Here is a 48,052-nt window from a genome sequence, read left to right as displayed (position 1 = left end):
CGCATCGCCCGGGACGCGTCGGCCTCTCCCGCAAGCGGGAGAGGCGGAGCAAACTCGCGGGTGGTCCCCGCGAAATGCATATGCGATAGCCCTACGCAAGCGGGGGAGGGAGCGCACTGCCGTCGCGGCTAGATGGTCACCGCCATGGCTGCACGATGATCTTGGTGTGCGCCTCGGGATTGGCGAGATCGGCGAAGGCTTTGGCGACGCCGTCGATACCCACCTCCGCAGTCACCATCGCCGCGGCATCCACCTGCCCTTCCGCGATCAGGCGCAGCGACGCTGCGAATTCGTCCGGCGTGTAGCCGAGCACATACTGGACATTGAGTTCCTTCATGATGCCCAGCATCGGCTCGCTTGTGTCGGTTTCCATGCAGACGCCGACCACGACAATGCGCGCGTCACGCGGCGCGCCTTCGAACACCTGCTGCAGCAGGCCGGGCACGCCGACACATTCGAAGATGATCGCAGGCTTCAACGCCGGCAGCATGGCCTGGAACGGCGGCCGCGCGGCCTTTTCCGCTTCTGACATTTGTGCGTGCGCGGCCCAGGTCGCATATGGCTGCGACACCTTGGGATCGACGACGATATCGGCGCCGAGCCTCACCGCAAGCGCGCGCCGCGCCGGCGAATAGTCGGCGGCGACGATCGGATGCACGCCCTTGAGCTTCAGCGCCGCGATTACCGCGAGCCCGACCGGGCCGCAGCCGATCACGAGCGGCACCTCGTCACCACGGATATTGGCTTTTGCGACGGCGTGAACCCCGACCGCGAGCGGTTCAGTCAGCGCGGCATGTTCCGGCGCAAGACCGTTGGGCACCTCGAGCAGCAGCGCTTCGCTCAGCAGCATCGCCTCGGCATAACCGCCGATATTGTCGTTGGAATAGCCGATGCCTTCGATGCCCGCAGGCGTCACCAGCGCCGGCAGCGAGCAGACGCGCGTGCCCGGCTTGAGCTTGCGCGCGGCGCCAGGGCCGTAGTCGACGATCTCGCAGCAGAACTCGTGACCGAACACGACGTCGCGGCTGAGGTCCATCGGCTTGCGCCCGGTCTTCCGCGCCATCTCCACCATGCGGTGGGCGTGCTGGCGCGCGTGCAGATCGGAACCGCAAATACCGCAGGCGAGCGTCTTGACCAGAACCTGACCGGGACCCGGCGTCGGCTCCGCCATCCGGTCGACGACAATCTCACCGTTCCTGAAAATCGCAGCGCGCATCCGGCTCCTCCCCTGGTGTTGGAGCCGTTGATAGCACGACGCGGGACGCCGATCTTGCGTCAGGGGTTCGGGGAACGCTCTTCCAGCACCAGGAGCTGGGCGCGGCGCACCCGCTCGCGATGGGCGATGTAGAGGCCGCTCGCGACGATGAAAGCCGCGCCGACGATGGTCCAGAGATCAGGCACCTCGCCGAAGATGAAGAAGCCCAAAATGCTGACCCAGAGCAATTGCGTGTAGGAGAACGGCGCCAGCACCGAGGCATCGCCGTAGCGATAGGCCAGCACGATGATCCACTGGCCGACGGTGGAGGCAACGCCGATCACAATGCCGAGCCCGATCGCGGTCCAGCTCGGCGCGACCCAGACGAACGGCACCATCACGGAAAGGATCGCAACGCCCGTCAGCGCGGAATAGGCCATGGTGGTGAGCACAGCCTCGCGACCGCTCATCATGCGCGTCAGGATCAGCGCGGCAGCCCAGCAGAACGCCGAGATGATCGGGAAGAACGCGGCGGCATGAAACGCGCTGGAGCCCGGGCGCAGGATGATCATCACGCCGGTCAGGCCGATCGCGGTGGCGATCCAGCGGCGCAGGCCGACCTTCTCGCTCAGGAAGATGATCGACAGCGCGGTGACGAACAGCGGCGAGACGAAGCCGGTGGCGGAGGCTTCCGCAATAGGGAGGAACCGCAGACCGGTGATGAAGAACAGCGAGGAGCCGAGCAGCGCGGCGCCGCGCATCAATTGCAGGCCGAGGCGTTCGGTGCGCATCGCATGCAGCGGCGAGCCCGGCAGCATCACCGGCGTGAACATCAGCGCGAAGGTGACGAAGCGGATCCAGGTGATCTCGATCGACGGCAGGCTGGTCGAGAGATATTTCGCGGTCACGTCGGAGGTGCCGAGAAACACCGTCGACAGCAGCACCAGCGCAATGCCCTTGAAGGGATGATCGACGCGCGCGGGCGCACGGCGAGCCGCCTGCTTCTTCTCCGGCACGGGCATGGGAATACTGTCGAGCCTTGCGGCTGCGGCGGGCGGCGGTGTCACGGCTGGAACCCGGAAATAATGCGAATCGAGAACGCTCGTAAAAAACGCCAAATGCGCCGCGTTCACAACTTCCGAAAACAGGATGCCGATATGCGCTGACGTCCGCGCGCATCAATATTCCATTAATAATGGGCGTTTTTGCACTACAACATGGGCAGGCTGCGCGGCTTCGGGCCGCGCGGAAACGCCGCATCGAGCGCCGCAATCTCGTCTTTCGTCAGCACGAGGTCGCCGGCAGTCGCATTTTCGGCGGCATGTTCCGCGGAGGCGGCCTTCGGAATCGCGAACACCGTAGTTGCACGGGTGAGGAAGCTCAGCGCGACCTGCCGCGGTGTCGCGCGACGCGTCTCCGCGATCTTCACCAGCACGGCGCCGCCCTTGCTGCGCGCATCCGGAAAATCATCGTGACCGAACGGCGAATAGGCGACCACGGCGACACCATGCCGCTCGCACCAGGGAATCACGGCATGCTCGATCGCGCGTTCCTTGAGATGATAGAGCACCTGATTGCATGCGATCCGTCCCTCGCCCGCAACGTCGAGAATGTCGTCGAGATCGTCGGCATCGAAGTTGGAGACGCCCCAGGACTTGATCTTGCCCGCTTTCACCAGCTCCTCGAACGCAGCGACGGTGTCCTCGAGCGGATAGGATCCGCGCCAGTGCAACAGATAGCAGTCGAGCCGATCGGTCTTCAGCCGCTTCAGCGAACGCTCACACGCCGTGATCGTGCCGCGGCGCGAGGCGTTGCTCGGCAGCACTTTTGAAACGAGAAACACCTCATCGCGACGGCCGGCAATCGCGTCCGCAATGACGAGCTCGGCGTCACCGTACATCTCGGCGGTGTCGATGTGGGTCATGCCGAGATCGAGCCCACGCTGAAGCGCGGCAATGGCGCGCTTGCGGTCGCCGTGGTCGAGATACCAGGTGCCCTGCCCGATGACGGAGACGTTGGCGCCGGTCTTGCCGAAAGGATTTGTGTGCATGTTCTTTTCCGATCTCCGCTCTGTTTTCTCCCTCTCCCCGTTCTTACGGGGAGAGGGTTGGGGTGCGGGGCTGCCTCCGCAAATTCGCTAGCAGTTGGACTCGCGGAGACCCCCCTCACCCGCCGCGCTTCGCGCGTCGGCCTCTCCCCGCAAGCGGGGCGAGGCGAAGAGCCACGCGCTACAGACCGCTGATGTCAGCGACTAGCACGCTCCCGGTCGAGGACTCCGTGATATAGAGACGATCTTTCCTTTCGCCACCGATCGCCACATTCGTGCAATTCGGCCCCGCGCACGACTTGATCCGCGCGATCAATTCGCCGTTGGGCGCGAATACGAAGACGTGCCCGAGGGAGGCGTGGCCGACGAACAGGCGACCTTTGGCATCCATGGTCAGGCCATCGGGGCCGCTGGTGCCGAACAGCGAGCAGAAGCGGCCGACCTTCGACACGCTGCCATCCTTCATGAACGGCAGCCGCCACACCGCATTGTCGCGCGTCATGGCGACGAACAGGACGGTCTCGGTCGGGTCGAGCACGAGGCCGTTCGGGCTGATGCCGGTGTTGATCAGGCAGTCGAGCCGGCCACTCGATGCCAGCCGATAGACCCGACCACTCGGATCGTGCAGGCCGGTCTGGCCCTGATCGGTGAAATAGATGTCACCGTTGGACGCGAGATGCAGATCGTTGCAGCCGCGAAACGATTCTGAATTGCGCGCGGTCAGGACCGGCGTGACGCGGCCGGCTTTGGCATCGAGCTCCATGATGCCATGCATGTAATCGGCGATCAGGATGCGGCCGTCGGATGCGATCTTCAGCCCGTTCGGCCAGCCCTCATATTCGACGACCTGCGACCACGCGCCATCGGGCGCAATACGGAAGATGCGCCCGAAGGGAATATCGACGATGTAGAGATTGCCGTCCTTGTCGAAGGATGGCCCCTCGATGAAGCTACCGGTCGGCACGCCCGGCCGGTTGGCGTCGGCCCAATCCGTCCGCACGCCCTTGCGGCGGAACTTGTCAGGCATGGCGGAGAAGATTCTTGTTTCGATCAGGCGCGGCGGCGTTTCCAGGTACATCATTGTTGTTGTGCGCGTTGAGAGGGAGAGCGCGGCAACATAGGGCACAATGGCCGGTGCGTCGATTGGGGCGGCAGGCATGGCGCCCTGTCCTTGCTGTCATTCCCCGCGAAAGCGGGGAATCCAGTACGCCGCGGCCCCACCGCCTAATCACAGTTGTCTCGGCGTACTGGATCGCCCCGTCAAGCCGGGCGATGACGGCGGAGTATACGGCGACGACTGAGAATGTCGCGCCTACCCCGCCGCGCCCGCGAGCTTGGCCTGCTTCGCCGGCGCTTCCGTCGTCGCGATCAGCCGCTTCAGTTCGGGGATGCAGGAGCCGCAATTGGTGCCGGCCTTGAGCTTGGCGCCGATCTCGGCCGCAGTGCGTGCGCCAGTGGCGATGGTGTCGCAGATGGTGCCGCGGCCGACGCCGAAGCAGGCGCAGACGATTGGCCCGGTCGAGGCCGTTCCCTCCGTCGACTTGCCTGACAGCAGCATGCGACGCTGCTCGTCGGTGACGTGATCGGCCGCAAAGGCAGTTCTGATCACTTCCCAATCGCCGGCGTCATGCCCGGGGCCGACGAACAGACAGGCCTCGATGCGATCGCCAGCGAACGAGGCAGCGCGATAGATGCCGCCGCCGAAATCGCGATATTCGGCGATGTCCTCGCCGGCAACGCCGTCGAGCCAAGCCGGCCAGCGCGACAGATCCGCGTTGTCGGCGAACAGATAGCCGAAACCGCCGGCAACCGTGACGCGGGTCCACAGCAGGTTCGACGGCAGATCGAGTTGCTGTCGCGACAGCGCAAAACCGCGGAAGACGAATTCGTAAGGCGCGATCGCGGCCGGCGTCGCCTTGGACTCGGGCTGGCCCGAGAACGGATCGGTAAACGACTGCACCAGCGCGCCGACGCGGCCATGCGAGGCGTTCATCGCGCTCCAGTGGATTGGCGCGAACAGCGTGCCGCGCTGCTGGCGCTCGCTGACGACGACTTTCAGGATGCACTGGCCGTAATCGGTGGTGATGCGGGCGTAGCCGTCGTGAGCGACGCCGTATTTGCTGGCGTCATCGGGATGGATCTCGACGAAAGGCTCGGGCAGATGTGCGCCGAGCCGCTGGCTAAGGCCCGTGCGCGTCATGGTGTGCCACTGGTCGCGGATGCGTCCGGTATTGAGCCTGAGGGGGCGCGAGGCGCCGGTCTCGCTGCGCAACGACGGCACTTCCGGCGCGACGAAGCGGCCCTTGCCGTCATTGGTGAAGAAATCGCCTTCCGCAAAGAAGCGCGCGCGGGGCGCCTCGCCTTGGCGCGCCGGCCATTGCACCGGCTTGAGCGCATCGAAGGCTTCGTTCGACAGCGAGGTCAGCGCGCCGATGTCGAAGTCACGGCTGCCGTCGTTCTCGAAGGCCGAGAGCGCGGCATGCTCGCGAAAAATCTCGGCGGCCGATTTGTAGTTGAAGCTGTCGCCGAAGCCGAGACGTTTTGCGGTCTCGCTCAGGATCCACCAGTCGGGGCGCGCCTCGCCCGGCGCCGGCAGGAACGAGCGCTGGCGCGAGATGCGGCGTTCGGAGTTGGTCACCGTGCCCGACTTCTCGCCCCAGGCGAGCGCCGGCAGCAGCACATGCGGCCCGGCCGCGACCGTGTCGTTGGAGAGCACGTTCTCGGACACCACGAACAGCTCGAGCTTCTTCAGCGCCTCGCGCACCAAGTCGGCATCGGGCAGCGACACCGCCGGGTTGGTCCCCATCACCCAGAGCGCTTTGACCTCACCGCGGTTGATCGCCTCGAACAACTGCACCGCCTTCAACCCCTCATGGGTGGCGATGCGCGGTGCCTTCCAGAACCGCTTGACACGATCGATGTCGGACGGCGTGAAGCCCATGTGGGCGGCGAGCATATTGGCGAGGCCGCCGACCTCGCGGCCGCCCATCGCGTTGGGCTGACCGGTGAGCGAGAACGGCGAGGCGCCGAGCTTGCCGATGCGCCCGGTGGCGAGATGGCAGTTCAGGATCGCATTGACCTTGTCGGTGCCCTGCGCCGACTGGTTGACGCCCTGCGAATAGAGCGTGACGACGCGCGGCGTGTCGCGGAACATCTGGAAGAAGATCGCGACGTCCTGCTCGGACAGTCCCGTGGCCAGTGCGGTCGCGGTGACGCTACCGGCAATGTTGCGCGCGCGAGCCAGCGCGTCGTCGAAGCCCGACGTGTTGTCCGCGATGTAGTTCTGATTCAGCCCGCCGTTGTCGGCGAGGTGGACGAACAGGCCGGAGAACAGCGCGGTATCGGTGCCGGGCTTGAGGCCAAGGAACAGATCGACGTCGTCAGCGGTGTCGGTGCGGCGCGGATCGATCACGATCATCCGCGCACCACGCTCCTGCCGGTTCTTCAGCATGCGCTGGAACAGAATGGGGTGGCACCAGGCCGCATTCGAGCCGACGAAGACCAGCAAATCCGCCTGGTCGAGATCCTCATAGCAGCCGGGCACGGTGTCGGCGCCGAAGGCGCGGCGGTGGCCGGCGACCGAGGACGACATGCAGAGCCGCGAATTGGTGTCGACATTGGCGGTGCCGACAAAACCCTTCATCAGCTTGTTGGCGACGTAATAGTCCTCGGTCAGCAGCTGGCCGGAGAGATAGAACGCTACCGCGTCAGCGCCGTCGCGCGCCACGATGTGCTGCATGCGATGGGCGACATGATCGAGCGCATCACTCCAGGCGACGCGCTCCAGCACGCCCTTGCAGCGGATCATCGGATAGAGCAGACGGCCTTCCAGCCCGACGGTCTCGCCGAGCGCAGAGCCCTTGGAGCACAGCCGGCCGAAATTGGCGGGATGATCAGGGTCGCCCGCGATCGCTGCGCCACCCTTGCCGTCGGGTGTCGCCAGCACGCCGCAGCCGACACCGCAATAGGGACAGGTCGTCTTGGTGGCGCGGAGCGTGGGGTCGATCGCCGTCATATCGAGCTGCCTTATCAAGCTGCCTTGTCAAGCTGCCTTGGAGGGACGCGCCAGCGCGCGGCCGAACATCATGTCGGTGCGGATCGCCGCCACCTTGTCGCGATTGCGGATCAGCTCGAGGTACCAGAGTGCATCGACGGTATCGCCGATCAGCACGGCGCCGGTGAGCCGGCCGTCGGCGATGACGAGCTTCTTGTAGGTGCCGCGCCTGCGGTCGGTGAGAACGAGGCTCTCGCTGCCCTCGCCGCCCATGAAGTCGCCGGCGGAGAACACGCTGACGCCGGAGACCTTCAGATTGGTCGAGACCACGCTGCCCTGATAGGCGGCGGGACGGCCGGCCAGATGCCGCGCCAGCACGCGCGCCTGCTCATAGGCCGGCTCGACCAGGCCATAGCAGGTGCCGCGATGCTCGGCGCACTCGCCGAGCGCGAAGATGTCGGGCGAAGCCGTCTGCATCACGTCGTTGACGACGACGCCGCGGTTCACCGCGATGCCGGCCTCTTTGGCCAGCGTCACGTTGGGCTTGATGCCGGCGGCAAAAATCACGGCGTCGGCCTCGATGCGGCTGCCGTCGGCAAGCTCGACGGCCTCGACGTGACCCTCGCCATGAATGCGGGTGGTGGAGGCGTTGAGCAGGATGCGGATGCCCTTGCGCTCGACCAGCATCTTGAGCAGATCGGCGGCCGGTCCGTCGAGCTGACGCTCCATCAGTCGGTCCATCAGATGCAGCAGCGTCACCGGCGTGCCGGCCTTGGCGAGTCCATAGGCCGCTTCGAGACCGAGCAGGCCGCCGCCGACCACGACGACGCGCTTCTTCGCCGCAGCCAGCGTCAGCAGCAGATCGACGTCGCGGGTGTCGCGGAAGGTGTGCACGCCGGTGAGATCGGCGCCCGGCACGTTGAGCCGCAGCGGCGTCGAGCCGGTGGCGAGCACCAGCTTGGAATATTCCATGCTCTCTTCGCCGGCGATCTTGAGCTCGCGGCGGCCGGTGTCGATCTCGGTGACGCGATAGCCGTAGCGCACGGTGACGCCGCGATGGCGCCACCAGTCGGCCGGCCGGAGCTCGATCTCGTGCGAGCCGGTCTCGCCGGCCAGCACGGATGAGAGCAGCACGCGGTTGTAAGCGAGCCGCGGCTCTTCGCCGATCACGGCGACCGCGTAGCGGCCGAGCGCGGTCTTGGCGAGTTCGTCGACCAGACGCGCGGCCGCCATACCGTTACCGACGATGACCAGCGGTTCACTCATGGAAGTTCCCTATTCCGTAACCTGTGGTGAAGCTTCTCCCCGCGTACGGGGAGAAGCGAGATTCGTACCAAGTGTCACACTCTTGCTTCAGCCAGACTTGCCGCGCCTTCGCCCTGCGGGCTGCGACGCAGGTAGAACCACCAGGTCAGAGCGAGGCAGGAGGCGTAGAAGGCGAGATAGATCGCGAGTGCGAGCTGCGGCCCGCCGGTCATGGCAATCGACTTGCCGAAGCCGGTCGGGATCAGATAGCCGCCGACAGCGCCGATCGCGCCGATGAAGCCGACCGCGGCGCCGCTCTCGATGCTCGCCGTCTTCAACGCGAGCGCGCGCGCCGCATCGCCCTTGCCTCGCACCTTGAACAGGTTCTCCTCGCGGAAGATCGAGGGGATCATGCGATAGGTCGAGCCGTTGCCGATGCCCGTCGTCACGAACAGGATCAGGAACATCGACAGGAAGCCGATGAAATCCTTCTGTCCGACGAAGTAGAGCACGCCAACCGTGGCGCCCGCCGTCGCGATGAAATTCCAGAAGGTGATGATCGAGCCGCCGAGCCTGTCGGCCAGCCAGCCGCCGAGCGGACGCGAGAGCGAGCCGACCAGCGGTCCCAGGAACGCGATCGAGATCGTCACGGCCGGGAATTGCGTCTTGATCAGCAGCGGAAACGCGGCGGAGTAGCCGATGAAGGATCCGAACGTGCCGATATAGAGGTACGCCATGATCCAGGTGTGCTTGCGCTTGACGATCGCGAGCTGGTTCTTCACCGACGATTTCGCCGAGGTGAGGTTGTTCATGAAGAACACCGCGCCGAACACCGCGATCGCGATCGGCAGCACCCACATCAGGCCGGCATTCTGCAGGAAGATGCCGTCGACGGCCGTGGCCTGGAACAAGTTGAAGACGGCGAGCGTCATCAGGATCGGGGTCAAGAGCTGCACGCTGGAGACACCGATATTGCCGCCGGCGGCGTTGAGGCCAAGCGCCCACCCCTTCATCCGATCGGGGAAGAAGAAGGAGATGTTGGTCATGCTGGAGGCGAAATTGCCGCCGCCGAGACCCGCGGTCGAGGCGACCAGCAGCATCAGCCAGAACGGCGTGTCGGGATGGCTCACGAAATAGGCAAGCGACAGCGTCGGAATGAACAGGATCGCCGCACTGAAGATGGTCCAGTTGCGGCCGCCAAACGTCGTCACTGCGAAGGTGTAGGGAAAACGGATCAAAGCGCCGATCAGGCCCGGCACGGCAATCAGCTGGAACAGCTGATCGGTGGTGTAGTGGAAGCCTGCCTGCGGCAGCTTGGTGGTGACGATGCTCCAGATCAGCCAGACCGAGAAGCCGATATGCTCGGCCACGATCGACCAGATCAGGTTGCGTCGCGCGATAGTCTTGCCAGTCGCATTCCAGAACGCCTCATCTTCGGGGCGCCAGTCTGAAATCCACGTAGGATTCTTCGTCATTGAGTATCCCTTCCAGGCTCACCGCTGCGTCGTTGCAGGCTTGGCCTCCAGGCATGGAGGCGTGCTCCGAGGCTTCACCCCGGTGGCGAGTTCACGATGCTGATTGATGATGTTGAGGGACGTCGTCGTTGGCGTCGCGCAAAGACACTTCAATTTCCGTGCCAATTGCGCGCATGCTGGAAATATAGGGATTTCAGCACGTTATTCGTATTGCCCGAATTTCCTGCAGGGCTTTTTCGCACGCTAAATTTGCGATTCGCTCAATCCTTGTGCGGCGCACAAGGATTGAGCGGGATGTCGATTATTTAGGCGTGAACGTTTCGGGCATTAACCTTTGGTTTACGCGGCTTCTACGAAGCGATGACGCTCGTAGAGGAATTCGAGCACGCGCTGCCGGCACTTCAAGTAAGTGGCGCTGGTCGCAAGCTCGAGCCGCTTGCGCGGGCGCGCCAGCGGCACCTCCAGCACCTCGCCGATGCGTGCGGAGGGCCCGTTGGTCATCATCACGATGCGGTCGGACAAGAGCACGGCCTCGTCGACGTCGTGAGTGATCATCAAAATGGTGTTGCCGAGCTTCTGATGCAGCGCCATCACGGAATCCTGGAGATGCGCTCGGGTCAGCGCGTCGAGCGCGCCGAACGGCTCGTCGAGCAGCAGCACCTTCGGCTCCATCGCCAGCGCCCGCGCGATGCCGACGCGCTGCTTCATGCCGCCGGAGATTTCGGAAGGACGCTTGTCCCTGGCGTGGGCCATCTGCACCAGGTTGAGATTGTGCATCACCCAGGCGTCCCGCTCGGCACGGGACTTGGTCCTGGAGAAGACCTTGTCGACGCCGAGCCTGACGTTCTCGTACACGGTCAGCCACGGCAGCAGGCTGTGGTTCTGGAACACGACGGCGCGATCCGGCCCTGGCGAGTTCACCTCGCGGTTCTCCAGCAGCACGCCGCCGATGGTGGCATTGGTCAGGCCTGCAATGATGTTGAGCAGGGTCGACTTGCCGCAGCCGGAATGGCCGATGATCGAGACGTATTCGCCTTTCTCGATCGTGAGATTGATGTCCTTCAGCACCTCCGTGGTGGCGGCGCCGCGGGTGAAGACCTTGTCGATGTGGTCGAGCTTCAGATAGGCGGTCATGTGCCACTCCTCTCAATTCTGCGCGGTGCCGCGGGTGACGAACTTGCCGAGGCCCGCGATCAGGCGGTCCAGCACGAAGCCGACGATGCCGACATAGAACAGCGCCAGGATGATCTCGCTGATATGCGAGGAGTTCCAGGCGTCCCAGATGAAGAAGCCGATACCGACGCCGCCGATCAGCATTTCGGCAGCGACGATCGCGAGCCACGACAGGCCGATGCCGATGCGCAGGCCCGTGAAGATGTAGGGCGCGGCCGCCGGGATCATGATCTTGGAGAAGAACTCGAGCGGATTGAGCTGCACCACCGCGGCGACGTTGCGATAGTCCTGCGGGATGTTGCGGATGCCGACCGCGGTGTTGATGATGATCGGCCAGATCGAGGTGATGAAGATGACGAAGATCGCCGAGGGCTGGCCGTCGCGAAACGCGGCGAGCGAGAGCGGCAACCAGGCCAGCGGCGGGATGGTGCGCAGCACCTGGAACAGCGGATCGAGCCCGCGCATCGCCCAGACCGACTGTCCGACCAGAACGCCGAGCGCGATGCCGGCGACGGCGGACAGCGAATAGCCGAACGCAACGCGCTGGAGACTGGCGGACAGATGCCAGAACAGGCCCTTGTCGATGCCGCCATGGTCGAAGAACGGATCGAGGATCAGCTCCTTTGTGTCGTTGAACACTTTTGACGGCGGCGGCAACGCCGAGCCGGCGCGGCGGCAGACCAGCTCCCACACCAGCGTCAGCAGCGCGATCACGACCAGCGGCGGGATCACGCGCACGGCCGTCTCCCGTGCCATGCGTGCGTAAGCTTCAGTGCGCGGGGGACGCTTTGGCGTCATCGCGACGACGGGCGCGGCGCTGGCCGCAGGCGTCGCTGTTTCAATCTCAATCTTGGCGGCAGACATATTCATTGCAATCTCTCTCCGGCTTCAAAAGACGATGCGGCCGCCCGAAGGCGGCCGCTGGCTCCATCAGACTTCGACACGCTTGATCGCGAGCGACTTCAGATAGGCAGCCGGATTTTCCGGATCGAACACCTTGCCGTCGAAGAAGGTCTCCTTGCCGCGCGAGCTGGAGACCGGGATCTCAGAGGCCGCGACACCGAGCGTCTTGGCAGCGTCGCGCCACAGATCCTCGCGGTTGACCTTGGCGACCAGCGCCTTGGTGTCGAAATTCGCCTCGTATTTGCCCCAGCGGATGTCCTCGGTGAGGAACCAGAGATCGTGGCTCTGGAAGGGGTAAGAGGCGAAGTCGCGCCAGTACTTCATGATGTGTGGGGAATTCTCGACCACCTTGCCGGGGATGCCGTAGTCGAACTTGCCGGCGGTGCGGTCGAGCACATCCTCGACCGGGCAATTCATCCACTGCCGCTTGCCCATGATGGCGGCGAGCTCGGCCTTGTTCTCGGCCTTGTCCGACCACTGCTGGGCTTCCAACACGGCCATCAGCAGCGCCTTTGCCGCCTTCGGATATTTGTCGACGAAGGCCGCGCGCATGCCGAAGGATTTTTCGGGATGCTTGTTCCAGAGCTCGCCGGTGGTGACAGCGGTATAGCCAATCTTCTGGTGGATGAGCTGCAGGTTCCATGGCTCGCCAACGCAGAAGCAGTCCATGGTACCGACCTTCATGTTCGCCACCATCTGCGGCGGCGGCACCACGATGGTCTCGATGTCCTTGTCGGGATCGATGCCGCCGGCGGCGAGCCAATAGCGGATCCAGAGGTCGTGCGTGCCGCCGGGGAAGGTCATCGCGGCCTTCACGGCCTTGCCGGAAGCCTTCTTCTTCTCCAGCGCCGCCTTGAAGGGCGATGCATCGACGCCGAGCTTGAGATCGGCATATTCGTTGGCGACGGAGATGCACTGACTGTCGAGATTGAGCCGGGCCAGGATGTACATCGGCGTCGGCTGGTTGTTCTGCGTCACCTTGCCGGCCGAGATCAGATACGGCATCGGGGTGAGGATATGCGCGCCGTCAATGCCGTTGCCTTCGGAGCCGAGCACGAGATTGTCGCGCGTGGTGCCCCAGGAGGCCTGCTTCTGTACGTCGGTGTCGGGCATGCCATATTTGGCGAACAGGCCCTTGTCCTTGGCGACGAAGAGCGGGCCGGCGTCGCTGAGCGCGATGAAGCCAAGCTTGGCACCCTTGACCTCGGGGCCCGCCTCCTGCGCGAAGGCGCCGGCGGGGAAATTCAGCTTTGCGGCGGCGAGGAGTGCGGCGGTAGAGCCTGCGGCCTTCAACAATTGGCGGCGGCTGAGCCCATTATCCGAGGGCCGGCGGGTGCGCTTCGTCATAGGCAGTGTCGTCCTTTGCGTCGTTGCAGAATTGATTGGCGTCAGTGCACACGAGCAGCCCGTCCGTCCGGTGGCGCCGGCTTTGGCGCATGCGAACGCACGACGGGGAGACCCCCGTCTGGTGGCGTCAGCAAATCGGATGAGAAGTCTCGCGGGACGGCTTCAATGGCGTCGGCCTGGAACTATTCAAGCTTCATGCCAAGCCCGACGACTTAGAAAGAATTGAATAATCAATATGTTATGTAGGCTGCGGCAGGCCGCCGCAGGACCGCTCCGCATGTGAAACTTGCGGGCTGCTCAATCCTTGTGCGCCGCACAAAGTTTGTGCAACAGCTCAAGCACGAGGCCAGCGGTGCGGTTGGAGGGAATCAGGAAACAGCCTATCCTATTGATATTAATTTAATTTTCTTCACGCGCCCAGACGGCACGCAACTTGCTTGTCCCTAAGCGTCAACGAAGACTGCGGCTTGCCGCATTGTTGCAGCCTCTGGCGGCTGCATTCCGGAAGCTCAACTGCTTCGCGGCCCTCTGGGCCGTCGTGACGCGATTCCCAAGGCTTCCAATCTCCATAGCCCTCGTGCGCGGCAGGCCAGCCCGCACGGCCCAAGACGTTCAGCCGCGCTCTCCAAAAGGGTGTGTCGATCTCACTTACGAAGCAAAAGGAACCATTGATGTCGTATCTCGCGCCTTCGGAATTCGTCACCAAGATGGTGGATGCAGGCGAGTCCAAGATCTTCATGTCCACCCGGGATACCATCATCCGCGCCTACATGGCCGGCGCGATCCTCACGCTCGCCGCATGGTTCGCCGTCACGATCAACGTGAACACGGGCCAGCCGCTGCTCGGTGCGCTGCTGTTTCCGGTCGGATTCGTCATGCTCTATCTGCTGGGCTTCGACCTCCTGACCGGCGTATTCGTGCTCTCGCCGCTTGCGCTGATCGACAAGCGCCCGGGCGTCACTCTTGGCGGCGTCCTGCGCAACTGGGGCTTGGTCTTCGTCGGCAATTTCGCCGGCGCCTTCACCGTGGCCTTCATGATGGCCTTCGTGACGACTTTCGGCTTCACGCAGGCCCCCGACAAGGTCGGCGCCGCCATCGGCATCATCGGCGAAAGCCGGACGCTCGGCTACGCCGCGCATGGTGCGGCCGGCATGGCGACGCTGTTCATGCGCGGCATGCTCTGCAACTGGATGGTCTCGACCGGCGTCGTCGGTGCCATGATCTCGACCTCGGTCCCGGGCAAGGTCATCGCGATGTGGATGCCGATCTTGGTGTTCTTCTACATGGTGTTCGAACATTCCGTCGTGAACATGTTCCTGTTCCCGTCCGGGCTGCTGCTCGGCGCAAAATTCTCGATCCTGGACTATCTGATCTGGAACGAGATCCCGACCGTGCTCGGCAATCTCGTCGGCGGCCTCGCCTTCACCGGCATGACCCTCTATGCCACGCACGTCATGACCCTGACGAAGCGCCAGGCCGACAAGGCCATAAAGCCCCGCGTCGCGGCCTGATCAAACACGACTCGACAGGGGAGCCTCACCCGCGCAGGGTGAGGCTCCCCTCTTCCGGTGATGACGATGACCCCCGGTCTCCTGATTTCGGTCGGCCAGCATTCCGACAAGGGTCGCAAGCCCATCAACCAGGATTTTCACGGCGTCCTCATTCCGGAGGAGCCGCTGCTCAGCCTGAAGGGCATTGCCGCCGTCCTCGCCGACGGCATCTCGAGCAGCACGGTGAGCCAGATCGCCAGCGAGTCGGCGGTCAAGAGCTTCCTGATGGACTATTATTGCACGTCGGAATCCTGGACGGTGAAGACGTCCGCCCGCCGCGTGCTGGACGCCACCAATTCCTGGCTGCATGCGCAGACGCGCAAGAGCCAATACGCCTATGACCGCGACAAGGGCTATGTCTGCACGCTGAGCGCCATGGTCATCAAGGCGACCACCGCGCACATCTTCCATGTCGGCGATTGTCGCGTCTACCGCGTCGCCGGCAAGGCGCTCGAGCAGCTGACCGACGATCACCGCATCATCGTGTCGTCGGAGCAGACCTATCTCGGCCGCGCGCTCGGTATCAATCCGCAGCTCGAGATCGACTATCAGGCCTTCGAGATCGAAGCGGGCGACACTTTTCTGCTGGCGACCGACGGCGCCTACGAATTCGTCGACGCGCGCTTCGTCACCAGCGCACTGAACGAGCATGCAGCCGAGCTCGACGGGGCGGCCAAGGCCATCGTCGAGGAAGCCTACCGGCGCGGCAGCGACGACAACATCACCATCCAGATTCTGCGGATCGACGCAGTGCCACAGCGCGAGCCGGCCGGCATCTTCAATCAGACCTCACAGCTGCCGCTGCCTCCGCTGCCGGAGCCACGCGCGATCTTCGACGGCTACCGGATCGTCCGCGAGATTCACGGCAGCAGCCGCAGTCACATCTATCTTGCGGTCGACACCGAGACCGAGGAGCCGGTCGCGCTCAAGCTGCCGTCAGTCGACCTGCGCGACAATGCTGCCTATCTCAAGCGCTTCCTGATGGAGGAATGGATCGCGCGCCGGATCGACAGCCCGCACGTGCTGAAGCCGATGTCACAGTCCAGACGGCGCAGCTATCTCTACGTTGCGACTGAATTCGTCGAAGGCCAGACCTTGAAGCAGTGGATGACCGACAATCCGCGCCCCGATCTCGAAACCGTCCGTGGCCTCATCGAGCAGATCGCCGCCGGCCTGCGCGCCTTCCACCGCATGGAGATGCTGCATCAGGACCTCAGGCCGGACAACGTCCTGATCGACAAGACCGGCACCGCGAAGATCATCGACTTTGGGTCAGTCAGGGTCGCCGGCGTCGCGGAAGCCGCGCCGCCGGACGAGGCCGACGAAATCCTGGGCACCGTCCAATATACGGCGCCGGAATATTTTCTTGGGCAGGGCGGCTCGCCGCGCTCCGACATGTTTTCGCTGGCCGTGATCTGCTACCAGATGCTGACGGGAAAGCTTCCTTATGGCACTCAGGTCGCCAAGATCCGGCGCAAGGCGGACGTGCGGAGACTTCAGTATCGCCCAGCCGACGACGATCGCAACGTGCCGGCCTGGGTCGACGGCGCGCTCAGGCGCGCGCTGCATCCCGATCCGTACAAGCGGCACGAGGATCTGTCCGAATTCGTCTTCGAGCTTCGCACGCCCAATCCGGCCTATCTCAACACGCGGATCACGCCCCTGTTGGAGCGCAGCCCGCTGATGTTCTGGAAATTGACCTCGGCGGCGCTCGCCTGCGCGGTCGTCGTGCTGCTGGCACTGCTACACGCGCGTTAGAGCATGATCCGGACCCGAAGGGCCGCGTTAGCGCAAAGTGTGCAGCGGTTTTCCGCAAAGATGCATAGACACTAACCTAAAGCGCGATGACGATTCATCCTATTCTCATCGCGCTTTTAGTCGTCAGGCCGGCTGGGCCGCCTTCGTCCCCAGCGGCTTCGGCGCCATGCCGCCGCCGGGCTTGAGGTGGAATTCGTAGCTCATCAGGTGCCACTTCCCATTCGCCTTACTGCCATCGGGCATTGCCGGATCGTTGCGCGGCTCGACCTTGGCGATGAGGTCGTCTTTCACGCCGAACACGACGTCGGTATCCAGATATTTGTCGCCGTCCATGAAAACATGGGTGATCAGCGGCTCATAACCCTTCGCATTGACCAGGAAATGCACATGCGCCGGCCGCATCGGATGACGCTTGGTCTGCGTAATCATCTCGCCGACCGGGCCGTCGGTCGGAATCGGGTAGCTGCACGGCAGGATGGTGCGGAAGAAGAAGCGGCCGTCGTCGTCGGTGATGAAGCGCGCCCGCGCCGAGGCGCCGACCTCGTCATAGTTGGCCTTTTGTGAATCGTAGAAGCCGTCATCATCGGCATGCCAGACGTCGACGGGGACGTTCGCGAGCGGCTTGCCCTTCAGATCCGTGACTCGGCTCTGCACGAACATCCGCTCGCCGGTCTGGTTGTTCGGGGAGATATCGGTGCCGTGCGCGGTGACCTTGTGCTCGCCGACATAGAACGGACCGAGCACGGTGGTCTCCGTCGCGCCCTCACGGTCACGGTGATTGACGGCATCGACCAGCATGGAGACGCCGAGCACGTCGGACAGGAGAATGAACTCCTGGCGGGTGTCGGTGCACTTCTGGCCGGTGCGGGTCAGGAAGTCGATGGCATATTCCCATTCCGCGAAGGTGAGATCGGTCTTGCTCACGTAATCGTGCAGGGACTTCACCAATTCCTGGAGCAGGAATTTCGCACGCGGGTTCGGTGTGCTGTCGAAGCTCCTGACGACGGCTTCGGTGAGTTCGGTCTCGTTGAACTGGGTCATGGTGAGTTTTGCCCTGGGTTTTTCTCGTTGGCCCCATGAGAGGCCCTTGGGGCTCCCTGGAGGCGTTCCAGGCTGCAGCCTACACCAGCAGGCCTGCTCCCGTTAAGCGCGCCGCCCTTGGAATGAGGCCGGCATTTCGGCTATCAACTGACAGACAAAACTGCCCCGGAGGAACTGATGCTCGCGCCCACCCCTGCCTCGCCCGAATCCGTCGGCATGTCCAAGACTGCACTCGACCGCGTCGATGCGCATGTTAAGAGCCGGTACATCGATGCCGGCCGGTTCCCCGGCGCGCATCTTCTCGTCTTCCGCCGTGGCAAGGTCGCATACAGCTCGGTTCAGGGCCTTGCCGACGTCGAGCGCAAGGTGCCGGTCAAGGATGACACCATCTACCGCATCTATTCCATGACCAAGCCGCTCACCAGCGTCGCCTTCATGATGCTGGTCGAGGCGGGCCTCGTCGCGATCGACGAGCCCGTCGCCAAATACATTCCGGAATGGAAGGATCTCGGCGTCTTCGTCGCCGGCACCTATCCGGCCTTCCTGACCCGGCCGCCGTCCCGGCCGATGCTGATCGTCGACCTCCTGCGTCATACCTCCGGCCTCACCTATGGCTTCCAGCAGCGCTCCAATGTCGATGCCGCCTATCGCGCCGAGAAGATCGGCGAGGTCGAGAAGTCTGGCACGCTCCAGACCATGATCGAGGGCCTGGCAAAGATCCCGCTGGAGTTCTCGCCGGGCGAGGCCTGGAACTACTCGGTCGCGACCGACGTGCTCGGCTATCTCGTTGGCAAGATCTCAGGCATGCCGTTCGAACAGTTTCTGAAGGCACGCATCCTCGATCCGCTCGGCATGAGCGACACCGATTTCCACGTGCCGGCCTCGAAGGCCCATCGTTTCGCCGCCTGCTACTCGGCAGACCCCGGCGGCGGCATGACCTTCCATGCCGGCCAGCGGCGCGAGGGCCTGACGCTTCAGGACGATCCGGCAACCAGCTCGTTCCTGTCGCCGCCGTCCTTCATCTCCGGCGGCGGCGGACTGTGCTCGACGGTCGCCGATTATCTCACCTTCTGCCGCGCGTTGCTCAATGGTGGCGAGCTCGGCGGCGTCAGGCTGATCGGGCCCAAGACGCTGGCGCTGATGGCCACCAATCACATTCCGGGCGGACGATTCCTGCCCGAGGTGTCACGCTCGCTGTTCTCGGAAGCCGCCTATAACGGCATCGGCTTCGGTCTCGGTTTCGCCGTGACCATGCGCCCGGCGGAAACACTGATCGCCGGCAGCCCCGGCGAATATAATTGGGGCGGCGCGGCCACGACCTCGTTCTGGATCGATCCGGCCGAAGAACTGATCACCATCTTCATGACGCAGGTGTTGCCGTCGAGCGCCTACCCGATCCGGCGCGAGCTGCGGAGCATGGTCTACGCCGCGATCACCGAGAGCAATCTGTAACGATTGAATCGATCCCGCGGCCGTCGGCCGCGGGACGCACTCTCAGAAGCTCATTTGCAGATGCTCATCTGAGCATCTCCGGCACGATCAGGCGTGGCAGGAACAGCGACACGCTTGGCCAAATGATGACTGCCGCCAGCACGAGCAGCATCGGAACCAGCATGATCACCGTGTCCTTCAGAGCATAGCGCAGCCGCACGCCGGCGATCGAACAGGCGATCATCAGACATAAGCCATAGGGGGGCGTCACCAGTCCGAAGGCCAGCGATACGATGGAAATGATCGCGAACTGGACCGGATGGAGATCGACGGACTTTGCCAGCGGCTCGAGCACCGTGCCGACGATGATGATGGCCGGGATGGCGTCGAGGAAGCAGCCCACCACCAGAAAGCAGAAGGAGATGAAAAAGCCGGCGGTGACGGCGCCCATGCCCCATGTCGAGACGTTGGCCAGCAGCTCTTGCGGAATCCTGTAGTAAGCGAGCAGCCAGCCAAACGCACTTGCGGTGCCGACACAAAACAGCGCCACGCCGGCAAGGCGCCCGGTGTCGAGCAAGGCCTTGTACAATTCGCGTGGACCTGTCTCGCGGTAGAAGAACGCCGAGAGCGCGATAGAATAGAGCACCGCGACGCAGGCAGACTCGGTCGCGGTGAACCACCCGAGCAGAATGCCGCCAACGATGATGAGCGGCGTCATCAGCGCCGGTAACGACTGCCAAATGGCGCATCGCATCTCGACCCAGGTTGCCTTCGGATAGGTCGGGTAGCCGCGGCGCACCGCATAGACGTGCACCGTCGCCATCTGCGCGCCGGCAATCAGCAGGCCCGGCACGATGCCGGCCAGATACATCGCCGCAATCGAGGTCGAGATCAGCCCGCCCCACACGATCATGAGGATCGACGGCGGGATGATGACCGCTAGCACGGCCGACACCGCCGTGATGGCGATCGAAAATGAGAGATCGTAACCCTCCTTGGTCTGCGCATCGATGAAGATCTTGGACTGGCTCGCCGCATCGGCCGTGGAGGAGCCTGAGATGCCCGCAAAGAACACCGACAGCACGACGTTGATCTGCGCCAGCGATCCCGGCCAGTGCCCGACCATCGAGCGCGACAGCGCCACCAGGCGGTCGGTGATGCCGCCGATGCTCATCAGGTTCGCCGTCAACAGGAAGAACGGCACCGCCAGCAGGATGAATGAATTGTACGCATTGAAGGTCTCCTGCGCGAGCGTCATCAGCGACAGACGCGGCTCGATCAGCAGGATCGGCACGCAGGCAAGGCCGAGCGCGAAAGCGACCGGCACGCGCACGATGAGCAGGCCGATGAAAACCCCGAACAGCACCATCGCGGCCTGTCCAGCAGAGAGCACATTGCCACTCATCGCCCTGCCCCAACCAGAACGCGCATCTCATCAACGATCTGTTCACCGGCAAAGACGATCCACGTCGCGCCGGTCACAGGCCAGGCAACGTGAATCAGCCAAAGCGGCAGATCTGCCAGTTCCGAAGTTCTGTTCCAGCCAAAGCGGGTGAACTCCATGCCGGCCGATACGAACACCAGCGCCAGAGCCAGTACGCCGAGACGCGCAAGGATCCGCACCGCGGCCTCCGATCGCCGCGACAGATTGGGCCACACGTCGACCTCGAAATGCTGCGCTTCCCGCACACCGACCATGGCGCCGATCATGATCGTCCAGATGAACAGGAACCGCGCCATTTCCTCCGTCCAGATGTAGGAGGGAATGAAGGGCGTGTAGCGCGAGATGATTTGCAAGGTGACCGGAACAATCAGGACGCCGACGCAGGCGGCCAACAGGAACTCCAGCAACTTCGCATAGGCCGCGGTGACGCGACGCCACAGCGACCGTGTGGACAAGACCGGCGTTTCAGACATTGGGGCTCCGTGCGGCAGCTCATCCGCCTTCCGGGCAAGAAGCGGGGCCTGCCCGGACTATTGTCGGCGGACGCAACGATCTCAGACGACGTTGATCTTCTCGAAAATGCCTTCCGCGCCAATTTCCTTGGCGTAGGTGGCCATCACGGGATCGGCGAGCTTCTTCATCGCGTCCCGCTCCTCGAAGGGAACGCGCTTGAGCTTGCCGGCTTTCTCGAGCGTGTCGAGCTTGACGACCTCTTCGCTCGATTCGAGCTGACGGCCGTAGTCGCCTGCCTCCCTGCCGGCCTTCATGATCGCGTCCTGCAAATCCTTCGGCAAGGTCTTCAGCGTCTTCACCGAGAAGCAGATCGGCCGGATCGACACGGCGTGCTGGGTCAGGCTGAGATGCGGGGCCACTTCGTAGAACTTCATCGCCTCGACGCCGGCCGCCTCGTTTTCGCCGGCCGAGATCACCCCGTTCTGGATCGCGTTGTAGATCTCGTTATAGGCGATCACCGTCGGGCTCATGCCGACTGCCGCGAAGGTCTTCGACCAGATCGGCGCCCCCTGCACGCGAACCTTGAGACCCCTAAGATCGGCGAGATTCCTGAGCGGCTTGTTCGCGAAGATGTTGCGGATGCCACCGCCGGCATAACCGATCAGAACGACCTCGGCCTTCGCCGCGACCTCGTCGGCGATCGGCGCCAGGATATTGGCCTCGACGACCTTGTTCATGTGCTCGATGCCCTTGAACACGAAGGGCGCATCGATGAACGGGGCCGCCTTGGCGAAGGTTGACATATGGGCCGGCGAGACGATGCCGTAATCGACCGCCTTGCCCTGCGACATGTACTCGAAATACTGCTTTTCGAGGCCGAGCGAGGAGTTCTTGTGCAGCGTGAAATTGACGGGCTTGCCGTAGTACTTCTTCACCAGCTCCTCGAACCGGATCAGCGCGCGGTTGAAGGCATGGTCGTCGTTGAACTGGACCGCGCCGTTCAGCGTGATCGGCGCTTGCGCCCTGAGGATCGACGGCATGCCAATCGCAGCTGCCGCAGTGGTCGCACCGATACCGGCGAGAAATGACCTTCGCTTCATCGTCTCCCCTCCCATTGATGCCCCGCCCCTGTCGCCGGGGCGTGAGCGCAGCCGGTTAACGGCCAGCGTTCGGGGAGCGTATGAAAAACGACGGCGGGACGGAAGTCATTTCGCGTAACCTGGAGGCACTCTTCGTGGCAGAGCGACGCCTCCACGACCTGTTGCACTGCAACTCGCACTCCTGCTGGCGTGCGGGGCCGCATCGGCGGCCTCCCTCTCTCTCGTAGAAACGGCAGACTTGCGGACCTGTGCGCTGCACGCAGAGGCCCGCTCGCCTCCCTCGACAGGCCTAGTGCATGTGACCAATCAGATAGATGCCGCCGCCGATCACAATGATCGCTGGCACGGCCCAGAGAATAAATACGGGGATCACGGGCATCACATTCTTCCTAATTGGATGTGCAGACTTTGACGGTCTTCATGCCGCTCTCAGCCTCGGTGCGCGTCTTGTAGATCGTGCCCGACGGGCTGACCACGGTCATGGAGGCGTCTGTCGGCTTCTTGTCGACGATGGTGCACTTCTTGGTCTTGACGTCCTGGACCACGTAGAACTCGTCGGCCGCAAAGGCCGGCAAGGACACTGCAGCAACCATCAGCGCTGCACTCGCTATTCTCAGCGTCATTTTCTCCTCCTCCAATGTCCCGGGCTTCCGGGCCCGGGCGATTCAGAAACGGGAAAAAATAGCAATTTGTTCCTACGCGGGAGGAACGGCGCGCATGGTGAGATGTTGTTGCGGCGCATATTCCTGTGAGGAGGACAAGATGAAAAAGCTGTTCCTACTGTCCGCCGCAGCCGTCCTGATTTCGACCGGCGCGTTCGCGCAGTCCACCGTGGTGACCACCACTGGAACCGGTCATGCGGCGGCAGTTCAGATCGAGCCGGAGTACCGCACCAAGATCAAATCCTACATCACCGAGCACCGCGTTCGTCCGGTGGTGACGAAGGAAAAGATCATCGTCGGTGCGACGGTGCCGACCGACGTCGAGCTTGAGGCCGTTCCGGCGGATTGGGGCCCGTCACTGACGAAGTATCGCTACGTTTATTCCAGCGATCGCGTGATGCTGGTGGATCCGGGCTCGCGCGTGGTCGTTCAGGAAATCGATTGATCGCGACGCGACCTCCGGGCGGCTGCTCCCCAACGGCGGCCGCCGACCTGGAGTTGAGCGTATGAAATCGCATCGAGAGGCCCGGATCGTCGGGCTCAGTCTGGCGGCTGTCTACGCCACGTGTCTGCTATTGACCGCGATCACGATGATCTGACCCGGCCCCCGACTGCATCGCAAAATCTTCTCCCCGCTCGCAGATGCGAAAATCGTGGCGCCGGGCAAGTGCTGCCCTTATGGTCTTGCCAAAACCATAATCCGGTGCCGCTGCGCCGGAATCGGGGCGCCCGCGCTTGTCAAAGCTTACGCTGCCGGTCCGGCTCGCTCTCCTGGTCGCTGGAACGATGTTGCCGCTGATCATCTTCGCGGTCGGCATCGCTGTCTACAATTACAAGCAGGATCGAAGTGACGCGACCAGCCGCGTGCTGGAGAACGTACGCAGCATGCGCCTTGTGCTGGATTCCGAGGTGCAGCGGATGACGGGCGGCTTGCAGGTTCTGGCGCTGACGAATTCGCTGCGCAACGGCGACTTCCAGAACTTCCGCCGCATCGCGCTTGGCTTCGTCGAGCAATATGGCAAGGGCGGCCTGGTGCTGATCTCCGACCGGAAGGGCCGGCTGTTGTTCTCCTCCGCAACGGAAGACACCGCAAGCCTGCCGTCGCGCGGCCATCTGGAGATCATCGAAAAGGTATTTGCGACCAGGTCGCCGCAATATTCCGACCTGTTCACCGGCGCGATCAATGGGCGGCAGGTGCTCACCGTTGAGGTCCCGGTATTGCGCGACGGCGAGGTGATCTACGATCTCTGTTTCAGTCCGCCGATCGGCATCTTTCAGGAGCTGGTGGAGAAGCAGCGACCCGACCGGCTCTGGACGGTGTCCCTGCTCGACACCAAGGGCATCGTATTCGCACGCGCGCCGAACCCGAGCGAGACGGTCGGCAAGCAGGCTTCCGGCGCGCTATATGATGCGATGTCTCGCACGTCAGAGGCCGCCCTTTCGACCGTTTCGCTCGACGGGGTCGCGCTGTCCTCCGCCTTTACCAGGTCGCGACTGACCGGCTGGACGGTCGTGGCCGGCGTCGCCGAGAGCTCGCTGATCGCGCCGCTCTGGCGCAACATCGCCATCACCAGTCTGATCGGCGGTATCCTCCTGCTGACCGGCCTGACCTTCGCCGTCAGGATGGCGACCACGATCGCGCGCGGCGAGATGCTGCACAGTCTGCTGATCGAGGAGCTCAACCACCGGGTCAAGAACACGCTGGCCCTGATGCAGGCGATCGCGGTTCAGACCTTCCGCAGCGCCAGCCGGGATGAGCGGAGCAAGTTCGAGGGGCGGCTCGGCGCGCTCGCAGAGGCGCACAATCTCCTGAGCCAGGAGAAATGGGCGGGCTCGGAGCTGAGAGACGTCATTGCCCGCGCGCTTCGACCGTTCTTGCTGAGCAATCCTGACCGCATCCGCATCGCCGGTCCCGCCGTGCCGCTGTCGCCGCGGCTCGCCGTGGTACTGTCGATGATCGTGCACGAGATCGCCACCAACGCCGCGAAATACGGCGCGCTGTCCAACGAGACCGGCCGGGTGACGCTGGACTGGGAGGTCATCGCCGACGCGCCGAAGCCGCGGCTGCGGCTGATCTGGACCGAGATCGGCGGACCGCCGGTGACGGCCCCGGTGCGGCGCGGCTTCGGCTCGCGCCTGATCGAGCGCAGCGCGCGCGATCAGCTCGGCGGCGAGGCAACCGTCGACTTCCTGCCGCGCGGCGTCGTCTGCACAGTGACGTGCGTGCTGGACGAGACGCGTTGAACGGACGAAAAGGATATCGGCGATAAAGATTACTCATGTGGACCGCAAGGCGCTGGCGCGCTTCGCGGTCGGCTCGTCGGCGTAACTAAGAATTACGAGAGCTCGGGAGCACCTTTGGAGCCGGGCTTGATGGCCGCTTGCACGGCATGGGCGCCCGGCCCGTAAGAGGCGATGAGCGCAAGGGCGCCCAGCAGGCCGAGATTCTTCAGGAAGTTGATGGTCTGCATCACGACCTGCGCTTCGGGCGCGGCCCAGAAATTGTGAAACATCAGTGTGGCGGCGATGGTGAACGGGATCAGGACCGCCGCCGCCGGGCGCGCAAACAGGCCTAGCAGCAGGGCCGTGCCGCCTCCGAGTTCGACTGCAATCGCGCCAGCGGCCAGCACCGCGCCGAAGCCGTCGGCGCCGCCGGGAAGCCGGCCCGCGGTCGTGGCAAATGCCATCACCTTTCCGATGCCGCTGTAGAGAAATAGCGGCGCAATCGCGACGCGTGCGAACAGAAGTACCCAGGCGTCGAGCGGCCCTGCGGTCGCAGCGGAACGAGTGGATGTGGGCATTTCGGATCTCCTTTGGTGAAGCTGGCCAGTCAAGGCGCGGCCGGTGATTGTCGATCGGCCCGCCTCATCACTCCGCGGGTGCGATATCGGCGCGCGGCAGACGATTTGCTGCGGCAGCACTGAGCGATCCGATCGCCAGCGCCCCGACCATGGACGCGCCGCCGATCGCCCAGAACACGGCGTCGGGGCCTCCGGTCGCCTGCTGCAACAGACCGATGACATAGGGGCCGAGGATCGCTCCCACCCGGCCGATGCCCAATTCCATTCCGACGCCGCTAGCGCGGAAACAGGTCCCGTATGACCCGGCGGTGAAATTGTTGAGCACGTGCTGGGCGCCGATGATGCAGAAGCCCGCAACGGCGACGATGGCGAGATTGACGCCATGACCGCTGACGAAGACGAGCGCCAATACGGCAATGCCGCCGGTCAGCCACCAGGTCGCGAGATAACGTGGCGTCAGCAAGAAATTGCGATCGGCCAGCATTGCGAGCGTGAGGCCGCCGATGAACGACATCGCCTGCATCAAGGCACCGAAGCCGAATGATGCCGCGAAGGTCTCGCCGCGCTTGAGCATGACCGTCGGAATCCACCCGGTGAGACCGAAGATCGCGAACAGGCTGAGAAACGCTGTGATCCAGATGGTCAGCGAAACGCGACGATAGCGCGGGCTCAGCAACGCTCCAATCGTGCTCTGCGGCCGCGTACCGTCATCCGATGCGAACGTCGCATTCTCGTAGACGGCGGCCCGCTCGGGCCGCAGCCGCGCCAGCAACGCACGCAACTCCGGGACCCGCGATCGGGTCGCCAGGAATTGCGGACTTTCCGGCAGGATGGCGTGTGCCGCGAAAGTCAGCGGGATCGACAGCGCGCCAACGTAGTAGAGGATCTGCCAGCCGTGCTGCGGCGTCAGGAATACGCCGACGAGACCGGCGCAGACGCCGCCGAGCGACCAGCCCAGCGTCACGCCCCACAGCGAAAACGTATTGCTGACACGCTTGGGCGCGAGCTCGTTGATGAAGGTCGTGCCGAGCGGCAGCAACACGCCGAGACCGAGCCCGGTGACGAAGCGAAGAGCGCAGTAGCTCCAGAAATCGTTCGCCAGCACGGCGGTCAGCAATGTGAAGACGTTGACGACCCACAATCCTGCGAGCAGCGTGCCACGCCGGCCGAAACGGTCGGCTACGCTGCCGTGACCAATCGCGCCGAACAGAAAGCCGACGAGACCCGAGCTCACCAGAAACCCCGCTTGGCTTGGTTGGAGTCTCCAGGGCTGGACCACGTAGTGGATGACATAGGCGGGATTGAAGGTGTCATAGCCATCGAACAGCGTGATGAGCGTGATCAGGATGCCGAGCAGCTTGTGGAACGGGCCGATCGGAGCGCCGGACAATTCCTCATGCACGTCGATTTCGGACGAGATGCTCACGGGTTTCCTCCATTGAGATTGCTGACACGTTCTGCTCTGCGGCAGATTGGGTCGTTGCTTTGCCGAGCCCGAACAGGGCACGCGCATTGTCGCGGCCGATCTTGATGCGGTCGCCTTCGGAAATCGCCGCGCTGTCGAACCAGTCGGCGGCATGATCGATGTTCTCGAACGGCCAGTCGGCCGAGAACAGAATGCGGTCGGCACCGATCTCCAGGATTGCGTCGATCAGCGTCTGGGTGCGGAAGTTGCCCGACGTGGTGATGTAGAAATTCTCCCGGAAATAGTCGGCGATCTTGCGCCGCGCGGGATAGGCATCCTGGGTCCGCATCCACTTGTTGTGGTTGTCGACCCGCCACATCGAGTACGGCAGACCCTCCCCCATGTGCCCGAGAATGATCTGGAGCCGCGGATGCGCGTCGAACAGTCCGGAGCCCATCAGGCGCAGGGCATGGACCGCAGTCTCCTGCCCAAACGCCCAGGTCGGTCCCAGCAGCCAGCGATGCCCTTCATAGATCGCCGAGTCTTTCGGCAGCGGATTGCGTGGGTGCAGATAGAAGGGAACGCCGAGGCGTTCGACTTCCGACCAGAACGGCCAGAACTCCTTGCGGTCATAGTAGATCGCATGATCGGTGCCGCCGAGCTCGCTGAAGCCGTTGACGAGCGCCCCGCGAAATCCAAGCGTGCCGACGCTGCGATCGAGCTCGCGTGCGGCCGCGTCGGGATCCTGCATCGGCAGCGCTGCAAGGCCCTGGAAGCGATCCGGCCGCTTGGCGACCTGCTCGGCGAGGAAGTCGTTGGCACGGCGCGACAGCTCCAGCGCACGGCTGCGGTCGGGAATGGCCTGGACGGCCGGCGCGTTCAGCGACAGCAGCATCATCTCGATTCCGTGACCGTCCATCTCCGCGAGGCGGCGGTCGTGAATGTCGAGCAGCCGCGCTTCCAGCTCGCGCCAGTCGTCGGCCGGCGCGAAGCCTGCGCTGTCCTGAACAGTCTCCCGAAGCGCGAAGTGCTCCTCGAGCGCGATCTTTTCCTGCATGGCGTCGTCCCTTCAACTCTGGCGTTGACAAAGCAAAGCACCGAGCGCAAATACTTGTCAATGATAAAGTTGCAAATGCAAATGATTGAAACGCAAATATTGCACGTGCGAAGGTTTACCCTTATTCCGGGCGGAGTTCTCCCGCCAGGATCCAAGTCCATGTATCGATTTTCGAATTCGCTGCCCTATCTGCTCGCCCGGCTCGGCGTTCGCATGGGCGACCTTTTCGCGCGCGTGATCCGTCACGAGAAGTTGACGCTTCCGATGTACCGCGTGCTGGCCGCACTGTCAGAGCAGGGCCATCCGTTGCGCCTTGGAGAGATCGCCGAACTGACGTCGGCCGACGTGTCTACCCTGTCGCGCATCGTCGCGGAGATGAGCCGCGCCGGCCTCTTGACGCGCGACCGGCCTGAGAACGATCAGCGCAGCCTCCAGGTCGTCTTGACGCCCAAAGGTGCTGAGCTGGCAGGGCGGCTCATGCCGCTCGCCGCCTATTATGAAGAAGTCGCAACCGGCAGCATGTCCGCCAAGGAAGCGGCGGAGCTCAAGCGCGTGCTGGTCGAGCTCTACAAGAATATCGATCGGCTCGAGCAGGAAGTCGAGGCCGGATTGATCAAGGTGCCCCCATCGGCGCGGCCGAAGGACGTTCTTGACGAGCAGCCGGAGGCACGCGGCAAGGCGAGGCCGCCGCGTGCCAGGACATCGAGAAAATAGCAAACCACCGAGGAGAGGACATGCGACAGGACCCCATCATCATTGTCGGCGGCGGCATCGGCGGACTTGCGGCCGCGATCGCGCTGGCACGGAAGGGTTTTCAGGTCACCGTCCTGGAACGCGCGCCGCGCTATCAGGAGATCGGCGCCGGCATCCAGCTTGGTCCCAACGCATTCCACGCCTTCGACCGACTCGCACTCGGTGATGCCGCACGATCGATCGCCGTCTTCATCGACCAGCTTCGGCTAATGGACGCGATCTCGGCGGAGGAGATCACCAGCATCGATCTGACCAGCTATTTCCGACAACGCTTTGGCAATCCCTATGCCGTGGTCCATCGCGGCGATCTTCACGGCATCTTCGTGCGCGCCTGCGAGGCGCACCCCCACGTCACGCTGCGGTCCGATTGCGATGTCGTCGGCTACGAGCAGAACGATGCTTCGGCAACGGCACTGCTCAAGTCAGGTGAGCGTGTCACCGGGTGCCTCGTGGTTGGCGCGGACGGACTTCGCTCCCGCATTCGCCAGCAGATGGTCGCCGACGGCGCGCCGCGGGTCGCGGGCCACACCACCTATCGTTCAGTCATCCCGACCGAGCAGATGCCGGAGGATCTGCGCTGGAACGCCGCGACATTGTGGGCCGGCGCCAAGTGCCATCTAGTGCATTACCCGCTCTCGGGCTGGAAGGTGTTCAATCTCGCAATTACCTGCCACAACGATCCCGTCGAGGCGTTTGCGGCAAGGCCCGTGACCCACGAGGAGGTGCTCGAAGGTTTTCGGGACGTGCACCCTCGCGCCAAGGCGATCATTCATCATGGAAGGGACTGGAAGGCGTGGGTGACCTGCGATCGCGATCCGACCGATCGCTGGATCGACCGGCGCGTCGTTCTCCTGGGCGATGCCGCGCATCCGATGCTGCAATATTTCGCGCAAGGAGCCTGCATGGCGCTGGAAGATGCCGTCTGCCTCGCGGACGAACTCGACGAGACGGAAGGCGATGTCGCCCACGCGCTGGACCAATACAGGAATGCCCGGATGCTGCGCACTGCGCGGGTCCAGCTTCAGGCCCGGGAACTCGGCGATCACGTCTATCATCCGGCCGGAGTCCACGCGCTGCTGCGCAATCAGCTGATACGCGAGACAAGCCTGGAGCGCTTCTGCGAGAATCTCGCCTGGCTCTATCAGTCGCCGTTCCCGGAACGGGCGCCGGCTGCGTGAGAAGACCCGTGCGGTTCTGAGCCGGTGCAGCTCGCCGATTCCGCCCTACCCGATCGTCTGCAACGCCGGAAACGTTTCCAGCAGCCAGATGCTCACATTCGAAACCGCGCCGGTGAGGAAGCCGATGCCGGTGATCACCATCAACACGCCCATGGCGCGCTCGACATTGACGAGCTGGCCCTTCATCCGCGCGAACAGCGCGGAGAACTGCTCGATCATCAGGGCGGCGATCAGGAAGGGAATGCCGAGGCCCGCGGAATAGACGGCGAGCAGGCCGGCGCCCTTGGTCACCGTCGCTTCCGCTGCGGCGATCGACAGGATGGCGGCGAGGATCGGGCCGATGCAGGGCGTCCAGCCGAACGCAAAGGCGAGCCCCATGATGTAGGCGCCCCAGAGCCCGACGGGCTTGGGGATCGGCAGCCGGCCCTCGCGCATCAACAGACCGATCCGGGTCAGTCCCAGGAAGTGCAGGCCCATGATGATGATGACGATGCCGGCGAGGATCGACAGCTCGGCCGACCAGGCGCGGATCAGGCCGCCGATCAGCGAGGCACTGGCGCCGAGCGCCACGAACACGGTGGAGAAGCCGAGCACGAACAAGAGAGCCGACATCAAGATCGCGCGCTTGGAGGCCGCGGCCGGCTCGTCGCTCTCGACATGCTCGATCGTGGCCCCCGTGAGGTAGATCAGATAGGGCGGAACCAAAGGCAGGACGCAGGGCGAGAGGAAGCTGACGAGGCCGGCAATCAGCGCCGCCGGGATCGAAACATTTTGCATGATGCAATCGGAGCCATCTCAGGCCCGACACGACGCGCGGGGAGCGCGCGGACCGGAGCCGAACCGGCTCTGGTGTAACCGATGGCTCGGAATGCGCAACAGAGGCGCGCGAAACCAGGGCTCCTCCCGATGCCGTCCGTGATCACAGATGCGGCATCGGGACGCGCACAAATCTCGCCAAAAAGCGAGACTCGGCGGCGCGGCTACTTCACCACGCGGAGCAGCGGACGCCGGGGCTGGTCCTGCGTCTGCTTGGAAGGGGACCGCGGTTCGCTCGCAGCGCTCCGCAGCATTTCGTCGCACAATGCCTTGAGATCGGCATCGTCAATTCCTTTGAGCTTCATCCTGACGTCGAGGATGACCATGGACAGCAGCTCGGCCGAGTCGCGGCTGTTGCTCGCATTGAGAACCCTGCGGCACTCTTCGAGCGTTTCCAGCACCGACTGCAACTGTTCGTCTGAATGCGACACAAGCGTTCTTTCCGTTAATTCGGCCTGCGAGAATTGTCTGTGACGACCCCTGCGGCCCCCGTGGAGAGCCAAAGATAGCACGAGGCCGCTGAGCCTCTGAACATGAATTCAGTGTGTTTCTGCGATGAAACCGTGGTTCCCGCCAACATCGTGCCACGATGCCACTGGCAACCGTCGGAGCGATTCGGGACAAGACGCTTCGTGCGCTGCGATTGATCCATCCGGGACCACGGCAACCGCTGTTGCGCAGGAATGTCCACTGCGGACAGCGCCGACAATCCCGCAGCCATCTCGAGGCTTGCAACGGAACTCACGCGACACCCCTCAAACGGGCAACAGGTGCCCGATTCCCAGCCCTGGCAGCACTCAAATACCGCTCGCGCCGCAGTAAGGATGACGTTCAAAACTCATCACCCCCGCAACCCGCCGTGGTTGTAGTTTGCGCCAGATTCTGCCAGTTTAGCAAACCGAAGGGAATTGTATGCACTCCTTGGCGGAAAGGGGCGTTCCGTTGGAAGAACGCCCAAAGATAAATATCAGCGGCCTCTCCGATTGGGACGCGGCCCGCATATTCCTGGAAGTCGTCCGATGTGGAAGTTTCCGCTCGGCGGCCGAACGTCTGTCCCTGTCGATCAACGCCGTCCGTCGCCGGATCGATGATTTCGAGCGTCAGACCGGCACCACCCTGTTCACCCGCGACGTCCACGGCACCCATCTGACCGATGAAGGCGCGATCGTGGTCTCTGCCGTCGAGCGCATGGAGGCGGCGGCCTTCGACGTGATGCGGACCAGCGATTCGACGGTCAACGCCCTGTCCGGCGAAGTCCGCGTCGCTGTCACCGAGGGACTTGGGACGTTCTGGCTTGCCCCGCGGCTGGTCGAATTCCAGCAAGCCTATCCGAAGATCCTGGTCGACTTGCATTGCGCGATGCGCTCGGCCGACGTCTCCCGCCACGAGGCCGACGTCGCTATCCATCTGTCACGTCCCTCGGCGCTCGACGTCAAGCTGGTGCGGCTCGGCCGCATGCATCTGATGTTCTGGGCCTCGGAGAAATACATCGCAAAACATGGCGCGCCGCGCTCGGCAGCGGAATTGATCAAGCATCGCCTGGTGCTGCAATTCGCCGACCAGCTCGCCGCCAAGGAATCTTTCGAGAGCTTCTTCCCGGGCGTTTCGGAACGTGACCTTCTGGTCATGAAAACCAATGTCTCGAGCGCCAACTACTGGGCGGTCGCGAATGGCGCCGGAATCGGCGTATTCCCGAGCTACGCCATTGCGCTTGGCGGGAAGTTGATTCCACTGGAGGTCGAGCTGAACCGACCGCTGGATATCTGGCTGTCCTACCATCCCGGTAGCGGACGGATTCCGCGCGTGCGGCACATGATTGACTGGCTGATCGAGGCTTTCAATCCGGCTCGCTTCCCGTGGTTTAAGGAGGAGTTCGTGCATCCGCATGAATTCAAAGACTCGTATATGGGCGAACCCCTGACCCAGCTCTTCGGGGGATTTTCAACCGAAGAACAACGGTGAGAAGTATGAAAGCAGCGGCGAAGAGAATGAAGCAGCGCAGTGCCGGCAAGCCGGACATTGAGCTGGGCAAGCGGATCCGTTTGCGGCGAGTCGAGATGAAGATCTCGCAGGCCGAGCTGGGCGAGAAGCTGGGCGTCAGCTTCCAGCAGGTGCAGAAATACGAGAAGGGCGTCAATCGCGTCGGCGCGGCCAGGCTTCAGCAGATCGCCTCCGCCCTCGATGTGCCTGTGACCTTCTTCTATGACGGCGACAACAAGGCGCGCGAAGTGGAGAGCCTGCTCTTCCTCGACAGCGCCTTCAGCCTCCGTCTGCTGCGCGCCTACAGCAAGATCAAGGACCAGACGGTGCAGCGTCAGCTCGTCTCGCTGATGGAATCGATCGCAGCGAACGAAAGCTGAGATCGATCGACGGGTCCGGCCTTTGCGGCCGACGTTCAATCCGCCGCGTCGCGGGGGCGCGGCCGGATTGGACGAGACCGGACGAGAAGATATGTCTGCGCCCGCGCGCTTGCGCGCGGTCTTTCTCGGGGCGGTCTAGTCGCCCCTTTTTCTCGGCGGTCTGCTGCCATGCGCCGAACTCCGCGCGCGCCATGCAATCGCAGCACAGGCGGATGCAAGCTCGCCTACCGCAGCCCCGGTTGACCGCGGTGGCGCCGGCGCCGCACATTGCCTCGCCAACGATCTGCGAGCGCGCGATGTCCGATATGTCCAGCACGACCGAGACGGCTTACGCCGACGGCAAGATCCTTAAGCATGCGGCCAACGGCGTCGGCGTGATCACCTTCAACAATCCCGACAAGCGCAACGCGATGTCGCTGGAGATGTGGGAGGGATTTGGCGAGGCGCTGGCCAGCCTGCGCGACGACGAGACGGTGCGGGTCGTAATCCTGCGCGGCGCCGGCGGCAAGGCGTTCGTCTCGGGCGCCGACATCAGCCAGTTCGAGAAGGTCAGGCACAATGCAGCGGCGTCCGAGGAGTACGCCAAGCGCAGCGCCGCCCAGCGCGCGCTGCTCGCCGACTATCCCAAGCCGACCATCGCCTGCATCCAGGGTTTTGCCTAGGCGGCGGCATGCAGGTCGCGATGCTTGCCGACATCCGCATCGCTTCGCACGACAGCCAGTTCGGCATTCCCGCCGCCAGGCTCGGCATCGCCTATGGCTATGACGGCTTGCGTCATCTGGTGTCGCTGGTCGGCCCGTCCTGGGCGCGCCTGTTGATGTACACGGGCATGCGCATCGATTCCTCTGAGGCGCTGCGCATTGGCCTCGTTGAGCGCGTGATCCCCGACGATCAACTCTGGGGCGAGACCATGGGAATCGCGCAGACCATTTCCGAAAACGCGCCGCTCGCCATCAAGGCCGCCAAGATCACCATCGCGCAGGTTCTGAAGGACGAGAGCCAGCGCGACATGGACACGATCAAGGCGATCGGCAACGCCTGCATGGACTCCCAGGATTTCCGCGAGGGCCGGCAGGCCTTCATGGAAAAGCGCAGACCCAAGTTCCAGGGGCGGTGAAACTGAATCTTCGTTCAGGAAGATTAAATTTCCCGCGCGCACGCACCGCGATAGCAACCAGTTGATCTGTCGAAAGTTCTCTCGCCACCAACGAGGGAGATTGCGATGAAACTCAAATTTGCTGTTCTCGGTCTGGCTGCCTTGGGCGGTGCGGCGCTCGCCTCGGGTCCCGCTCTCGCGGCAATGCCGAACGGCATCCCGCAGGCGGACAAGATTGCAGGCGGTCCCACCGCCGATGTCGATCAGGTGCGCTGGGTCTGTAACCCCTGGGGCCGCTGCTGGTGGCGTCCGAACTACTACGGCGCCTACGGCTATTATGGCGGCCCGCGACGCTTCTACGGCCCGCGTCCGTGGGGCTGGGGTCACCGCTACCACCACTGGCGCCGCTGGTGAACGACAGGGGGCCTGCGGGCCCCTTTTTTCCTTGACTACAGCGCCGCGAGCACCGCTTTCGTGATGTCCGCCGTGCCGTTGCTGCCGCCGAACTCCATCGGCTTGATGCCGCCGGCGTAGACCTTGTCTACCGCACGCTCGATCGCCTCGCCGGCCTCCGCCGCGCTCTCGACGCCATGCTTGTCGGCGAGCCAGTCCAGCATCAGCGCCGCCGACAGGATCATGCCGGTGGGATTGGCCTTGCCCTGACCCATGATGTCGGGCGCGGTACCGTGGCACGGCTGAAACACCGCATATTTGTCGCCAATGTCGGCCGACGGCGCCATGCCGAGGCCGCCGATCAGGCTCGCGGTGATGTCGGAGACGATATCGCCGAACATGTTCTCCATCACCATCACGTCGAAATCCCAGGGCCGCTTCACCAGCATCGCCGAGCAGGCATCGACGTAGAGCCGGTCGGTGTTCACCTCCGGATGCTTTTTGGCGATCTCGTCGAAGATGCCGCGGAAGAACGCAAAGGCCTTGAACACGTTCGCCTTGTCGACGCAGGTGAGCGCACCGGGCTTGCCGCGCGCCTTGCGCCGCTCGGCAAGGCGAAACGAGAACTCGAACAGGCGCTCGGACGTCTTGCGTGAGATCACCATGGTCTCGCGCGCGTCCTCATGGGTGACGACGCCCTTGCCCATCGAGGCGAACAGGCCTTCGGTGGACTCCCTGATCACGACGAGATCGATGCCGCACCGGTCGGCGCCGACGATCGGGCTCGGCACGCCCGGAATGAGCCGCGCCGGACGCACGCCGGCATAGAGATCGAAGATGAAGCGCAGCTCGATCTGCGGCGCGATCTCGGTGTTGTCGGGGTAGCGTACCGAAGGTAGGCCGCAGGCACCTAACAGGATCGCATCCGCCTCCTCGCACAGCTTGATCGTGGTATCAGGCATCGACTTGCCGGTGGCGAGATAATTGTTGGCGCCGGCCGGGGCATCCGTGAATCGGAAGCTCAATTCCGATTTCTGTTCGATCTTGCGCAGCACCTCGATCGCCGGCGCCATGACTTCGGGACCGATGCCGTCACCGGCGAGCACGGCAATGTGGAAGGCGTTATTTGCGGACATAAGAGCCTCAAGGAAGGAGTTAGCCAAGTCGTCATTGCGAGCGAAGCGAAGCAATCCAGGATCTTTCCGCTGAGGCGGTCTGGATTGCTTCGCCGCTTTGCTTCTCGCAATGACGGAGGAGAGAGCGTTCGTTACGGCGTCAGCACGGTGCGTCCGACCACCGCGCCCTGCTGCAACTGCAGCAGCGCGTCGTTGGCCCTGGCGAGCGGTACCGTCGTCACCGGGATCGGCGGCACCTTCTTCGCTCGCACCAGATCGAGCAATTCCTGCGTCTCACGCAAATTGCCGACATAGCTGCCCTGGATCGTCACGGCCTTGATCGGAATCAGCGGCAGCGCCCAGGTCGCACCGCCGCCAAACAGGCCAACGATGACGAGCTTGCCGCCCTTGGTCAGGCAGTCGAAACCGAGCTGCGTCGTCGCGGCGTTGCCGACGAGGTCGATCACGGCGCGGATCGGCCCGCCGGCCTTCTTCGCGAGCTGCTCCAGCGCATCCGGCGCCTTGGGATCGACGGTCGCGAGTGCGCCGGCCTTTTCCGCCGCTTCGCGCTTCTTCGCATCGATATCGACCATGATCGCGCCCTTGCCGCCCATCGCTTTCAGCAGCGACAGCGCCATCAGGCCGAGGCCGCCGGCGCCGAACATTACGATCGGCGTGTCGAAATGCTGCTCGACCTTCTTCAGCGCGCTGTAGGTGGTGACGCCCGAGCAGGCATAAGGCGCGGTCGTCGCGGGGTCGAGCCCTCTCAGGTTGAGCAGATAACGCGGATGCGGCACCAGCATGTGGTCGGCATAGCCGCCATCGCAATAGACGCCGAGCGAGCGCGGCGTCAGGCACATGTTCTCGTCACCGGCAAGGCAGGTGGCGCATTTGCCGCAGCCGATCCAGGGATAGACCAGTCCGATATCGCCGACTTTCAGATCGCGCTGGTCGGTCGGCTTCACGTCGGGACCGAAGGCGAGGACTTCGCCGACCGTCTCGTGGCCCATGGTCAGCGGCAGGTTGATGCCGCGGTCCTTAAGCGACAGCGGCTTGCGGCCGTGACCGAGATCGTAGCCGCCTTCCCAGATGTGGAGATCGCTGTGGCAGACGCCGGCCGCCTTCACCTTGATCAGAACCTGGGTGCCCGAGGGCTGCGGCGTGGCCTCGTCGACCTCCTGCAGCGGCGCCTTGAAATCGGCGACCTTGAAGCTCTTCATCGACATCCTCCCGGCATGTTCTTGTTGTCGCGCCAGCATGCCACGACCGGCGAGGCGAGACAAACCCCGACCGTCTTAGTTTAGGCCAGCGGATGATGGCAAGCCGCGAACTGGCCGGGCGCGATTTCACGCAACTCCGGTATCTCCGCGCTGCATCGCTGATCGGCCCGCGGACAGCGGGTGCGGAAGCGGCAGCCGGACGGGGGCGCAATCGGCGATGGCGGCTCCCCGCTCGCTACACTCTCAACGGGACGCACATCCGGGTCAGGCACAGGGATCGCCTGCAACAGCAACCCGGTATAGGGATGCGCCGGCTTTGCGAACAATTGCTCCGACGGCCCGACCTCGCAGAGCCGGCCGAGATACATCACCGCGACGCGGTCGCTGACCGCTTTGACCACCGCGAGATCATGCGCGATGAACAGCAGCGTCAGGCCGAAGCGCGCCTTCATCTCCTCCAGCAGATTGAGAATCTGCGCGCGGATGGAGACGTCGAGCGCCGACACCGGCTCGTCGCAGACGATGAACTCAGGATTGAGCACCAGCGACCGCGCGATGCAGATGCGCTGGCACTGGCCGCCGGAAAATTCATGTGGCAGACGGCCCGCCACGATATCAGGGTCGAGCCCGACCGCGGAAAGCACCTCGTGAACCCGCCGCTTGCGCTCGGCGGCGTCCTTGACACCGGCGATGATCAGCGGCTCGGCGACGATATCGCCGATGCGCCGGCGCGGATTGAGCGAGGCGATCGGATCCTGGAAGATCAGCTGCACTCGGCGGCGCATCTTGCGCAGCGCCTCGCCCTCCATCGCCGTCAGATCCTCGCCGTCGAACATCACCCGCCCGGATTTGGCGCGGCGCAACTGCAGGACCGCGCGCCCCAGCGTCGACTTGCCGCAGCCGGATTCACCGACCAGCCCCAGCGTCTCGCCGCGCGCGACCTGAAGGCTGACACCGGAGACGGCATGCACCGTCTTGTTGCCGAGACCATATTCGACGACGAGATTGTCGACGTTCAGCAGCGGCTCGGGGCGCACGGCAAGCTGCATCATGCGCCGATCCCCTCGGCCATCTGGATCGGATGGAAGCAGGCATAGAGATGCCCCGGCACCTCCGCGCTCTTCAGTTCGGGCGTGGCCTCATGACAGCGCCCCGCAGCATAGCGGCAGCGCGGCGCAAAGGAGCAGCCACGCAGCGGCCGCGTCGGGTCGGGCGGGCGGCCGGAGATCGCAGGCAGCGGCGTATGCGGCGCGGTCTCCAGCTTCGGGATCGCCGCCAGCAGCGCCTCGGTATAGGGCATGTGCATGCGCTTGAACAGCGCCGGCGTCGGCGCGCGCTCGACCACCCTGCCCGCATACATCACGGCGACCTCGTCGGCGCGGCCGGCGACGACGCCGAGATCATGGGTGATGATGATCATCGCCATGTGGCGGCGGCGCTGCTCGCGCGCCAGGAGGTCGAGAATCTGCGCCTGGATGGTCACGTCGAGCGCCGTCGTCGGCTCGTCCGCGATCAGCAATTTCGGCTCACAGGACAGCGCGATCGCGATCGCGATGCGCTGGCGCATGCCGCCGGAACATTGATGCGGATATTGCGCGAGCCGCTGCTCTGGTGCCGGAATGCCGACGGCCGCCAGCAGCTCGATGCTGCGCTTCCTGGCCGCCGGGGCATCTAGCTCGAGATGTTCCTGGATAGTCTCCATCAACTGGGTGCCGATGGTGAGCACGGGATTAAGCGAGGTCATGGGGTCCTGGAACACGACCGCGAGATCGCGCCCGCGCAGGCGCCGCAGCCGTTCCGCATCAAGCCGCACCAGATCCTCGCCGTCGAACATCACCCGGCCCGTCAGCTTCGCCTTCTTCGGCAGGAGCTGAAGCACCGCGCGCGACAGCATGGTCTTGCCGCAGCCGGATTCGCCGACGATGCCGAGCGTGCGGCCGGCCGCCAGCGACAGGTCGACATGATCTACCGCGCGCAAATTGCCGCGCGGTGTCGGCAGCTCGACCGCGACGTCTTCGATGGTCAAGAGCGGCGCGCTCACAATGCCCCCTGACGCGGGTCGGTCAGCGCCCGCAAGGTATCGCCGACGAGGTTGAAGGCCAGCACGGTCAGGAACAGCGCCGCCGCTGGCAGGAAGGCGAGCCGCGGCGCGACGTCGAGGCTCTCACGCCCCTCGCCGATCATGCTGCCCCAGCTCGCCATCGGCGGCGGCACGCCGAGACCGAGAAAGGACAGCGCCCCCTCGACCACGATGGTGACGGCGACACCGAGCAGGAAGAAGGCGAGCAGCGGCAGGATCACGTTCGGCAGTAGCTCGCGCAGCAGGATCCGCGCGTGGCTGGCGCCGAGCGCCTCGGCGGCAATCACGAATTCCCGCCGCGCCAGCGTCAGCGTCGCCGCACGCGCCACGCGCATGAAAGCGGGAATGCCGAGCACGCCAAGGATCAAGGTCAGATTGGGGACGGATTGGCCGAGATAGGCAGTCACGGCGAGCGCGAAGATGAGCGGCGGAAAGGCCAGCAGCACGTCCATGCTGCCGACCACCAGCGTCTCGAACCGGCCGCGGAAATAGCCGGCGAGCAGGCCGAGTGCGCCGCCGAATATGAGGCTGATCATCGGCGCGATCAGCCCGACCGTCAGCGACACCCGCGCGCCGAAAATCAGGCGGGCGAACTCGTCGCGGCCGAGCCCGTCGGTGCCGAGCCAGTGCTCGCCGGAGAATGCCGCGCGGCGCTCCAGCATGTCCATGTCGGTCGGGTTCTGCAGCGGCAGCAGCGGCGCGAGGATCGCGAGCGCAAGAACGATGGCGAGCCAGCCGCTTGCGAGCCAGAACAGCAGACCAAGCTTGCGCCTGCCGCGAACGGGCGCGACCGCCGCCTCGTCCTGAATCGAGAGCTCAAGCGTGGCCATGGCGGATCCTCGGATCGAGCACGGCGTACAGCATGTCGACGATGAAGTTGACGAGCACGAAGCCGCAGGCGACCAGCAGCACCACGCCCTGCAGGATGACGAGGTCGCGGGTGTAGATCGCGCCGACCAGCAGCCGGCCGATCCCGGGCAGTGCAAAGATCGATTCCACGATCAGCGTGCCGCCGAGCAGGCGGCCGATATTGATCCCGGTCACCGTCACCAGGGTCAGCGACGAGGGCTTGAGCGCATGCACGAACAGGATGCGCGCCGGCTTGAGGCCCTTGGCCTTGGCGAGCGCGATATAATCCTCCTGCAAGGTGGCGATCATGTCGGAGCGCAGCACCCGCATGATGCCCGGCCATTCCGCCAGCGCCAATGTCAGCGCCGGCAGCACGAAGAAGCGCAGATTGGCCAGCGGCGCCTCGGTGAACGGCACATAGCCGGTCGCGGGCAGCCAGTGCAGCTCGACCGCGAACAGATAGATCAGGAGGATCGCGGTCAGGAAGGACGGCATCGACAGCATGGCGAAGGCGCTGCCGGTCATGAAACGGTCGAAGGCGCCGCCGGCGCGCGCGGCGCAGGCGATCGCAAGCGGCACGCCGATCACGAGCCCGATGAACTCCGCCATCAGCATCAGTTGGAGCGAGACCGGGATGCGCTCGGCGACCGCCTGGAGCACCGTCTGCCCGGTGCGGAAGGAGCGGCCGAGATCGCCCTGCAGGGCATGGCCGAGCCAGCTCAGGTAGCGCCACCAGAGCGGTTGGTCGAGCCCCATGTCACGGCGCAGCGCCGCGACATTCTCCGGCGTTGCCTGGTCGCCGAGGATGACCAAGGCGAGATCGCCCGGCAGCAGCGAGGCAATCAGGAAGGTCAGCAGCGAGACGGCCAGCAGGACCGGCAGGATGGCAAGGAGCCGCCGAACGACGAAGTTCAGCATCGCGCTTTCATTCCAGCCAGGTGTTCGAGACGTCGATCACACCGTTGTAGATTTTCGGAAAGCCCTTCAGCTTGGCACTCGACAGCGCGTAATAGGTGTTCTGGAAGGTCCAGAACCAGATCGCCTGCTTGTTGATCAAGCGGCTGATCGCGCAATAATCCTCGGTCCGTTGGCCGAGGTCGGCCGTGACGCGGGCATGATCGAGCAGCCGGTCGAGCTCCGGATCGGCGTAGTTGGACAGCGCGAGCGGGCTGCCGCTGCGGAAATTCGCATACATCTGCGGATCGGGATCGGCGAGATCGACGATACGCCACGGCGTCAACTGGAACTGGCGGGTGAAGGCGCGCGACGGGATGGTGGCCTGATCGACCTGCTCGATCTCCATGTTGCCGCCGACGCGCTTCCAGAACTGCTGGAGCACCTGGCCGATCATGCGGCCACGCGGCGTCGCGGTCACCAGCATCTTGAACTCGACCGGCTTGCCGTAATCCTTGATCAGCGCCTTGGCCTTGTCGATGTCGAACGGCAGCGCGCCGTCGTCCTTGCACTTGACCCAGGAGCCGTCGCCGTACGGATTGGTCGCGGGCCGGCTCAGGCCGTTGCTGATCGCCTGCGACATTTTTGGACGGTCGATCGCCATCACCAGCGCCTGCCGCACGCGGACGTCGTCGAACGGCGCGACCTTGGTGTTGAAGGCGTAGACCTGCGCGCCCGAGCCCTTGTAGGTGTGCACGGTGAGCTTGGAGTCCTTCTGCGCCCTCATGATGTTGTCGGCGTCGTTTTCGTCGTCCCAGATGATGTCGGCCTCGCCCGATTGCAGCGAGGCAAAGCGCGACTGCGCGTCGGGCAGCGGCTTTAAGATGATGCGGTCGAGATAGGGACGGCCCTTGTCCCAGTAATTGGGGTTCTTCTCCAGCACCATGCGGTCGCCCGCAGTCCAGGATTTCAGGATGTAGGGGCCGGTGCCGACGGGATTGCGATTATAGTCGTCGCCCTTGGTCTTCCAGGCCGTCGGCGAATGAATGGCGTTGTTGGAGCTCTGGATAGTGATCACCGCCGGCAGGTTCACGGAGGGATCGGTGAGATTGTAGACGATGGTGTATTCGTCGGGCGCCAGCACCTCCTTGACGTTGGTGATGTAGAAGGCGCAACGGCACTTGTTGGCGGGATCCTTCTGCCGGTCGAAATTCTCCTTGAAAGCCTGCGCATTGAACGGCGTGCCGTCGTGGAATTTCACGCCCTGACGCAGCTTGAAGGTCCAGCTCTTGTAGTCGTCGGAATGGGTCCAGGACACTGCTAGTTTTGGCGCCGCCTCGCCCTTCTCGTCCAGCGTCGTCAGCGTGTCGAAGATCGCGGCGGCGGCGGTGAAGGTGGACGTGTCGTAGACGCCGACCTTGAGCGGATCGAAGCCTGCAATCTCGAGCTCCTGACCGACCGTGATGCTGCCGCCCGACTTCTGCGCCTGCGCCTGCGCCGGCGCCGCCAGCGCAAATGCCGCAACAAGGAAAATCGGCACGCACTTGCGCGCCACGGCAGCCGCATTCGTCATGGTTCCTCCCGGGGTCCCTCGTCCGATGTTTCGGATCGTTGAATGACTCGGGGAGCGAGATTGGCGACAAATGTCCGCCACGGCAAGAGGAACGCACGAGGGTTCGAGCGCCGCATACCGCGGCGCGATGCGTTCAGTGCGTCGCGACCGTTTTGCCTGACGGAATTGGCGCCTCGTCCGCGAGATCGATCTCATCGCGTAGCGCATCCGTGTGCTCGCCGAGCACGGCCATCGTCTTGGCCGGCGTGGTGTCGGCGCCCGACATTCGGAACGGCAGATTAAGGACCTGGAATGAACCGCCCTCGTCCCGCACCTCGGACAGCGCCTGCCGGTGCGCGAGCTGCGGATCCGCCAGCGCTTCTGACACGGTGCGATAGGCCGAGGCTGGGACGCCGGCCGCGCCGAGCGCGGCAAGGCATGCATCGGTCGAGAGCTGCCGTGACCAGGCTTCGACCCCGTCCATCATGTCGGCCCAGTTCTCGCGGCGCGCGGCATAAGTCGAGAAGCGCGGATCGGAGATCCATGCCGGGCGGCCGATCACCCCCATCAAACCCTGAAACGTCTTCTCGCTGGCGATCGTGATCATGACATAGCCGTTTTCCGTCTCGGTCGGCCCGAACATCGGGCGCGGCGGCGGCTTCACCGCGAATTGCGAGCTCTGCAACTCCGTCAGCGTCAGCGACAGCATGGTTTCGAGCATGGAGACGTCGATGTGCTGACCAAGGCCCGTCACGGTGCGCTGATAGAGCGCGGACGCGATCGCGCCGAAGCCGTAGGTGCCGGTGACGACGTCGGCATGATAGATGCCGCAATAGTCGGGGCGGTGACGGCCGGGCTGATAGGCGAGATGCGCCATGTCGTAGCCCGAGGCCGCATGGATCACCGGCGCATAGGCCGGCAGCTCGGCCGAGGGGCCGGTCTGGCCGTAGCCCGAGATCGAGCAGTAGATCAGCTTTTGGTTGACCTGACGCATGCTGTCGTAGTCGAGCCGCAGCCGGTGCATCACCCCCGGGCGGAAGTTCTCGACCAGGACGTCGGCGGTCGCGGCCAGCCGGCGCACCGCCTCCTTGCCGTCCTCGGATTTGAGGTCGAGCACCACGCTCTTCTTGCCGACATTGAGCTGGCCGAACGTGGTGCTGCACCCATTGCGCAGCGGCGGCCGGGTCCGCATCGTCTCGCCGCCGTCGGTCTCGATCTTGATCACCTCGGCGCCCATGTCGGCGAGCATGCGCGTGCAGTGGGGACCGGCAATCGTGGTCGAAAAATCCAGGACCCGCAGGCCGGCGAAGGCCTTTGTCGTCGTCCCCTCATGCTTATCTGCTAGCTGCATGCCTGCTCACGTCCTTGGGTGTCTTAGGAACTTATCGAAGTTCTCTGTTGTTGATGCGGCGACCCTAGAGGGCGGCGGCTGAGTAGGAAAGTGTTTACCGAACCGACGCGCCGCATGGGCGGGCTTGGGAATTCCGGAACAACTGGACCCGTTCTTGCATAGCAGCGAACGGGATCGGCAGAGGGCGGCTGTTCTTGAGGGTCTTGTTCGTCACGACAGAGATGGACGACTTCGTCCGCGTCGGCGGACTTGGAGCCGTTTCTGCTGCTCTCCCCCGCGCCCTTCGCTCCTTTGCCGATATCCGGATCATGCTGCCCGGCTATCGCGACATCATCGAACAACTCACGCACATTCAAATCGTTGGCCGCTGTCCGGCATTCGCGGAGATGCCAGCCTGCTCGCTCGGGCGGGCCGCGACCAAGGACGGCCTGCCGGTCTACGTGTTGTTGTGCTCACAGCTCTATGACCGGCCCGGCAATCCCTATGGCGACGAATCCGGGCGCGACTGGCCGGACAACGACATCCGCTTCGCGCGCCTTGCCTCGGCCGCCGCTGAGCTGGCCATGGGCACGCTGGACAAGAATTGGGCAGCAGACCTGATCCATGCCAATGACTGGCAGGCCTCGCTCGTACCGGCCTATCTCGCCTGGCGCGGCGCCAAGCTGCCGTCGATCCTGACCATCCATAACCTCGCCTATCAGGGCCTCTTCCCAAAGGAATCGCTGCGGCGGATCGGCGCGCCGGAGAGCTCGTTCCATATCGACGGCGTCGAATTCTACGACCAGGTCTCCTTCCTCAAGGCCGGGCTGGTCTATGCCTCGCACCTCACCACGGTCAGCGGCACCTATGCGCGCGAGATCACAACGGCCGAATTCGGCTGCGGCCTCGAAGGCCTGCTTCGCGTCCGCTCCGACGCGGCCGAGCTCACCGGCATCCTCAACGGGATCGACGAGAGCTGGGACCCCCGCTCCTGCGCACAGCTCGCCCAGCAATTCGGCGCCGGCGACTGGATCGGCAAGAAAGCGAATGCGGACTACGTGCGCAAGCAGTTCGGGCTTGCGGTCTCACGCGGCCCCATGTTCGGCATCGTCGCCCGCCTCGTGCACCAGAAGGGCATCGACCTCGTGCTGTCGGCCGCCGACGAGATCGTCGATGCCGGCGGCCAGATCGTGATCACCGGCTCCGGCGAACCGGCGCTCGAGCAGGCCGTGATCGACGCGCATCGCCGCCGCCCCGATGCCATCGGGGTCGTGATCGGCTTCAACGACGCCCAGGCTCGCCGCATCTTCGCCGGCAGCGATTTCACCCTGATGCCCTCGCGCTTCGAACCGTGCGGGCTCAGCCAGATGTACGCCCAGCGCTTCGGCTCGCTGCCGATCGGACACCAGACCGGCGGCCTTGCCGAGACCATCACCGACGGCGAGACCGGCTTCCTGTTCGCAAGACCCTCGCGCGAATCCCTCATCGGCGGCGTCCGCCGCGCGTTCGAGGCGTTCATGGCGCAGGACCAACTCGATACCATGCGCCGCAGTGCGATGGGACGATCATTCTCCTGGAGCATCTCGGCCGGCTGCTACAGCGCGCTGTACCGGAAGCTGGCGTCGGTGTGAGGCTGAGGCGTTTCCTCACACTCCGTCATTGCGAGCCAACGGGTCCGCGCGAAGCGCGGCCCGATGACAGGCTCCGCGAAGCAATCCAGACTATCTCCGCGGAGGCAGTCTGGATTGCTTCGTCGCATCAGCGCAAAATTGCTTTGCAATTTTGTCGCGGGCTCCTCGCAATGACGGAAGTTGTTGGCAGCAGCGGAGGACCTCACCCCTTCCCCCGCATATCCATCTGCGGCCGCCCGATCCAGGCGCGGTTCAGACACCGGATCATCCAGTCGGGCTGCGGCTCGCCCCGCAAGCGCGCCTGCGCCTCCTGATAGGGGCCGACATAGCGCAGCCGGTCGGGCAGTTTCGGATAGACGCGCCTGATCCAGGTCAGCGCATTGTCGGCAGCTCTGATGTCGCGCGCGTCAAGCACAAGGCCGAACCCGGCGCGCAGTCGCTCCGGCAGCATGCGCGCCGCGAGCGCGCGGTACCATCGCGGTGGCCGCAACCAGGGGCGGGCGCCTCTGAAGATCTGTTCGGCGATCTGTCGCGCCGCCGGGCTGACGGTCAGCGTATCCGACTGCGCCATCGCCGCATTGTAGGCTGCGAAGCCGGACCAGTCCGCCGGCAAATCATCCCCCGTCAGTCCGAACAGGGCGCCGTACAGCCGGGCCTCGCTCCAATAGCGCTCGCGCTCCTCCGCCGAGAGCGGCGGCAGCACCAGATCATGCACCATCAGCGCGGTCTCGACCAGCGTCGCATGGACCCAGCGGAGCGAGGGAATGTCGTTGGCGCAATAGCGCGAGCCGGCCGCGAACGGACCGACGGTCTCAGGCATCTCGCCAATGATCATGCTGTGGCGCCGGTACAGTTGCCGGGACGACAGCAGCGCCCGGTCCAGCGAGCCGAACACCATGGTAAAGACGATGTCGAACGTGCGATGGAAGCGGCCGATCGGGTCGGCAAGGGTGCTCGAATGCTCGGCGATCGCCGCCGCCACCCATGGATGCGCCAGTTGCAGCAACAGCGCACGGCCGGCGCCGAGGAAGATCACGGCCTCCCGGTCGATCCGCCAGGTCAGCGAGGACGGACCGAACACGCCGGCGACCGGTCCCGCCGCGTTCGCACACAGCGTTTCGAGCGACGCCTCCAGATCTTTCTCACCGACCAATTGCAAGCCTCACGACGAAGACACGGCGACAATACCCCGGACCGCGCCCCTGCGAAATCGTCATCACGCAAAACAATGACGAACAAGGCCCTCACTCCGCCGCAATCGGCAGCACGTCCATATGCTCGTGCAGCACCACGCCGGCGAGCGGATCGAATTCACCGATCCACGGCTTTCGCGCAAGTACGGACCTCGTGTGGGCATAGCCTGCATCCCAGCGCTGCATGATGCCTGACGGACTGAAATCGATATCCTTGGTGTGACTCTCGCGGTCCAGCTGCGGGGCGAGCAGGCGCACCACATGCATGCGCGTCGGGCAGCCATGGCTCGTGAGCTCACGCACCGCCGGATCGCTGCGCTCGCGCTCGGGCAGTCGCGCGGCGAGCTGGTTGATGACGTGGCGCAGGCGATGGGCCTGCTGCTGGCGCGCGATCTGGCTGGCGATCCGGCTGGAATATTGCACGTCCTTGTGGCGGTTCAGCACCTCCGCCATCGTGGTCGGCTCGGCTCCGACCGGATTCCACAGATGCACCGCGAAGATCAGCGAGTCCTTGCGCGGATTGTCGTCGAACACGGCCTCTGTCGGCGTGTTGGACAGGATGCCGCCGTCCCAATAGAGCTCGCCGTCGATGCGCACCGCCGGGAAAGCCGGCGGCAGCGCGCCCGAGGCCATGACGTGCTTCACCGTGAGATCACCGTCGCGGCTGTCGAAATAGCGCATCTGGCTGGTGCGGACATGAGCCGCGCCGACCGTCAGGCGCGGCGAGCAGCGGTTGACGAGGCTGAAATCGACGAGTTCGAGCAGCGTCTTCTCCAGCGGAGCGGTCGAATAGAAGCCGGCGTGGTCGGCGCCGAGTGGAAAGGAATCCCCCGCATGCGCCAGCGGATTGGGTCGGAAGAAGCCGGGAATGCCGTTGGTGACCGTCGACCAATAGGTCAGCTTCTCGTTGAAGCCGGGAAATGCGGTGCGCAAATTCCAGATCGGATTCTGCTCCATCCGTTTCCAGAACTCCCTCAGACGGGCGAGTCGCTGCCGAGGCGCGTTGCCCGCAATGAGGCTCGCATTGATGGCGCCGATCGAGGTGCCGATGATCCAATCAGGCTCGATGCCGGCCTCGTGCAGCGCTTGGTACACGCCGGCCTGATAGGACCCGAGTGCGCCGCCGCCCTGAAGCACCAGCACGACCTGGCCGGGCAGGTCCGTACCATTGTTCTGCGCGTTGTCCTGCATGCCGTTCATGTCTCGCTCCTCATGCGCTTGCGCCGATCGAATGTTCGCAGTCCGCCGCAGCTTGTTGCGCCGACCCATGTCAATGCGCTGTCCAGCCGCCATCGACCGGAAGCGCAATGCCGGTGATGGAAGCGGCCGCTTCCGTCGCCAGGAACACCGTGAGCGCACCAAGCTCCTCGACCGTGGCGAAACGCTTGTTCGGCTGCTGCGCGAGCAGCACGTCGCGGATCACCTGATCGCGGGAGACGCCGTGCGCCTTGGCCTGTCCGTCGATCTGCGCCTCGACCAGCGGTGTGTAGACGTAGCCCGGACAGACGGCA

General features: G+C 64.2%; 42 protein-coding genes and 1 pseudogene (1 of these 43 only partly in view). 12 read left to right on the top strand and 31 right to left on the bottom strand.

Annotation, left to right across the window (positions count from 1 at the left end):
- Positions 1 to 136: 136 nt before the first annotated feature.
- The 10 genes from BLV07_RS29070 to BLV07_RS29025 all read right to left on the bottom strand — a co-directional run bounded on the left by BLV07_RS29070 (position 137) and on the right by BLV07_RS29025 (position 13,379).
- Entirely contained in the window at positions 137 to 1,216 is a 1,080-nt protein-coding gene (locus BLV07_RS29070; protein ID WP_091892803.1) for a zinc-binding dehydrogenase, read from the bottom strand.
- Between the two features lie 59 nt (positions 1,217 to 1,275).
- Positions 1,276 to 2,217, bottom strand: coding sequence for a DMT family transporter (locus BLV07_RS29065; RefSeq protein WP_176945826.1), 942 nt, complete (start codon positions 2,215 to 2,217; stop codon positions 1,276 to 1,278).
- Positions 2,218 to 2,405: 188 nt separating this feature from the next.
- A complete protein-coding gene (locus BLV07_RS29060) occupies positions 2,406 to 3,245 on the bottom strand; it encodes an aldo/keto reductase (RefSeq protein WP_091892801.1) in 840 nt (279 codons plus the stop codon).
- A gap of 178 nt (positions 3,246 to 3,423) precedes the next feature.
- Positions 3,424 to 4,320, bottom strand: coding sequence for an SMP-30/gluconolactonase/LRE family protein (locus BLV07_RS29055; protein ID WP_091892799.1), 897 nt, complete (start codon positions 4,318 to 4,320; stop codon positions 3,424 to 3,426).
- A 234-nt stretch (positions 4,321 to 4,554) separates the two neighbouring features.
- Entirely contained in the window at positions 4,555 to 7,257 is a 2,703-nt protein-coding gene (locus BLV07_RS29050; protein ID WP_091892797.1) for a nitrate reductase, read from the bottom strand.
- 27 nt (positions 7,258 to 7,284) lie between these two features.
- Positions 7,285 to 8,502 carry an NAD(P)/FAD-dependent oxidoreductase gene (locus BLV07_RS29045; RefSeq protein ID WP_091892795.1) on the bottom strand — a complete coding sequence of 406 codons (1,218 nt, stop codon included), beginning with the start codon at positions 8,500 to 8,502 and terminating at the stop codon, positions 7,285 to 7,287.
- Between the two features lie 74 nt (positions 8,503 to 8,576).
- Complete coding sequence (locus tag BLV07_RS29040) at positions 8,577 to 9,956, bottom strand: MFS transporter (RefSeq protein WP_091892793.1); 1,380 nt, start codon at positions 9,954 to 9,956, stop codon at positions 8,577 to 8,579.
- 339 nt (positions 9,957 to 10,295) lie between these two features.
- Positions 10,296 to 11,090 (bottom strand): ABC transporter ATP-binding protein, encoded by a 795-nt coding sequence (locus tag BLV07_RS29035; protein WP_091892791.1) that lies wholly within the window; start codon positions 11,088 to 11,090, stop codon positions 10,296 to 10,298.
- Positions 11,091 to 11,102: 12 nt separating this feature from the next.
- Complete coding sequence (gene ntrB / locus BLV07_RS29030; RefSeq protein ID WP_091892789.1) at positions 11,103 to 11,999, bottom strand: nitrate ABC transporter permease; 897 nt, start codon at positions 11,997 to 11,999, stop codon at positions 11,103 to 11,105.
- Between the two features lie 60 nt (positions 12,000 to 12,059).
- Positions 12,060 to 13,379: a CmpA/NrtA family ABC transporter substrate-binding protein gene (locus BLV07_RS29025; protein WP_091892787.1), complete on the bottom strand. Its 1,320-nt coding sequence runs from the start codon at positions 13,377 to 13,379 to the stop codon at positions 12,060 to 12,062.
- A 671-nt stretch (positions 13,380 to 14,050) separates the two neighbouring features.
- Between BLV07_RS29025 and BLV07_RS29020 the strand changes: the two genes are divergently transcribed.
- Positions 14,051 to 14,890, top strand: a complete 840-nt coding sequence (locus tag BLV07_RS29020) for a formate/nitrite transporter family protein (RefSeq protein ID WP_091892785.1) — start codon at positions 14,051 to 14,053, stop codon at positions 14,888 to 14,890.
- A 60-nt stretch (positions 14,891 to 14,950) separates the two neighbouring features.
- Positions 14,951 to 16,687 (top strand): bifunctional protein-serine/threonine kinase/phosphatase, encoded by a 1,737-nt coding sequence (locus BLV07_RS29015; protein ID WP_176945825.1) that lies wholly within the window; start codon positions 14,951 to 14,953, stop codon positions 16,685 to 16,687.
- A 123-nt stretch (positions 16,688 to 16,810) separates the two neighbouring features.
- On the opposite strand, the gene BLV07_RS29010 is transcribed toward BLV07_RS29015, so the two are convergent.
- On the bottom strand, positions 16,811 to 17,728 hold the full coding sequence (locus BLV07_RS29010; protein ID WP_091892781.1) for an intradiol ring-cleavage dioxygenase: 918 nt from the start codon (positions 17,726 to 17,728) through the stop codon (positions 16,811 to 16,813).
- A gap of 177 nt (positions 17,729 to 17,905) precedes the next feature.
- On the opposite strand from BLV07_RS29010, the gene BLV07_RS29005 reads away from it, so the two are divergent.
- Positions 17,906 to 19,180, top strand: coding sequence for a serine hydrolase domain-containing protein (locus BLV07_RS29005; RefSeq protein WP_091892779.1), 1,275 nt, complete (start codon positions 17,906 to 17,908; stop codon positions 19,178 to 19,180).
- A gap of 64 nt (positions 19,181 to 19,244) precedes the next feature.
- Here the strand turns inward: BLV07_RS29005 and BLV07_RS29000 are convergent, their stop codons facing one another.
- The 4 genes from BLV07_RS29000 to BLV07_RS28985 all read right to left on the bottom strand — a co-directional run bounded on the left by BLV07_RS29000 (position 19,245) and on the right by BLV07_RS28985 (position 22,779).
- Positions 19,245 to 20,564 carry a TRAP transporter large permease gene (locus BLV07_RS29000; protein ID WP_091892777.1) on the bottom strand — a complete coding sequence of 440 codons (1,320 nt, stop codon included), beginning with the start codon at positions 20,562 to 20,564 and terminating at the stop codon, positions 19,245 to 19,247.
- Positions 20,561 to 21,076: a TRAP transporter small permease gene (locus BLV07_RS28995; RefSeq protein ID WP_091892775.1), complete on the bottom strand. Its 516-nt coding sequence runs from the start codon at positions 21,074 to 21,076 to the stop codon at positions 20,561 to 20,563. The genes BLV07_RS29000 and BLV07_RS28995 overlap by 4 nt, the downstream gene beginning before the upstream one ends.
- An 81-nt stretch (positions 21,077 to 21,157) precedes the next feature.
- The gene (locus BLV07_RS28990; protein WP_091892773.1) at positions 21,158 to 22,156 is read right to left on the bottom strand and encodes a TRAP transporter substrate-binding protein; all 999 of its coding nucleotides are present in this window, start codon (positions 22,154 to 22,156) and stop codon (positions 21,158 to 21,160) included.
- 389 nt (positions 22,157 to 22,545) lie between these two features.
- Complete coding sequence (locus BLV07_RS28985) at positions 22,546 to 22,779, bottom strand: hypothetical protein (RefSeq protein WP_091892771.1); 234 nt, start codon at positions 22,777 to 22,779, stop codon at positions 22,546 to 22,548.
- 139 nt (positions 22,780 to 22,918) lie between these two features.
- On the opposite strand from BLV07_RS28985, the gene BLV07_RS28980 reads away from it, so the two are divergent.
- Positions 22,919 to 23,263, top strand: coding sequence for a DUF1236 domain-containing protein (locus tag BLV07_RS28980; protein ID WP_091892769.1), 345 nt, complete (start codon positions 22,919 to 22,921; stop codon positions 23,261 to 23,263).
- Between the two features lie 341 nt (positions 23,264 to 23,604).
- Positions 23,605 to 25,062, top strand: coding sequence for a sensor histidine kinase (locus BLV07_RS28975; RefSeq protein WP_091892822.1), 1,458 nt, complete (start codon positions 23,605 to 23,607; stop codon positions 25,060 to 25,062).
- A gap of 92 nt (positions 25,063 to 25,154) precedes the next feature.
- On the opposite strand, the gene BLV07_RS28970 is transcribed toward BLV07_RS28975, so the two are convergent.
- From BLV07_RS28970 to BLV07_RS28960, 3 genes are all read right to left on the bottom strand, one after another.
- A complete protein-coding gene (locus BLV07_RS28970; RefSeq protein ID WP_091892767.1) occupies positions 25,155 to 25,619 on the bottom strand; it encodes a DoxX family protein in 465 nt (154 codons plus the stop codon).
- A gap of 67 nt (positions 25,620 to 25,686) precedes the next feature.
- Positions 25,687 to 27,045, bottom strand: coding sequence for an MFS transporter (locus BLV07_RS28965; protein WP_091892765.1), 1,359 nt, complete (start codon positions 27,043 to 27,045; stop codon positions 25,687 to 25,689).
- Positions 27,014 to 28,081 (bottom strand): amidohydrolase family protein, encoded by a 1,068-nt coding sequence (locus BLV07_RS28960; protein ID WP_091892763.1) that lies wholly within the window; start codon positions 28,079 to 28,081, stop codon positions 27,014 to 27,016. The genes BLV07_RS28965 and BLV07_RS28960 overlap by 32 nt, the downstream gene beginning before the upstream one ends.
- A 159-nt stretch (positions 28,082 to 28,240) precedes the next feature.
- Between BLV07_RS28960 and BLV07_RS28955 the strand changes: the two genes are divergently transcribed.
- A complete protein-coding gene (locus BLV07_RS28955) occupies positions 28,241 to 28,795 on the top strand; it encodes a MarR family winged helix-turn-helix transcriptional regulator (protein WP_176945824.1) in 555 nt (184 codons plus the stop codon).
- 20 nt (positions 28,796 to 28,815) lie between these two features.
- Positions 28,816 to 30,012, top strand: a complete 1,197-nt coding sequence (locus BLV07_RS28950) for a 3-hydroxybenzoate 6-monooxygenase (RefSeq protein ID WP_091892759.1) — start codon at positions 28,816 to 28,818, stop codon at positions 30,010 to 30,012.
- A 45-nt stretch (positions 30,013 to 30,057) separates the two neighbouring features.
- On the opposite strand, the gene BLV07_RS28945 is transcribed toward BLV07_RS28950, so the two are convergent.
- Both BLV07_RS28945 and BLV07_RS28940 read right to left on the bottom strand, forming a co-directional pair.
- Positions 30,058 to 30,789 (bottom strand): cytochrome c biogenesis CcdA family protein, encoded by a 732-nt coding sequence (locus BLV07_RS28945; protein ID WP_091892757.1) that lies wholly within the window; start codon positions 30,787 to 30,789, stop codon positions 30,058 to 30,060.
- A gap of 203 nt (positions 30,790 to 30,992) precedes the next feature.
- On the bottom strand, positions 30,993 to 31,229 hold the full coding sequence (locus BLV07_RS28940) for a hypothetical protein (RefSeq protein ID WP_244551239.1): 237 nt from the start codon (positions 31,227 to 31,229) through the stop codon (positions 30,993 to 30,995).
- Between the two features lie 511 nt (positions 31,230 to 31,740).
- Here BLV07_RS28940 and BLV07_RS28930 point away from each other — a divergent pair.
- From BLV07_RS28930 to BLV07_RS28915, 4 genes and pseudogenes are all read left to right on the top strand, one after another.
- Complete coding sequence (locus tag BLV07_RS28930) at positions 31,741 to 32,790, top strand: LysR family transcriptional regulator (RefSeq protein WP_091892753.1); 1,050 nt, start codon at positions 31,741 to 31,743, stop codon at positions 32,788 to 32,790.
- Between the two features lie 26 nt (positions 32,791 to 32,816).
- On the top strand, positions 32,817 to 33,188 hold the full coding sequence (locus BLV07_RS28925) for a helix-turn-helix domain-containing protein (protein WP_020608151.1): 372 nt from the start codon (positions 32,817 to 32,819) through the stop codon (positions 33,186 to 33,188).
- Positions 33,189 to 33,484: 296 nt separating this feature from the next.
- Positions 33,485 to 34,305 (top strand): annotated as a pseudogene (locus tag BLV07_RS28920) (enoyl-CoA hydratase).
- 105 nt (positions 34,306 to 34,410) lie between these two features.
- Complete coding sequence (locus BLV07_RS28915; protein ID WP_091892751.1) at positions 34,411 to 34,698, top strand: hypothetical protein; 288 nt, start codon at positions 34,411 to 34,413, stop codon at positions 34,696 to 34,698.
- Between the two features lie 35 nt (positions 34,699 to 34,733).
- Here the strand turns inward: BLV07_RS28915 and BLV07_RS28910 are convergent, their stop codons facing one another.
- From BLV07_RS28910 to BLV07_RS28875, 8 genes are all read right to left on the bottom strand, one after another.
- Positions 34,734 to 35,813, bottom strand: coding sequence for an isocitrate/isopropylmalate dehydrogenase family protein (locus BLV07_RS28910; protein WP_091892749.1), 1,080 nt, complete (start codon positions 35,811 to 35,813; stop codon positions 34,734 to 34,736).
- 131 nt (positions 35,814 to 35,944) lie between these two features.
- Positions 35,945 to 37,012, bottom strand: a complete 1,068-nt coding sequence (locus BLV07_RS28905) for an alcohol dehydrogenase (protein WP_091892820.1) — start codon at positions 37,010 to 37,012, stop codon at positions 35,945 to 35,947.
- An 80-nt stretch (positions 37,013 to 37,092) separates the two neighbouring features.
- On the bottom strand, positions 37,093 to 38,064 hold the full coding sequence (locus tag BLV07_RS28900; RefSeq protein ID WP_091892747.1) for an ABC transporter ATP-binding protein: 972 nt from the start codon (positions 38,062 to 38,064) through the stop codon (positions 37,093 to 37,095).
- Positions 38,061 to 39,053, bottom strand: coding sequence for an ABC transporter ATP-binding protein (locus BLV07_RS28895; protein WP_091892745.1), 993 nt, complete (start codon positions 39,051 to 39,053; stop codon positions 38,061 to 38,063). The genes BLV07_RS28900 and BLV07_RS28895 overlap by 4 nt, the downstream gene beginning before the upstream one ends.
- Positions 39,050 to 39,922: an ABC transporter permease gene (locus BLV07_RS28890; RefSeq protein ID WP_091892743.1), complete on the bottom strand. Its 873-nt coding sequence runs from the start codon at positions 39,920 to 39,922 to the stop codon at positions 39,050 to 39,052. The genes BLV07_RS28895 and BLV07_RS28890 overlap by 4 nt, the downstream gene beginning before the upstream one ends.
- Complete coding sequence (locus BLV07_RS28885) at positions 39,909 to 40,859, bottom strand: ABC transporter permease (RefSeq protein WP_091892740.1); 951 nt, start codon at positions 40,857 to 40,859, stop codon at positions 39,909 to 39,911. Before BLV07_RS28885 ends, BLV07_RS28890 begins: the two co-directional genes overlap by 14 nt.
- Before the next feature lie 7 nt (positions 40,860 to 40,866).
- Positions 40,867 to 42,408, bottom strand: coding sequence for an ABC transporter substrate-binding protein (locus BLV07_RS28880; RefSeq protein WP_091892738.1), 1,542 nt, complete (start codon positions 42,406 to 42,408; stop codon positions 40,867 to 40,869).
- 133 nt (positions 42,409 to 42,541) lie between these two features.
- The gene (locus BLV07_RS28875) at positions 42,542 to 43,738 is read right to left on the bottom strand and encodes a CaiB/BaiF CoA transferase family protein (RefSeq protein ID WP_091892736.1); all 1,197 of its coding nucleotides are present in this window, start codon (positions 43,736 to 43,738) and stop codon (positions 42,542 to 42,544) included.
- Between the two features lie 194 nt (positions 43,739 to 43,932).
- Between BLV07_RS28875 and glgA the strand changes: the two genes are divergently transcribed.
- Entirely contained in the window at positions 43,933 to 45,348 is a 1,416-nt protein-coding gene (glgA, locus tag BLV07_RS28870) for a glycogen synthase GlgA (protein WP_091892735.1), read from the top strand.
- Positions 45,349 to 45,550: 202 nt separating this feature from the next.
- On the opposite strand, the gene BLV07_RS28865 is transcribed toward glgA, so the two are convergent.
- From BLV07_RS28865 to BLV07_RS28855, 3 genes are all read right to left on the bottom strand, one after another.
- Positions 45,551 to 46,501, bottom strand: a complete 951-nt coding sequence (locus BLV07_RS28865; protein WP_176945823.1) for an oxygenase MpaB family protein — start codon at positions 46,499 to 46,501, stop codon at positions 45,551 to 45,553.
- Positions 46,502 to 46,592: 91 nt separating this feature from the next.
- The gene (locus BLV07_RS28860; protein ID WP_091892815.1) at positions 46,593 to 47,741 is read right to left on the bottom strand and encodes a patatin-like phospholipase family protein; all 1,149 of its coding nucleotides are present in this window, start codon (positions 47,739 to 47,741) and stop codon (positions 46,593 to 46,595) included.
- Positions 47,742 to 47,811: 70 nt separating this feature from the next.
- Positions 47,812 to 48,052, bottom strand: the 3' portion of a protein-coding gene (locus tag BLV07_RS28855) for a 3-hydroxybutyrate dehydrogenase (RefSeq protein WP_091892733.1). The gene runs 584 nt beyond the window's last position; the window shows 241 of its 825 coding nt (coding positions 585-825); the start codon falls outside the window, past its right edge; the stop codon is at positions 47,812 to 47,814.

The sequence above is a fragment of the Bradyrhizobium sp. Rc2d genome (assembly GCF_900099855.1).
In the GTDB taxonomy this organism is placed as follows: Bacteria; Pseudomonadota; Alphaproteobacteria; order Rhizobiales; family Xanthobacteraceae; genus Bradyrhizobium.
Note: the sequence above shows the minus strand (reverse complement) of the source record. Positions and strands in the feature narration are given on the sequence as shown.

What these genes read in the sequence shown, in the direction of transcription:
- BLV07_RS29070 (WP_091892803.1), bottom strand. Translation starts at nt 1,216, where the DNA reads ATGCGCGCTGCGATTTTCAGGAACGGTGAGATTGTCGTCGACCGGATG.
- BLV07_RS29065 (WP_176945826.1), bottom strand. Translation starts at nt 2,217, where the DNA reads ATGCCCGTGCCGGAGAAGAAGCAGGCGGCTCGCCGTGCGCCCGCGCGC.
- BLV07_RS29060 (WP_091892801.1), bottom strand. Translation starts at nt 3,245, where the DNA reads ATGCACACAAATCCTTTCGGCAAGACCGGCGCCAACGTCTCCGTCATC.
- BLV07_RS29055 (WP_091892799.1), bottom strand. Translation starts at nt 4,320, where the DNA reads ATGTACCTGGAAACGCCGCCGCGCCTGATCGAAACAAGAATCTTCTCC.
- BLV07_RS29050 (WP_091892797.1), bottom strand. Translation starts at nt 7,257, where the DNA reads ATGACGGCGATCGACCCCACGCTCCGCGCCACCAAGACGACCTGTCCC.
- BLV07_RS29045 (WP_091892795.1), bottom strand. Translation starts at nt 8,502, where the DNA reads ATGAGTGAACCGCTGGTCATCGTCGGTAACGGTATGGCGGCCGCGCGT.
- BLV07_RS29040 (WP_091892793.1), bottom strand. Translation starts at nt 9,956, where the DNA reads ATGACGAAGAATCCTACGTGGATTTCAGACTGGCGCCCCGAAGATGAG.
- BLV07_RS29035 (WP_091892791.1), bottom strand. Translation starts at nt 11,090, where the DNA reads ATGACCGCCTATCTGAAGCTCGACCACATCGACAAGGTCTTCACCCGC.
- ntrB (WP_091892789.1), bottom strand. Translation starts at nt 11,999, where the DNA reads ATGAATATGTCTGCCGCCAAGATTGAGATTGAAACAGCGACGCCTGCG.
- BLV07_RS29025 (WP_091892787.1), bottom strand. Translation starts at nt 13,379, where the DNA reads ATGACGAAGCGCACCCGCCGGCCCTCGGATAATGGGCTCAGCCGCCGC.
- BLV07_RS29020 (WP_091892785.1), top strand. Translation starts at nt 14,051, where the DNA reads ATGTCGTATCTCGCGCCTTCGGAATTCGTCACCAAGATGGTGGATGCA.
- BLV07_RS29015 (WP_176945825.1), top strand. Translation starts at nt 14,951, where the DNA reads ATGACGATGACCCCCGGTCTCCTGATTTCGGTCGGCCAGCATTCCGAC.
- BLV07_RS29010 (WP_091892781.1), bottom strand. Translation starts at nt 17,728, where the DNA reads ATGACCCAGTTCAACGAGACCGAACTCACCGAAGCCGTCGTCAGGAGC.
- BLV07_RS29005 (WP_091892779.1), top strand. Translation starts at nt 17,906, where the DNA reads ATGCTCGCGCCCACCCCTGCCTCGCCCGAATCCGTCGGCATGTCCAAG.
- BLV07_RS29000 (WP_091892777.1), bottom strand. Translation starts at nt 20,564, where the DNA reads ATGAGTGGCAATGTGCTCTCTGCTGGACAGGCCGCGATGGTGCTGTTC.
- BLV07_RS28995 (WP_091892775.1), bottom strand. Translation starts at nt 21,076, where the DNA reads ATGTCTGAAACGCCGGTCTTGTCCACACGGTCGCTGTGGCGTCGCGTC.
- BLV07_RS28990 (WP_091892773.1), bottom strand. Translation starts at nt 22,156, where the DNA reads ATGAAGCGAAGGTCATTTCTCGCCGGTATCGGTGCGACCACTGCGGCA.
- BLV07_RS28985 (WP_091892771.1), bottom strand. Translation starts at nt 22,779, where the DNA reads ATGACGCTGAGAATAGCGAGTGCAGCGCTGATGGTTGCTGCAGTGTCC.
- BLV07_RS28980 (WP_091892769.1), top strand. Translation starts at nt 22,919, where the DNA reads ATGAAAAAGCTGTTCCTACTGTCCGCCGCAGCCGTCCTGATTTCGACC.
- BLV07_RS28975 (WP_091892822.1), top strand. Translation starts at nt 23,605, where the DNA reads ATGTTGCCGCTGATCATCTTCGCGGTCGGCATCGCTGTCTACAATTAC.
- BLV07_RS28970 (WP_091892767.1), bottom strand. Translation starts at nt 25,619, where the DNA reads ATGCCCACATCCACTCGTTCCGCTGCGACCGCAGGGCCGCTCGACGCC.
- BLV07_RS28960 (WP_091892763.1), bottom strand. Translation starts at nt 28,081, where the DNA reads ATGCAGGAAAAGATCGCGCTCGAGGAGCACTTCGCGCTTCGGGAGACT.
- BLV07_RS28955 (WP_176945824.1), top strand. Translation starts at nt 28,241, where the DNA reads ATGTATCGATTTTCGAATTCGCTGCCCTATCTGCTCGCCCGGCTCGGC.
- BLV07_RS28950 (WP_091892759.1), top strand. Translation starts at nt 28,816, where the DNA reads ATGCGACAGGACCCCATCATCATTGTCGGCGGCGGCATCGGCGGACTT.
- BLV07_RS28945 (WP_091892757.1), bottom strand. Translation starts at nt 30,789, where the DNA reads ATGCAAAATGTTTCGATCCCGGCGGCGCTGATTGCCGGCCTCGTCAGC.
- BLV07_RS28930 (WP_091892753.1), top strand. Translation starts at nt 31,741, where the DNA reads ATGCACTCCTTGGCGGAAAGGGGCGTTCCGTTGGAAGAACGCCCAAAG.
- BLV07_RS28925 (WP_020608151.1), top strand. Translation starts at nt 32,817, where the DNA reads ATGAAGCAGCGCAGTGCCGGCAAGCCGGACATTGAGCTGGGCAAGCGG.
- BLV07_RS28915 (WP_091892751.1), top strand. Translation starts at nt 34,411, where the DNA reads ATGAAACTCAAATTTGCTGTTCTCGGTCTGGCTGCCTTGGGCGGTGCG.
- BLV07_RS28910 (WP_091892749.1), bottom strand. Translation starts at nt 35,813, where the DNA reads ATGTCCGCAAATAACGCCTTCCACATTGCCGTGCTCGCCGGTGACGGC.
- BLV07_RS28905 (WP_091892820.1), bottom strand. Translation starts at nt 37,012, where the DNA reads ATGAAGAGCTTCAAGGTCGCCGATTTCAAGGCGCCGCTGCAGGAGGTC.
- BLV07_RS28900 (WP_091892747.1), bottom strand. Translation starts at nt 38,064, where the DNA reads ATGATGCAGCTTGCCGTGCGCCCCGAGCCGCTGCTGAACGTCGACAAT.
- BLV07_RS28890 (WP_091892743.1), bottom strand. Translation starts at nt 39,922, where the DNA reads ATGGCCACGCTTGAGCTCTCGATTCAGGACGAGGCGGCGGTCGCGCCC.
- BLV07_RS28885 (WP_091892740.1), bottom strand. Translation starts at nt 40,859, where the DNA reads ATGCTGAACTTCGTCGTTCGGCGGCTCCTTGCCATCCTGCCGGTCCTG.
- BLV07_RS28880 (WP_091892738.1), bottom strand. Translation starts at nt 42,408, where the DNA reads ATGACGAATGCGGCTGCCGTGGCGCGCAAGTGCGTGCCGATTTTCCTT.
- BLV07_RS28875 (WP_091892736.1), bottom strand. Translation starts at nt 43,738, where the DNA reads ATGCAGCTAGCAGATAAGCATGAGGGGACGACGACAAAGGCCTTCGCC.
- BLV07_RS28860 (WP_091892815.1), bottom strand. Translation starts at nt 47,741, where the DNA reads ATGAACGGCATGCAGGACAACGCGCAGAACAATGGTACGGACCTGCCC.